We start from the raw sequence: 56,795 nt of genomic DNA on the forward strand, positions 1-56,795 counted from the left end.
AGGCCGAAGCGGATGGCGACAGCCAGCACCAGCAAGGCCAACAGGCCCCGCAATTGTTCACCGCGCAGATATTTGCCGGCCGAGGCGCCGAACTGGGCGCCGACGGTGCCGCCCACCATCAGGCAGAAGGCCAGCATCATGTCGACGCTCTGGCTCTGCACCGCATGCAGGATGGTGGTCGCCGCCATCATCGCCACCACCTGGGCCAATGAGGTGCCGATGACGACATTGCCCGGCACCCGCAGCAGATAGACCAGCGCCGGCACCATGATGAAGCCGCCACCGACGCCGAGCAGCGAACCGACAAAGCCGATGAACAACCCGATCACCAGCACCGGCAGCACGCTGATATAGAGCCGGGATTTCTTGAACCGGACCCGCAGCGGCAGTCCATGCATCCAGTTATGCTGGTTGGGCAGGCGCTCGCGCACCACGACGCCCTGACGCTGCTTGAGAATGGCGCGGGTGGATTCGACCAGCATCAGAGAGCCGACCGAGCCGAGCAGAATGAGAAAGCCGAGCGAGATGACCAGATCGAGCTGGCCGGCGTCGCGCAGCACGGCAAACACCGCCACGCCGCCAAAGGCGCCGAGCACCCCGGACAGCACCAGATACAGCGCCAGATGCAGATCGACGGCACCGCGCCGGTAATGCGCCAACGCCCCCGAGGTCGAGGCCGCCACCACCTGGCCGGTGACCGAGGCCACCGCCACCGGAGCCGGCACGCCGGAGAAAATCAGCAGGGGCGTCAGCAGGAAGCCGCCGCCAACCCCGAACAGGCCCGACAAAAAACCGACCGCCCCTCCGATCCCCACGAGAAAGAAGAGGTTCACGGACAGCTCGGCGATCGGCAGATAGATCTGCAAGTCCCTGATCCGTTTCGAAAATCACTACGCCGCACGACCTTACAGGATCGTACGTCAACAATAGGTCAAAGGTTTCCGCCACAGGGTGGAAACTGGTGTTTTTGTGATCGGACGCTGAGAACCGGGTCCGGACGGTGTCAGATCTGGATTGGTGCTAGACCGGCTGGCTGCCCAGAACGGCCAGCAGACGGGGATTGATCGCACCGCTTTCACTCATGCCCGCGCCGCGCTCGAAGGCTTTGATGGCTTCGGCCGTCTTGGGTCCGGCCAGGCCATCGGGAACCCCGACATCAAAGCCCAGCTTGCCTAAAGCCAGTTGCACCTTGGAGACCACGTCCCGCGTGGAGATGGACTGGCCCGGATCGAAACTGCTCGACCAGGTGCCGATCGGCGCGAAATTGGCGGCCAGATCGATCGGCTCGGCCGTCCAGCCCGCCAACTCGCCGGTGACGCGACTCACCGCTTCGGCACTGAGCGACTTGGCAATATCGTCGCGCGCCTTGCCGGCATCGGCGTCGCCATTGTCGGCGGCCAGTGAGAACCATTTGTAGGACTGCTCGAAATCCTGCTCGACGCCCAGCCCGCGGGCATAGAGCATGCCCAGATTGAACTGGCTGTCGGTCATGCCGCGTGCGGCGGCCTGGGCGAACCATTCGGCAGCGGTTTCGAATTCCTGCTCGCCCAGCAGGCCCCCGGCATAGAGCGCCGCCAGATTATGCATGGCCATACGGTTGCCCGCCTCGGCGCCGCGCTGGTACCAGAGCTTGGCGATCTCCAGATCTTTTTCGACGCCCTGCCCGGCTTCATAGAGATTGCCGAGGCGATATTGCGCCGGCACGAAGCCCTGCGCAGCGGAGCGCTCATACCATTTGGCGGCCTCGGCATAGTCCTGGGTGACGGCGCGGCCTTCGGTGTAGATGGCTGCGACTTCGAACTGGGCGCGGGCGTCGCCATCGGCGGCGGCCTGGCGCAATTCGAGCGGTCCGGCGCCTTCGACCGGCAGCTCGAAGGTTTCGACGGCGGCGACAGCGGAAATGCTGCCGGTGACGTCGGGCGCAATGTCGGTCGGAACATCGTCGACCGCGTCGTTTGCCGACAGGGCGAGCAGCGATGCCGGCATCGGCGTGGTAGCGACCGGCACGGTGAAGCTCATGGTCTGGCGGGGACTGATCGAGGCCGTCGCGGTGTCATCGACCATGTCGATCACGCGCGGCTCGGGCAGCACCAGTGACACGTCATCGGTGGCGGACGGCGTGGCCGACGGCATCTCGATCCCGGTATCGATGGGCGGGGGGGCCGGCTGCGGCACTGCCCCCATGCGCTGGATCACCAGATTCAGCGCGAGCATCGAAACCGCCACCAGAGTGGCGGCGAGCAGCAGCGGACGGCGGTGGCGGGTGAGGAAGCTCGGCTGGTCGGCCAAAGCGGCACTATCGGTGTCGCGGCCAAGTGCCGGTGCCGCGACGGGCTCCTCGGCCTTCTGTACCTTCTTTTCCTTGACCGGCTTGGCGGGCTTTTCGGCCTTTTTCGGCGCGGCCGCCTCACCGGTCACCGGTTCGGCAGGGGTCGGGCTGGGCATGACCCGGGCCAACGCGCGGCTGATCAGCGAATTGCTGCTGACGGTAGCGGGCTCAGCTTCCTGGCGGGCACGCTGGGCGCGACGCGCGGCGGCGACGAAGGTGCTGGTGCTGTTCTGGCCCAGAGGCAGATCAACCTGCGGGGCAGTTGCCTGCGCAGCGGCGGTCGGGGCAAACGGATCGGCGTCGGACTGGGCAAAGCTCGACTGCGGCCGCGCCGGACGTTCGACACTGGCCGGATCGAAGGCCGGTCGGGGCGAGGCTTCGGGTGCGGACGTCGATGGGCGCGTGGCGGCCTTGGCGTCGAGCGCGCTCCGCACCGGACCGGCATTCTTGAAACCGGGATCGACCAGCGGCGCGTCATCGCCCGGATTGGCCGGCATCAGATCGCTTTTGGCGGGCTGCGGGCTGGCCAGAGCCGAGAGCATGGCGTCGATACGGGACTGCTCGCCGTCAGCTGCGTCGGAGCGGGCCGGCGCTGGCGTGGCAACCGGCGCAGCAGCACGATCCTGCCGCTCGCCCAAGGCGGCTTCAAGCCGGGTCAGCCGCTCGGCGGTATCCTTGCCGGCGGTATTGAACAGCGCCGCCATGCGCTTTTCGAGCGCCGTCATGCTGGCTTCGCTGAAACCGCTATCGGCTCCGGCGGGGTTGGCGCGGGCAAAGGCTTCCGAGGTGCGCTCGGCCACCAGGGCGGCCAACGTCTCGTAATCGGGCGTCTTGCCGGCCGATTTGATCAGGCCGGTGATGCGGTCTTCGATGCTTTTGAGGCTATCGGGGCCGAACATGGCCACCGGCGCTGGCGCCTTGCGGGTCAGCGCGTCGCTGGTGCGCTCCGCCACCAGGGTGGCGATGGCTTCCATCTCAGCCGGATCGGACGGATTGGCATAGAGCTTGGCTAGGCCATTGAGCTGGACGCCGGTTTCATCCATGCGCGCCATCAACAGCTTGAGCTGGCTTTCGACCTGGGCGGTGTCGCCACCGGGCGCCATGCGGTCGGACAGGGCTTCGAGCTGGCTTTCAATGCGCAGGAAGCGCGGCTCCATGCCGGCCATCACCGCATCGCGCAGAGCCGCGATATCCTGCTTAAGCCCGGCCACGTCACCATTGGCGGTATCGAGACCGCCGATCTGGGAGGCCAGCGCCTCGACCTTGGCCACCAGCTTGGCGGGCGCGGTTTCGCTATTTTTCATAGCCTGGGTAAAGGCGGCCATTTCGCTGGTCAGCCGCTCGAAATCGCCGGCCGACAGCGTGACATTCTTTTCGATGGAGTCGATGCGGTCATAGACATTGCGCACGCTTGTTTCGATGGCGTGCATGGCCGGCTCAAGCGCCGCGCCAGTGTTCATCGCCGCCTCGGCGCTGCGGTCCTCGCGCGCAATCTCGCGCTCCATCTGCTGGGCCTGCAATTCGGCCAGCTTGCCCACGGTGGCCGAAACATCGTCCAGCCGGCCATTGATCGCCGACAAATCGACGCGCGGCCCGCTTTCGATCAGCGCGGCCAACGCCCCGATCTGCGCTTCAAGGCGCTTGACCTGGCCGGTCTCGCCAACGGCACCGGCCAGCAATTCCACCACATGGGTCAGTTGTTCGACCTGGTCGGCGACCTCGCGCACGCTGCCATTGCTGGCGCGCTGCGACTTGAGTTCGCCTTCGAGCCGTTCGAGGCGGCCGGACAGCCCACCAACCAGCGCACTCAGTTCGCGGAACTCGGGCAGGTCGGTGGCGCGGCGGCCCAATGCGGCGGCGGGCGCAGACAGCTGCCGGCCGCGGATTTCGGCAATGGCGCTGGTCAGCTCATCCTGCTGGTCGAGGTGATGTTCAAGTTCGTCGCGCTCGCTGAAGCGATCAACCGCGCGCTTGACGGTGCGCAGCGCCTCGCGGCGGCGCACGGCCGGCTCGGGACGTTCCACCTGATCGCGCAGATTGCGCACGCGGCGGCTGAGGCCGGTCAGCGCCGGCTCGGGACGTTCGACGCGGGCATAGCGCCCCTCGACCTGATCCAGCAGGGCGACGAGTTCACCACGCAGAGCGTGCCACTCTCCGGGCTGCGGCTCTGAGGCCAACTCGGACATATCCTGGATGGGGTGGGCGCGGGCCATGGTCAGTCCCTGTCATGAAGCGGCGGACCCCTCGCGATTCAACACGAAGGTATGACGGTTACTCTTGAGAAAACATGGTAAAGAACCCGTTAAGTATTGCTGCAATATGCAAGAGCCAGAGGCCTTAGGACCTGATTTCCTCAGAAATCGAGATCACCGATTCGGGATCGACACATCCCAGGCCACGCCCAGAGGAGCCATTGCCCGCCATGACCCGCCGCCGCATCATCATCGTCGACGATCACCCCTTGTTCCGGGCGGCGCTGCGGCAGACCCTGTCAGGGGGTGACGCCACCGTCACCGTCGAGGAATCCGGCGATCTCAACGGGCTCAGCGCCGCGCTCGACGCCGACCGCGATTGCGACCTGGTGCTGCTCGATCTCAACATGCCCGGCGTCAGAGGCTTTTCCGGCCTGCTGCTGCTGCGCGCACAATATCCCGACATTCCGGTGATGATTATCTCGGCGGTCGAGGACAACACCGTGATCCGCCGCGCCTTCGAGCTGGGCGCTGCCGGTTATCTTCATAAATCCGTCGGTCCGACCGAAATCCGCCGCGCCATCGAAACCGTGCTGTCGGGTGAGGTCTTTGTGCCGGAAGGCACCACTTTGGGTGGCGATGACGCCCACACCGCGCTGATGCGCCGGCTCGCGACCCTCACCCCGCAACAGGTGCGAGTGCTGATGATGCTCAGCGACGGGCTGATGAACAAGCAGATCGCCTATGAACTGTCGATCTCGGAAGCCACCGTCAAGGCGCATGTCTCGGCGATCCTGCAAAAGCTCGACGTCGATAGCCGCACCCAGGCAGTGATCGCCGCCGCCCGTATCGAAGACGGCCAGTTCGAAGCGCTATTCTCGATCGGCGCGGAAAAGAGCTGAAGGCAACGTCGGGGCGGATTGCCTAAATCTGCCCCCGACCTGCGGCCCAATCATCGGTCTTGGTTCCCACCAACTGGCTGATATTGGTCTTGCCCTCAGCCCGCACGGCCGCCACCAGGCCGCGCTTGAGCCGGTCGAGCATGTCCAGGCCGCCAAATACCAGCGCCGAATAAAGCTGGATGGCATTGGCACCGGCTTCCAGCTTGGCCAGAGCCGATTGCGGCGAATGGATGCCGCCAACGCCAATGATCGGCAGAGCACCGACGCGCTGGCGCATCTGCGCCAGCCGCTGGGTGGACATCGCGAATAGCGGCTTGCCGGACAGTCCCCCGGCTTCACTGGCGTTCTCGAGGCCCGCCACGGCGTCCCGGGTGACGGTGGTGTTGGAGATGATCAAGCCATCAAGATCGGTGACCAACACCACCGAGGCGATAACGTCGAGCGCCGCTTCATCGAGATCGGGGGCAATCTTGAGCAGGACCGGCACGCGCGTCTTGGCCTTGGCGCGGGCGGCGAGCACTTCGCCCAGCAGTCGGCGCAGGGCCTCGTCGGCCTGCAGATTGCGCAGGCCGGGCGTATTGGGCGAGGAAACATTGACCGTCAGATAATCGGCCAGATCAGCAAACCGCTGCACCCCCAGCACATAATCGGCGACGAAATCGTCGCTGTCCTTGTTGGCGCCGATATTGACGCCGAGCGCCGCCGGAATCCGCAGCCCGCGCAGGCGGGCAAAGGCGGCGTCGTGGCCTTCATTGTTGAAGCCCATGCGGTTGATGACGCCTTCGGCGCCGCTGATGCGGAACAGGCGCGGCTTGGGATTGCCCGCCTGCGGGCGCGGGGTCAGCGTACCGATTTCGACCATGCCGAAACCCATCTTGGCCAGCGGCCGCGCCACTTCGGCATTCTTGTCGAAGCCGGCCGCCATGCCCACCGGATTGGTCAGCTCGAGCCCGCACAGACTGGTGCGCAGCTCGGCGCCATCGGCATGGGACTGCTCCGGCGCCAGGCCCATCCGCAGCGCCGTGATGGTGGCGCCATGGGCGGTTTCCGGGTCCATTTTGAGCAGCGCTTCGCGGGTCAGGCCCGCCAGGGCCGGCAGGCGCAGCAGCGGCGACAGGGCAGAAAAAATCATCGGAGAGCCTCGGGCAGCGAACAGGAACCATCGGCAGCGACGCTGAGCGGCGCCTCCCAGGCGATGGCGGCAATGGGCAGGGGCCCGCCATAAAGATGGGGGAATAGCGCGCCACCGCGCGATGGCTCCCACACCAGATCAGCGCCCAGATCGGCGCTGCGCACCGCCAGCAGCACCAATCCGGCCTGCCCGGCAAAATGCAGGCGCAGCGTTTCGGCAAGCTGTGCGGCGGTGGAAAAATGCATATAGCCATCCGCGGCATCGATCGGCATGCCGGCAAAAGCAGTGCCGGTACGGGCGGGCGCGAAGGCGGCTTCGGTGGCAATCTTATAGACGAAATCGGGGGTGTTCATGCGCGCGAACCTAAAGCCGGCGGCGCGACGCTGCAAGCCGCAGACGCACCTCTTTACAACTACGCTCGCGGGCAGTAGAAATAGGACTTAATTCCATTAATAAGACATGTTTCCTGCACTGGAAAAGCTGCCATGCTGTCACACAGCAATGTCTGGGACGGAATCGATGCGCTGGCGCGTCGGCATGGCCTGTCCGTTTCGGCGCTGGCCAAGCTCGCCGGGCTCGACGCCACCGCCTTTAACGTCTCCAAGCGCGTCAGCAAGGATGGCCGTGAACGCTGGCCGTCAACCGAGAGCATCGCCAAGATCCTCGAAGCGACGGGAGAGAGCTTTGACGCCTTCCTCACCGGCACCGGCGCATTTTTGCAGCTGAATGACAATCAGCCCAGCCGCAGCGTGCCCCTGCTCGGTCTGGCTCAAGCGGGCGCGGGCGGATTTTTCGACAGCGCCGGCTTTCCGGCCGGCCAGGGCTGGGACGAGATCGCCCTGCCCGCGCCGGGCGAAGGCGGGATTTATGCGCTTGAAGTGCAGGGCGATTCCATGGAGCCGCTGTATCGCGAGGGCGACCGCATCGTGGTGTCGCCCACCGAACAGGTGCGGCGCGGCGACCGGGTGGTGCTTAAGACCCATGATGGCGAGGTGATGGCCAAAATCCTTTACCGCCAGACCGGCAAGCAGATCGAGCTGCATTCCATCAACCCGGCCTATTCCCCCCGCATCATCGATCTGGTCGATGTGGAATGGGTCGCCCGGATCATCTGGGCCAGCCAGTGAATATCACCAAAGCCGTGCCGGCCGATGCCGAGGACTGGGCGATGATGCGGCATGCGCTGTGGCCGGATGGGGGCGACCGAGGCAGCCATGCGGACGACATCGCCCATCTTCTTGTCAATGCTGGCGACACCGTGAACCTGATCGCTCGAAGCGAAGACGGTCTGGCGCTGGGCTTTGCCGAAGCCGGCCTGCGGCGCGATTACGTGAATGGCTGCGACACGTCGCCAGTCGCCTTTCTGGAGGGCATCTACGTCATGCCCGAGGCCCGTAGCTGCGGCGTGGCGCGCGCTATGATCGATGTCCTGCAACGCTGGGCCATCGAACAAGGCGTGACCGAGTTCGCTTCAGACGCCGCCCTGGACAATGCGGCAAGCCTGGCCATGCATGGCGCGCTCGGCTTCAAGGAAACCCAGCGCGTCGTGTTTTTCAGGAAAGCGCTGACATAGCCTCAGGCGACCAACTTGCCCGCCAGAGCGTCGGCAATCAGTTTGCGGGTATTCTCGACACCGTAAAGCGCGACAAATGAACCGAAGCGCGGACCGCGCTCTTGCCCGATCAGCACCTGATAGAGCATCTGGAAAAAGTCACCAGAGACGCCGGGGCCGCCATGCGGGCCCGTTCGCTTGTGGTCCTGATACCGCTCGATCCCGCGGGCCACGTCGAGGACGGCATTTTGGATAGCCTCGTTATCGGAGCCGGCCGGGAGAGTGGCGAAAGCAGCCGAAACCGCCTCGAGCGCAGCGCGCTCAAGGTCATCGGGCGCCCGGTAGGTCTTCTGCACGAAGTCGCGGAAATAACGGACGGCATAGCCCACCAGAACATCCAGATGTGGATGCGTCTGCGGTGACACACCCGGCGCATAAGCCGAAATATAGCCCCACATGACTTCGGGGGTCTCGGGGTTCGAGGCTGTGGCGAGATTGAGCAGCAGGGCGAAGGTAACCGGCATGTCGACCTTCGGCACATTGCCAAAATGGACATGGAATGCTGGATTCTCTACGCGCTCAGCAGTCGTCTGGCGCTCGAAGGCGGCAACAAAGCTGTAATATTCATCGACGGCGCGCGGGATGACATCGAAATGCAGCCGCTTGGCGGTGCGCGGCTTCTGGAACATATAGAGTCCCAGGCTGTCATTGCTGGCGTAGGTCAGCCACTCATCGATGGTCAGGCCATTGCCCTTGGACTTGGAAATCTTCTGGCCCTCGGAATCGAGGAACAGCTCATAGACATAATGCTCGGGAGCCTTGCCGCCGAGGATTTCGCAGATCCGGTCATATATCGGCGCATTGGTCTGGTGGTCCTTGCCGAACATCTCGAAATCGACGCCCAAAGCCGCCCAGCGCATGCCGAAATCGGGCTTCCACTGCATCTTCACGTGGCCACCGGTGACCGGCACCGTGGTGTCGCGGCCATCTTCGTCGGCGAAAGTGATGGTGCCGTTCTTGGCGTCGACTTCCTTCATCGGCACATAGAGCACGCGACCGCTGATCGGGGAGATCGGCAGGAAGGGCGAATAGGTAGCCTGCCGCTCGGCGCCCAGCGTCGGCAGCATCACCTTCATGATGTCGTCAAAGCGTTCGGCGGCACGCAGCAGCACGGCGTCGAACTTGCCCGAACGATAATAGTCGGTGGCGCTGGCGAATTCGTAGTCGAAGCCGAAGGTGTCGAGGAAGCGGCGCAGCATGGCGTTGTTGTGATCGCCGAAGCTGGGATATTCATTGGTCCAGGGATCGGGCACCGAGGTCAGCGGCTTCTGCAGATGCGGCTCCATCGCCTCCTTGGACGGCACATTCTCCGGAATCTTGCGCATGCCGTCGAGATCGTCGGAAAAGCAGATCAACCGGGTCGGCACCTGGTCGCGGGTCAGCAGGCGGAAGGCCGTACGCACCATGGTGGTGCGGGCCACTTCGCCAAAGGTGCCGATATGGGGCAGGCCCGAGGGGCCATAGCCGGTTTCGAACACAGCTTCGCCCTTGCCCGATTTCTCGATGCGCGCGACCAGTTTGCGTGCTTCCTCAAACGGCCAGGCACGGGCAGTCTGAGCGGCGTCAAAAAACGCAGGATCGAGAACGGGCAAAGGAACGGGCGACAAGGTTCAAGCCTTTCGGGGGAACTGGGAGTTTCGGTGTGTTGCATCCCCTAGCTCTTGCGTCAATGTCGCAGGCGCTTGCCAAGCTGTTGGGCTGCGCCTACCTGTTGGGCGCCAACCAGTAACGGGAACGCTCAATGTCCAACGCCGCCCATGACGCGCTCATCCACCTGATGATCCTCGCTGCCTCGTCCGACAGCGCCATGACGGACAAGGAACTGGTCCGCATCCAGGCCTTGATCGGCCGATTGCCGGTGTTTGACGGTTTCGACAAGAACCGGCTGGCCGCAGTGGCCAATGGCTGCGCCGACAAGCTCAACGGCCCCGGCGGGCTAGACCAGGTGATGGACGACGCCATCGCTGCCCTGCCCAAAAAACTGCAGGACACCGCCTATGCAGTGGCTGTGGAAGTGGCCTCGGTCGACCTCTATCTGGAGCAGGAAGAGCTGCGCTTCCTCGAATTGCTGCGCGACAAGCTCGAACTCGACCGCTTGGTCACCGCCGCCATCGAAACCGCCGCCCGCGCGCGGCATCGCCGCATGCCGACGGCCTAGTAAAATCCTACCGGGAACCAGCGCAGGTATAATTCGTCCAGCGCGCCATTGTCCTTGAGCCGCACCAGTGCCCAGTCGATGGCATGGCGCACCGCGTCATGTCCGGCTGGAATGGCCACGGCCATGCCCTCGCCGAACAGCTGCGGCCGGAAATAGGGTTCGCCGGCAAAGCCGCAGCAATCCAGATTTTCATTCAGCCAGAATGACGCGCGCATGGCGTCGCCGAAGAACGCATCGGCCTTGCTATCGCGCACAGCATCGAGCGCTTCGATCTCGCTATCGAACAGGGTGACACTGGCCTCTGGCAAATAGCGCGTGAGGAAGGTTTCATGCGTGCTGCCCCGCCGCGCGGCGATGGTCTTGCCTGCCAGCGCCTTGGCATCGAATACCCCGATATCGGCGTCCTTGGTGACGAAGCGACCCGGCAGCGCCAGATAGGTGGCGGAAAAATCGAACAACGCGCCATTCTCGTCACTCATCGCCAGTCCGGCGATCAGCGCGTCGCCCTGATCATCGCTCAGCGCATCGGCCGCCTGTTCCCAGGGCCACGCCTGGATGGTGCAGGCCACATTGACCTCGGCGCAGATGCGCTTGGCGAGATCGACATTGAAGCCGATCAACTCGCCGGTAGCGTCGCGGAAGTTGAAGGGTGGGAAATCGGCGGTGGTCAGGAAGCGGATCGCCGGCACCGGCGTCAGGCTGGGCAGGATTTCGCGGGCATCAGGATCGCTGTGATAGGGCAGCGCCTGGGCGAGTGCGGGGGTGGCGAGCAGTGCCAAAATTAGGGCACCGAGTGCTTTGCCCCACCTCAGCCTCCCAAAACGCGGTGTCATCCCGGCCTTGAGCCGGGATCCATCCCGAGATCTCAAGATGGGCCCCGGCTCAAGGCCGGGGTGACACCGTGGGTGGGAACGATGCACTGGATTCAAAACCAGCCTCAAATCTGATCCAGCCCATAGAGCAGATCGGTGATCAGATCCTCGCTCGCTTCCAGCCCGATCGACAGCCGCAGCAGCCCTGGGGTGACGCCGGTTTCGAGCCGCACCTCCTCGGTCAGGCGCATATGAGTGGTGGTGCGCGGATGGGTGATGATCGACTTGGCGTCGCCCAGATTGTTGGAAATCAGGATCACCGCCAGCGAGTCACACAGCTTGAACGCCGCTTCCTGCCCGCCCTTGACCTCCAGCGCCATCAGCGTCGAGCCGCGCTCCATCTGCCGCTTGGCCAGCTCATATTGCGGATGGCTGGGATGATGCGGATAAATCACCCGTTCGATCTTTGGGTGATCGGCCAGCACATCGGCAACGCGCGTGGCGCTATCGGTCATGTGGCGGACGCGCAGCGGCAGGGTTTCGAGGCCCTTGAGCAGCACCCAGGCATTGAACGGGCTGAGCGACGGACCGGTCTGGCGCAGCAGGGTATGCACATCGCCCTCGATCAGCGCCTTGCTGCCGAGCACGACGCCGCCGAGCACCCGACCCTGCCCGTCAATATGCTTGGTGGCCGAATAGGTGACGAGATCCGCCCCCAGTTCCAGCGGCTTCTGCCACAGCGGGGTGGCGAACACATTGTCGACGATCAGCTTGGCACCATGGGCGTGGGCGATGTCGGCGACGGCCTTGATGTCGACCAGTTCCAGCGTCGGATTGGTCGGCGTTTCGATGAACACCAGCTTGGTATTGGGCTGCATGGCCCTGGCGAAATTCTCCGGGTCGCGGCCATCGACCAGCGTCGAGGTGACGCCCCAGCGCGGCATGAAATCTTCCACCACGAAGCGACAACCGCCAAACAGCGCCCGGCTGGCGACGATATGGTCGCCGGCCCGCACCTGGCTCATCACCGCATTGGTGACGGCGGACATGCCGGTGGCAAAGCCGCGCGCCGCTTCGGCGCCTTCGAGCAGCGCCATGCGGGTCTGGAACACATCAATGGTGGGATTGGCGAAGCGCGAGTAGTTATGCCCGCCCGGAATTTCATTATTGAACAGCCGCTCGGCATGTTCGGAGCTGGGATAGGAATAGCCCGAGGTGAGATACAGCGCCTCGCTGGTCTCGTTGAATTCCGAGCGATGCGTGCCCCCGTGAACCAACCGTGTATCGGGTGCCCGGCGGGCCGGATCGTTGAGGGGGTTGTTCGCTTTGGACATGGGTCACGCCTTCAAAAACAAAAAAACCGGCACGCAAACAGGCGGCCGGTTCCCTAACGGTCTTTAGCGATTTGTTTTAAGTGGCTGCAAGCGACCGGCCAAATCACCACTGGCTGTGATCTAAAGCCAATTGCCTGTTGGCGTCAATTGCATGGGTTGATAGGGAACAGCAACAAGAAAATTCTGGGAAACGCAACAGCATGGACAAGCAACAGGTCTGGCCGCAGGGGGTTTTTCCCGCGCGACTGATCGAGCGCCTGCATCAGCAGGGCGCCATTCTGGCCAACCGCCCCTTTGATGGCGATCAGGTGCAGCCGGCCAGCCTCGATTTGCGGCTGGGCGACGTGGCGTTCCGCGTGCGCTCCAGCTTCCTGCCCGGCCCCAGCCATTCGGTGGCCGAGCGCATTGAAGCGCTCAAGCTACATGAAATCGACCTGACCAGGGGCGCGGTGCTGGAACGCGGCTGCGTCTATCTGGTGCCGCTGCAGGAAAGCCTGGCTTTGCCCGACAAGGTCAGCGCCTCGGCCAATCCCAAAAGCTCGACCGGGCGGCTCGACGTCTTCACCCGCGTCATCGGCGATCGGGCCCGCGGCTTTGACCAGATGCCGGAAGGCTATCGCGGCCCGCTCTATCTCGAAGTCAGCCCCCGCACCTTCCCCATCCTGGTGCGCACCGGCTCACGGCTCAGCCAGATGCGGTTCCGCTCCGGCGACAATCGCCTCACCGTGGCCGAGCATCAGGCGCTACATGAAAGCGACACGCTGGTATTCAACAATGATGTGCCGGTGGGTGAAGGGGTGGCGCTGTCGATCGACCTCAAGGGCGAAGGCCGCAACGGGCTGATCGGATTTCGCTCGCGCCGCCATACCGCCGTGGTCGATGTCGACAAGAAGGCCGCGCTCGACGTGCTGGATTTCTGGGACCCGCTGGTGCTGCGCGGCCGCGCCGAGCTGACGCTGGACCCCGACGAATTCTATATTCTGGTCAGCGACGAAGCGGTGCATGTGCCGCCCACCCACGCCGCCGAAATGGTGCCGTTCGATCCGCTGGTCGGTGAGTTCCGGGTCCACTATGCCGGTTTCTTCGATCCCGGCTTCGGCCATTCGGCCGCAGGTGGCACCGGCAGCCGCGCCGTGCTCGAAGTGCGCAGCCGCGAAGTACCGTTCCTGCTCGGCCACGGCCAAACCATTGGCCGCCTGATCTACGAACGCCTCGCCGAAGCCCCGGATCGGCTCTATGGCACGGCGCTGGGTTCCAACTATCAGGCCCAGACGCTGAAACTGTCCAAGCACTTCAAGCCGTATTCGGGGTAGGTCACCGCGTGGTTGCCCTCATCTTGAGGTCCGTCGAACCACACCCTCCCGCCATCGTCATTGCCCGGCTTGTCCGGGCAATCCAGCTTTACCGCCGCATCGCATGGACCACCCGGACAAGCCGGGTGGTGACGGGGTGGATGGATCGATTTTGGTCCAGCAAGCAGCGACCCTAAAAGAAGATATCGTCGACCTCGGCCTCAACCACTTCCTCGGCCTTCGCCGACCCGAACATCTCGGTGTGAATGCGGCGCTCGGAGTCCATGGTGTAGCGCTTGCGCTGGCCGTCCAGTGCCTCGGCAATCGCCGCTGATGGCGCCATCGCCATATCAGGACATTCCGCGACCAGCTGCAATTCCAGGTCGCGCATGGTTTCCGAAATGCTGGCCTGACTGGTGAAGGTCATGGCCGCCGTGCCCAACAGCCCAATGACGTTCGGCCCGTCGCGATTGAGCGTCGCCAGCGCCTCGGCCAGGCCCTTGTCCACCGCCTGCAGCAACACCAGCGCTGCGGTGGCTTCCTGTTCGAGCTGGCCGACCCGGCCGGCAGCATCGCCATTGGCGGCGGCGCCGAAGGATTGCGCCAGCCCGGCGGCTTCGTGCAGGCCTGCCATGGCGCCTTCGGCAGCGGCCACGGTTTCCCCGGTCAGCTCGCGCAACTGGCTGGCGATAACGTTGAGCGCCGCGCCGCGCGGGCCGAGCTGGGCGCATTTGACCGCAGCGTTGAGGCTGACGAGGCGCATATTGGCCTCGATCTCCTGCACTACCTCGACATGGCTGAGCAACACCCCCACCGTGCCAAGCACCGCGCTGGCGACCAGTTCGAGCTTGCTGCGTTCGGTCTCGCAGTCGCGCAACACTGCTGCGGCATGGCGGACCGACTGGCTGAGCGTGGCTAGTGAGGAGGCCTCGGCGCCATTGCCCTGTCCGTAGATCGCCTGGCTCTGTTCCATGATGATGCGCGCATCGGCGGCCAGGTCGCGCAGCGCCTCGCCGGCTTCGGCCACATCATCCTCAAAGGCATCGGTAGCGGCCGAAAGCTGGGCCACTTGCAGCCCGCCAAGAATGGCAGCGGCCGCCGCTTGCTCGGCTTCGCCCAGACTACCGTCTTCGAGCATCCGGCACAGTTCGGCGAGACCAGCTTCGACATGCTCGATGCGCTGCCTTGTGGCATCACCGACCTGCAAGGCCATGACGGCATTGGCGATGCGGCCAAAAATCTGACGCGAGACGCGGCCGGTTTCGGCGCTGCTATCGACCGAGATGGCGCGCTGCCGCGCCAGTTCGGCCAAAGCGGCGTCCATATCGTCGGCCAGCTCGCTCAGCGAGTCGGCATGCAGGTTTTCAAACTGCCCGCGCTGGCGGGCCGCCTGCCCGACCTCGTCGGTCAGCTGCCGATAAGCGGCGGTGAATTGCTGGATGGTGGAATTGGCGCTCTCGGAGAGCTGGGCGATATCGGTGGTGAACACCTCGAAATCATCGCCCTTGCCGACCACGCCGGCGGCGACGACGCGGGCATTGATGGCGACGATGCCCATCATCTTGACGGTGCGGCGCAGCTCGGCCACCGGATGCGCGGCAGCGGCCACGACGGTGACCAGCCGGGCAAGATCGGCCTGTTCGCTGGCGAACAGCGCAGAGATCGCCTGCGCTTCATGGCCCACTTCGGCCAGACGCGTCGAGGCTTCGCCCAGTTCGGGGCTCTGCAATTCGGCCGGCAGCGCCTCGAACACCTTGGTGATGGTGTTGAGCATGGTGGCGCCTTCGGCCAGCCTGGCGCCCACGGTGACGAAGGTGGTTTCGATTCTGTCGCGTGGCGTTGCCAAGCCATGCGCGACACCGCGCAGGGCATCGACATTGACGGACGCAGAAGTGGCAGCTTGGTGCTGGGCAGACGCGGTCATGATGGTGTTCCCAACCGATGCGGAACACGCGCATAGGTTTCTATTTCGGCGGCGACACGGCTCAACGGTACGATCTTGACCGCCGCGCCGCGTTGAATGGCTTCCTTGGGCATGCCGAAGACCACGCAGCTGTCCTCGTCCTGCGCCAGCGTATGACTACCGGCCTCCCGCATTTCGAGCAGCCCGCGTGCGCCATCGTCGCCCATGCCGGTGAGGATAATGCCCATGGCATTGCGGCCGGCGACCTGCGAGGCCGAACGGAACAACACGTCCACCGAGGGGCGATGCCGCGAGACATGCGGGCCTTCGACGATATGCACGGTGTAGCGGCTACCGGCGCGGTGCAGCACGATATGCTGGTTGCCCGGCGCGATCAGCGCCAGTCCCGGCTGCAACACATCGCCATCCGCGGCTTCGCGCACTTCGATGGCGCAGAGGCCATTGAGCCGGCGGGCAAAGGCATTGGTGAAATTTTCCGGCATGTGCTGGACGATGACAATGGCCGGGCTATTGGCCGGCAGCTTTTCCAGCACGTCTCGCAGCGCTTCGGTGCCGCCGGTCGAGGCGCCGATGCAGATGATCGGATCGGTATCGGGCTGCTTGGCCCGCACAGAGGCGGCCCGCGTCGCTGAATGCGGCGGAATGATCGCGTCGGCATTGAGCTTGGCTTCCACCGTCAGCGGTGGCGCCACCTTGGCCACACCACGGAACTTGGCATGGGCCGCCGCCTTGACGGCGTCGCAGATGCGCATCCGCGATTCCTGCAGGAACTGCGCGGTGTCGATACGCGGCTTGGTCACCACTTCGACCGCCCCAGCTTCCAGCGCCTGCAGCAGCGTGTCCGAGCCGGCTTCGGCAATGCTGGAACAGATCACCACCGGAATCGGCCGCTGGCTCATGATCTTGCGCAGGAAGGTCAGCCCATCCATGCGCGGCATTTCGATATCGAGGATCATCACGTCGGGCACTTCCTGACGGATGCGCTCGACCGCGACATAGGGGTCGGCCGCCGTCGCCATCACCTCAAGCTCGGGATCGCTGGCGATGATTTCGCTCAAGGTCATCCGCACCGAGGCGCTGTCGTCGACGATAAGCACCCGGATTTTGCGACGGCGATCAGTCATGGACATACTCAGGGCTTCTGAAACACGGCAGGCGCGACCTGGCGCATGGTCACGGCCGTGCCGATCATGGATTCGGAATGCCCAAGAATGAGATAACCGCCGGGTCGCAAATGATCGATCAGCCGCAGGATCACCTTGTCCTGGTCGGCCTTCTCGAAATAGATCAGCACATTGCGCAAGAAGATCACGTCGACGTCGCGGTCATAGGGATAGCTGGCATCCATCAGATTGAGCCGGGCGAAGCGCACCAGCCGGCGCAGCTCGGGCACGATACGCACCTCCGGCCGGACGCCCGGCTTGCGCCCATACATCAGATAGCGCTGCTGCTTGAGCTGGGGCACCGGCGCCGCCAGTTCAGTGGGGTAGATCGCCCGCACGGCCTGCTGCAGCACCGAGGTCGAAATATCGGTGCCCAGAATGGCGAAACGGAAATCATGGCGTTGCGCCGCCAGGTCAGCCAGCACCATGGCCAGCGTATAGGCCTCCGCGCCGGTGGAGCTGGCAGCGCTCCAGATCTTGAGCAGCGGCTGGCGCTCGCTGCGGCGCAGGTTGAGCAGCGCCGGCACCAGCTGGCTTTCGAGCAGGTCGAAATGCTCGGCCTCGCGGAAGAAATCGGTTTTGTTGGTGGTCACCGCATCGATCAGATGCGGCAGCTCGGCCGCCAGCCCGTCGCCCTGGAACAGCCGGGCGCTATAGGCGTCGAGCCCCGACAGCCCCAGCGCGCGCACGCGTTTGCGCAGGCGACCTTCCACCATCAGGCGCTTGCCCGGCGGCAATTTGATGCCAACCTGATCGCCGATGAGATCGGCGATCCGCTTGAAATCGCGCGGCGACAAATGGTCGTCATCAATCCCATCGGGACGGGTGACGAACTGGCGTTGGGGTAACGACACGGGGGCAGTCTCCAGCCGAAAAGCGGCACGCGATCGGGGTTGATCGCGTGCCGAAGACTTGATTCAGGCGGCGCGGGTGACCGTCTCGAAGGCGCCGAGCAGGCTTTCCAGATCGAGCACGGTGACAAAACGGCCGTTGCGGCGGCCGATGCCGGCAATGCAGTGCCCCGACCAGGTCCCGCTCACCACCGGCGGCGGATCCAGTTCGGCCTCATCGAGCACACTGACCTCGAACACCCGGTCAGCCCGCAGGCCAAGCCGGAGAGCGCCGTGCTGACCGGCCAGGGTCAGCACGATGATCCGCGTGTTCTCGGTATCGGTCGCCGGCGGCAGGCCGAGCGTCAGGCGCAGATCGAGCACCGGCACGCCCTGCCCGCGCACGTCGATCATGCCGAGCAGGTTGTCCGGGGCCTGGGGCAGCCGGGCGATCGACCGCATGTCCAGGATTTCCTGCACCTTCTCCACCGGGGCCGCGAAGAGTTCCTCCGCGACGCCAAGGGTGACGTATTGCGCCCGTTCGGTCATGACCTGACCTCAGGCTACGGTGCGGCGGCTGAACTCGCCGTCGAGCGCATCATGGCCGTCGTCAAGGTTCAGGTCGAAGCCGCCATTATTGGCCGCTTTGCCCGGCTTGCGCGCTGCGATATGGGGCGCCTTGGCCAGGATCGCCTCACGCATCGCGGCGTTGGACTTCTGCCCCGACTTCACCGACTTGTGGCTGGCGCGCTCGTCGCGACCATCAATGCGGAAGTAGCTGATGGCGGCCTGCAACTGCTCGGCCTGGCTGGCCAGTTCCTCGGAGGTCGCCGACATTTCTTCGGCGGCCGAGGTGTTCTGCTGGGTCACCTTGTCGAGCTGCTGGATGGCGGTGTTGATCTGGGCCGCACCGGCATTCTGCTCGCGGCTACCAGCGGAGATTTCTTCCACCAGTTCGGCCGTGCGCTGGATATCGGGCACCAGCTTGCCGAGCATTTCGCCGGCCGACTGGGCCGCCTTGACCGTGGTGCCGGAGAGCGTCGAGATTTCGGCGGCGGCAGCCTGGCTGCGTTCGGCGAGCTTGCGCACTTCGGAGGCCACGACCGCAAAGCCCCGGCCATGTTCGCCGGCGCGGGCGGCTTCCACCGCCGCGTTGAGGGCGAGCAGATCGGTCTGGCGGGCGATTTCCTGCACCACCATGATCTTTTCGGCGATGGTCTGCATCGCAGCGACGGCATTGTTGACCGCTTCGCCCGAGGCGATGGCATCGGCCGCCGACTGACGGGCGATCTTTTCGGTCTGGCTGGCGTTGTCGGCGCTCTGCTTGATGGTGGCGGCCATTTCTTCCATCGAGGCAGACGCCTCTTCGGTCGAGGAGGCCTGTTCGGTGGCGCCCTGGCTCAGCTGTTCGGCGGTGGCCGACATTTCCTGGCTGCCGGCGGCAACATTGCGGGTCGCGGTGGTCACTTCGCCCACCACTTCGCGCAGCTTGCCGGTCATGGCATTGAGGGCGTCGATCAGATCCTTGACTTCGTCATTGGAATTGACCGATGCGGTCGCACTGAGATTGCCATCGGCAACTTCATTGGCCAGGCGCAGGGCGCTGCTGAGGGCACGGCTGATCGAGAGCACGATCCAGGTTGCGGCAATGGCGGCGACGAGAGCCGAGCCGAGCAGGATGGCGACCAGCAGAATGCGGCTGTTATTGTAGAGATCGGCGGCGTCGGTAACGGCCTGCCGGAACAGATCATTGTTGCGGGCGATCATGCCATGCAGCAAAGCAGTGGCTTCGGTCCGGGTGGCAAAGCTCTCGCTCTGCTTTTCGACGGCCTGCAGATCCGAACGCTGAATGCTGATGTTGACGGCCTTGTCCATCGCCGCGCTCATTTCAGCAAAGCCGGCTGCGGCCGTTGCCACCAGGCCTGCATCAGGTCCGGTAACGATGCGGCTCAGCGCCGGGAACAGCTGGGATGCGGTTTCGAGGCCGGCAACATAGTCGGCATGCCAACGGTCCTGCAGTTCCGGATTGCCGGAGGCCAGCAGCACGTTGCGCTGCTGCCGGAACAGATCGCTCAGGTTGAGGAAGGTCCTTGAGGCGGTCTCGTAGCCGGCAAAAGCGTTGACATCGCCCATCGATGCACGCGCCGACAGCGAGTTCATGAGCGCGGTCATCGCGTCCTCGACCTTGCCCAGGGCCGCGCTGCCTTCGCTGGAGCTGATCTCGAGCGCCCGGACGTCACTGACTTCGGCGGCCAGAGCTTTGATCTCCACGACCTGCGTCCAATAATGCTCGAGCGCGGTGCCGAGCTGGACCAGGTTTTCCCGGTTCTGCGGATCGGCGATACGGGTGTTCAGGTCGGCCTCAAGCGAATTGAGCCGGTCATGCGTCCCATCGATCTGGGTGGCGATCTCGTTGATCGTCTCGATATCATCGAACAGCACGATGGCGTTGACCTGAGAACCCAAATTCTCGAGCAGGGTCTCCATGGAGGCCATCTGCAGCGAGTTGGTCGCCTGCACGTTCACGATGGTGTCGAGGGAGTCGTTGATCTGCCCCAAATTCTGGATGGACAGCGCCATGGCGCCGGCCGACATGGCTACCACCACGGCGAATGTCGCCGCCAGTTTCGTCTTGATAGTCAGTCTCACGATGCAGACCTTTCTTCTGATGCTGCCAAGGGCGCGCTTCTGCTGCCCTGCGTTTCGAAAATTCGCCCCAGATCGGGGATGATGATGAAGCCGCCATTGCGCTTGCCGATGCCGCGAATAAATTCGGGCCGCCAGCGCATGCCGACCTTGGGTGCTTCCTCGATGGAAGCGGCTTCGATATCGGTGACGTCATGGACCTTGTCGGCGAGGATGCCGGCCACAGTGGGCTCGCCATCGATGTCGATTTCCATCACCACGATACGGGTGTCCTCGTCCGGCTCGGGCCGGTCCATGCCGAACATCACGCGCAGATCGGCGAGCGGCACGACGCGGCCGCGCACATTGATCAGCCCGTTGACGAAGGGCGAGGCATTGGGAACTTCGGTGATCGGCACGAGATCGAGAATCTCGCGCACGCTGCCCGCCTCGACGGCGAACAACTCATCCTGCAGGCGCAAGGTCAGCGCCGTCATTGATCCGGTCATGAGGGCGCTCATGCGGCTCTCCCCTGGTCGACATAGCCCTGGCCGAAAGTGACCAGATGAGCGGTGTCGAGAATGAGTGCCACCGTGCCGTCGCCCAGAATGGTCGCGCCGGAGAATGACTTGATCGAGGAATGCAGTTTGCTCAGCTGCTTGATCACCGTCTGGTTGTTGCCGATGATCTGATCGACCACGAGGCCGACCCTTCCTTCGCCCGACGAGACGATCACCACCTTCTGGTGCGGCTCGATGGGCGTTTTGGTGCCGAACACTTCGCGCAGCCGCAGGAACGGTACGAGACTGCCGCGAATATCGAGGAAATTGCGGCCCCGGGCATTGGCTTCGATGCCCTCGGGCAGTTCGACGCATTCCTCGACCGCGGTCAGCGGAATGGTGTAGCGCTCCTTGCCTACCCGCACGAGCATGCCATCGATGATGGCCAGAGTCAGCGGCAGGCGCAGGGTCATGGTCGAGCCCTGCCCCTGGGTGGTGGTGACGTCGATGCTGCCGCGCAGCCCGTCAATGGTGCGCTTGACCACATCCATGCCGACGCCGCGCCCCGACAGCGAGGTGACCTCGCTGGCGGTGGAAAAGCCCGGCGCAAAGATCATCTGCCACAAATCGGCATCGGCGATCTTGGATTCGGGCGTGAGCAGTCCGGCCTCTTCGGCCTTGGCGCGAATGCGAACCGCGTCGAGCCCTGCCCCGTCATCGGTCACCGAAATGGCGACTTCCGCTCCGGCATAAACCGCCGACAGGCGCACCGTCCCCTTGGCCGACTTGCCGGCCTTGAGGCGGCGCTCGGCATCTTCAAGCCCGTGATCGACCGAATTGCGGATCAGGTGGACCAGCGGGTCGGCGAGACGCTCGATCATGGTCTTGTCGAGCTCGGTTTCTTCACCAGTGGTGATGAACTCGATTTCCTTGCCGAGATCGCGCGACAGATCGTGTATCAGCCGGCGGAAGCGGCTGAACAGCGTGCCGATCGGCACCATGCGGATGCCCATAGTGGTGTCGCGCAGGCCCGAACTCAGGCGTTCCAGCTCTTCGGCGATGGTCTTGAGATTGCCGTCGCTGCTCGTCGCCGCGATCTGGGTCAAGCGGGCCTGGGCAATCACCAGCTCGCCGACGCGATCCATCAATTCATCGAGCCGTTCGGCATCGACCCGCATCGAAGCCGACACAATGCGCTCCGGCGTGGGGGCGACGTCCTTGTCGACGCCAGCAATGCGGGCCGGCACGGCCGGCTTGGCCACAACTGGCACGGGCACGGGCGCGGGTGCGATAGTTTCGGGCAGCACCAAAGCCTCGGCCTCGTCCAGCGGCTCGACCGACAATTCCATGCCGTCCTTGAGGAACAGGAAGACATCGTCAATGGCAGCGCGCGGATCGTCGGCCGTCAGGTCGATCTCCCAGCCCAGATAGGGCACTTCGGGATCGATCAGATCGAGCGGCGGAATCGTGTCGGTCAGCGCCAGCACCGTGCAGGGCCCGATGGCCCTAATTTCCTCGAGCAGCAAAAGCGGGTTGGTGCCATAGATCAGCGCATCGCCCGGCAGGCGGAAGCGGATGCGCCAGCGACCGGAGGTGGCTGGGGCGGGCGCCGCCACCTCACCCGGTGCCGCGGCATCGGCAGCCGCGATCACCACATGCAGCGCTTCGAGAATGGCCTCGCCGCCGACATGCGACGCATCGGGCTGTTCGATCAGCTTGTGGATATGGTCCTTGGCGTCGAGCGCCACCGCGATCAGCGCGGGTGTGGCCTTGGTCTGGCCCTTGCGCACCTGGTCGAAGGCGGTCTCGAACTCATGCACGAAGGCGGCGACGGCGGTAAAGCCGAACATGGCGCCGGAGCCCTTGATGGTGTGCAGGGCGCGAAAGGTGGAGTTGATCAAATCGTCATTGGCCGGGTTCTGCTCGAGGTCGAGCAGGCCCAGTTCGAGCTGTTCCAGCAGCTCGCGGGCTTCCTGGCGGAAGGTTTCGGCGGGATCAGGAAAACTCATGCGCCGGTGACCTTCTTGATGACGGCCAGCAGCTGGTCCTGCTTGAACGGCTTGACGATCCAGCCCGTGGCGCCGGCCTCCTTGGCCTGGCGCTTGAGGTCTTCATCGGATTCGGTGGTCAGCAGGATGATGGGCACGCCCTTGCTGGAGGGGTGCTGGCGGTATTTGCGGATGAATTCGATGCCGTTCATCACCGGCATGTTGAGGTCGGTGATGACGGCATGCACCGTCTGGCTGGTGGCCTTGGTATAGCCGTCGGCGCCATTGATGGCCTCGATGACGTCGAGGCCGGCCGCCGACAATGTCATGGCCACCATCTGCCGAATGGATGCAGAATCGTCGATGGTCAGGATGGTCTTGCTCATGCGGGTACGCTCTGCCGTGTTGGTTGAATCCAGAAATCGCCATCTTGCGTCAGCGGGCGGCCAGCGGCATCAAGACAGCCGGTCTCGATCAGCAGCGCGCGCAAGACGCCCGTGGGCGGTGCCGCCAGGGTCAACGACTTGGCGGAAGCCAGCGCCTGTTTGCGGGCAGCCAGCAGCAATTGAATGGTGGTGATATCGGCGCCGGTGATCGCCTCGGTGGCGATGGCGATATTGTCAAAACTGGCGAGCGCCTCGCGCAATATGACTGCGGTATCCTGCGCCACGCGCAGCCCCGCATCGCCGGAGATTTCGATCAGGTGAACACTATCCTTGGTCATGACGCTGACCGGGGCGTGGAGCACAAAACGCAATACATACTTGAACCACCGCACGAAGGGTCGAACGCGGCCGGAAACCAGTAGATTACCAGTTTCTTAAGATACGCAGGAACGACTTCCTTAACTACATTTCACACATCGTACTCCCATCCGATGCAATACAGAGCCTATGTGAAGTTGATTAAGAGCGCCTTACTCGCCTCTACTTTGATCAACCAATTTTCTCTGCAGATATAGAAACAAATATTTCCCGATTGATTCTGAATCATTAGCCTGGATTCAGGCCTCGGGAGGTGTCTCGACTCTGATGTTGCGAGTCCTCGATTCAGCGCCGCGAGTCGGCGGCGAGTCAGCCGGCGCGTAATACTTGCAATAATTCCAAATATTGCTCACCCGACGCCTCGGCGTTCCGGCTCGACATCTTGTGTTCCGCGCGACCGCAGCACAGCCGACTGGCCAAGCCTGTCACCTTTTAAGACCAGTGGCGAAAACAAGGCACCGCCGCAGACGCGGACAGCAGCGCCCAGCCCGACGCGCGGCCTGGTGATCATTGACAATGGCAGAGGAACAGTTGCGTCTAGGCGCTGGCAGCCAGCGGGTCGGCGCCGCTCATGATGGCCTCGATCTCGCTCCAGCTGGCGCAGAAGGCCGCGACACAGGCCGGGTCGAAATGGCTGCCACTGCTGGCGACGATCTCGGCATAGGCCTTTTCAATCGGCCAAGCCGCCTTGTAGGGCCGCTTCGCGCACAAGGCGTCGAACACGTCGGCGATGGCCACGACCCGCGCTTCAATCGGAATATCGGTGCCCGACAGCCGGTCGGGATAGCCGGCCCCGTCCCAGCGCTCATGATGGCTCTGGGCGATCAGCTCGGCGGTGCGGATCAGGTCGGACGAGGCGCCTTCGAGAATGCGGGCGCCGATGGTCACATGCTCGCGCATGATGCTCATTTCATCCGGCGTCAGCTTGCCGGGCTTGCCCAGAATGGCGTCGGCAATGCCGATCTTGCCGATATCGTGCAGCGGCGCCGCCAGATAGATGGTGCGGCAGCGCTCGGGGCTGAGCCCGATGCGGTGAGCGATCAGCTGGCTGATCTGGGCGACACGCGAGACATGCTCGCCGGTGTCGCCGTCGCGATATTCGATGGCGCGGGCCAGCCGCCAGATGATTTCTTCCTCACGCGCCAGCAGATGCGCGGTGGCCAGTTCCACCTCGCGCGCCAGCCAGTTGGCGCGGTCCGCCAACTCGACCTGCGCCGCGCGCAAGGTCAGCAGATTGGCGACGCGCGCCTGCAATTCGGTCGGATCGAACGGCTTGTTGACGAAATCGGTGGCCCCGGCCTGGATCGCCTCGATGCGGGTGTTACGGTCCATATCCGAGGTGACCATGACGATGGGCACCAGCCGATAGGGCTCCCGGGCCCGCAGCGCGCTGGTAAACTGCACGCCGTCCATTTCAGGCATCACGTGATCGACCAGCACCAGATCATATTGCGTGGCTTTGCTGCGCTCCAGCGCCTCGAATGGGTGCAGGCAGCTATCGATGTCTGCATTGGTCGCCGTCTTGACGATCGATCCGATCATGGCAAGGCTCGATCGGCTGTCGTCCACTATAAGCACGCGCATTGTCCGCCCCCGGAAACTGGCGCAAGCATAGAGTCACAGCCGTTATGCGACTCTTAATCGAGCCGCCTTGACGCCTCGGCTGTCCGGACGAAGCGCGCGACCGGCTGCATAAGGCTACCAGGTGCCGACGCTCAAGCAGCCGCCGTCCGTGAGCGCACCCAGTTTTCGCCACATTCGCCGGTTTGAGCGGCAAAATCGCGCCAGCGCTCCACAGACTGCGCAAAAATCGCGGCTTTGTTTCTCTCTACGCAGGAGAGGTTTAGACTAGCGAGCACCCGAAGAGGCCATGGAAGCACAGCCGTAATCATAAATTGGCCGCGTTCTCACATTTAATTCATCTAACGCCAAATCAACCAAACAATTGACAGATACTCCTCATCGACGGAGTGGACACTCCGTCGATATTTGGATGAACAAGTCCATATTTTCGCAAAACTACTAAAGCTTGACCGGCCGCAGAGCAAAACTGCACGGCGCATCTTTCCTCTGTAGACGGATTCCAGCATGGATACTGCAGCCCTTCTGGCCGAACCGAGCTTCCTCAAGGGCGGCATCAGGATCGTCCACTTCATCGGCCTCGCCCTTGGGCTGGGTACCGCCACCTTTCTCGACCTGCTGATGTTGCGCTTCATGGTGTGGGGCAAAATTCGCCCCAGCCATGTCCAGGCCTTCAACTTCGGGACCAAGATCGTGACGGCAGGGCTGGTGATGCTGTGGATTAGCGGCCTCGGATTTCTCGGCTATTACGGTCTGTTCGAACCAGACAAGCTGGCCAATCCCAAGATCTGGGCCAAGGTCAGCGTGGTTGGCGTGCTGACGGCGAACGCCGTCTACCTGCACAAAGTGGTGCTGCCCATGGTTGAGCGGCAGGTATCCCGCCCCCTGTTCGCCGGGCTAAGCACGCAGCAACGCCTGTTAATGGTGGTGGGCGGCGCCACTTCGGCTACCTGCTGGTATGTGCCGGTTGCCCTGGGCGCCATACCGCAATTTAACAATTCGATCCCGGCCAACCAGCTCTGGGCCAGTTTTTGCGTGCTGTTGCTGGTGACCAATGCCGTTGCTATCGCTGGACTGTTCACCGGCCAGCTGGTTTCGAACCGGCGTCGGCCCGCCGACCTGGGCGGCCTCATGGCCGATGAGTTTCGGTAAAGGCAGCATCTGCCTGCCCCTCGTCCCCGCTTGACGCCTCGCGCAAATTCCCGCATCTATCGGCGCGCCGCGGGTGTAGCTCAATGGTAGAGCAGAAGCTTCCCAAGCTTACGACGAGGGTTCGATTCCCTTCACCCGCTCCAATCCCCAAAATCGCGACTAAATACCCGCTTGAATGGCCTCCTTGGCGCCATCAAACCGGATCTGATGGGTTGGTCCCTGGGCAGCATCGGGGCTGGTGGAAATCGCGAAGTTCAGCACTTCATGATCGCCGATGGTCTCGGCTGTCAGCTCAACCCCATGCAGGCCAAAGGCGGTGGCGCAGGAGGCTTGCGTGACGTCAAGCGGCGCGGCATCGAAACCAAATGTCAGGGTAAAGGGCGCAGCGCACTCGATCAGCAGCGCCCGACCGCTTGGCATGGCGCGGAACGGGCTGGCCTCGCGCCAATGCCAGCGCGCCGCAGCCGGAATGCGCGCGCCATAGCGGCTTTCGACCACGTCCAACAGCTCGACTGGCCGGCCATTGGCCTGCGCGGCCAATAGCTTGATGAACTCGGCATGCGCCCATACCAGCGGCATGGCACTGCCCGAAGGGCGGCCCGGTTGCAGGCCGGCGCTGGAGATCGGATCGCTGTCCCAAATCTGCTCGGGGATCAGCCCACCCGGCCCGCACATCCGCGCCATGGCGCCGAGATAGGGCTTGGCATCCTCGCCCGCCACCACGGCATAATGGCCGCGCTCGCCGGTGAGCAGCGGCCACAGTCGGCCAATGCCCGTGCCATCGAACGGGGTGCCATCGGCATGCTCGCCATAGCCATCGCCATTGTAGCGATAATAGGAGGGCCCGCTCGGGGTCTCGCGGCGCAGCACCGTCTCGACCAGTTTGAGCGTATCGAGAATGCGCTTGTCGTCGGGTGCGCGCAGGCCGGCACGCACTAGATAGAGGAATTCGAGGCCAACCAGTTCGCTGGCGGCAATACTGCCCTGGGCGACGTTGCGCACATCGATCTTGCCGCGCATCCCGCCCTCGGACGCACGCGGTCCCAGTCGCACATAATGGCCGGCAATGCCGTGTTCGGCGGCGAGCGGCCCATCGCTGACATAGGTCCAGCCCTCGATGCGCTCATTCCAGCAATCGGCCAGCCCCAGCACATAGGCGCGCTCGGCAGCGCCCAGCAGATCGGCGGCGGCGACCAGCGCACAAATGACCACGCTGAGGGTGAACGGGCTGGCGCCGGCATTTTCCTCCCAGCGATCCTGATCGCTCATCGGCCCGTTGCGCACGATAAAGCCGATGGCGTTTTCGATCATGGTTTCCACAGGGCGCGCGGTGGTCAGCCGCCCCACGGCCCGCAGCTTGGCCGCCAGCAACACCGGCAACGCCACCTCATCGAGCTGGCTGCCGGTCCAGTAGCCGCGGCCATCGGGAAAATAATTCTGCAGCCAGCTGCCGTCTTCGGACTGGGTGCCGATCAGATAGGCCAGGATGCGCGAGGCGTCGACAATCTGACCGATAGCGATGAGGGCGAAGGCTGCCTCCACCGCGTCACGCGTCCACACCAGATGATAGCCCCCCAGATCGTCATGGCTGCTGCCCCAGGGCACGCTGAGGCTGGCCACCACCGCCCCAGCATAGGTGCGGTCCTCATGCATTTTGAGCACCGCCGCCGACAGTTCCGCCGCATGCTTCAGCTCGGCTGAGCTATAGGGGATGTCGAGCGTCTTGCTCCAATCCTCCCACTGGTCGGTGAAAATCCGGCGCGTCTCGTCATAATCATCGGCGAGGCTCGACCGCGCCAGCGTGCGCGCGCCATCCAGGGTTTCGGCAAAGCTCAGTGCCAAAGTGCCGCTATTGGCTGCCAGCTCGCCCAGCAGCGCCACATTGCCATCGCCCGCCAGCGGATAGGTCCAGGTCATGGCGCCATTTTTGGAAAAATCCTGCCAGCCATCGGAAAAGCCGACATAGCCGGCGCTGCTCCGGGAAAACCCGGCATCGCTGCGCAGGCAGAGGGCGACACCGCCATTCTGGGCGCTGAGATCGGCGGCGGCCCAGGCACTATTGCCATGCCGGTCGCCATCCAGATGCGGCGACAGCAGCACGTAAAGCCTGAGCGCCTCGCCATCGAGCCGGTAACGGATCAACAGCGTATCGCGCAGCGGATGGGTCAGGCATTCCAGCTCCAGCCGATAGCCGTCCCCCTCATGCACAAATTGCGGCAAGGGCACCGAGCCGCGCGGGGTGGTGATCGTGTAGTGCCGCGCCCGCTTCACCTCGGTCCAGCCGTTCGGCCCGGCGATGATAAAGCCCAGATCGCGAATCTGCGGCTGGCCGGTCGAGGGCCAATAGACCTCGTTGACGATGCCATAGCCGAACGTGGCCCAGAGCCGGCTGGAGCCCAGCGCGGTGCTGACCATATCCTTGGCGCTGGAGCACCAGGTCGGATCAATGCCGGGTTTTCCCGGCGCCTCCTCGCTCATTGCCTGTCCTTGTGGTTCAGCCGCCATGGGCGAAATCGGCAAAGTCGGTCATGCCGCCATCGACGAACAGCGTGGTGCCGGTGATGTAACTGGCCAGGTCGGAGGCCAGCACCGCGACCATGCGGCCAATTTCGGCGCGCTCGCCCATGCGCCCCAGCGGAATTTTGCGCTCCAGATCGGCAAGGCCCACGGCATCGCCCCAAACGCTCTGATTGATCGCGGTCTTGATGGCGCCCGGGGCCAGCGCCAGCACCCTGACCCCGTGCGGCGCCGCTTCCTGCGCCAGGGTTTTGCTCAACATCGACACCGCCGCCTTCGACGCGGTGTAGGCGCTATAGCCGCTCCAGGGGATGACCTCATGCACCGAGGAGATATTGATGATGACGCCGGTCCGCTGCGGCACCATCAGGGCCAGGGCCTGACGGCAGCAATAGAAGGTGCCGAACAGATTGACGTCCAGCACCTGCCGCCACTCGTCCAGCGGCACGATCCAGCCGGGACCGGGTCGGCCGTCGATACCGGCATTGTTGACCAGAATGTCGATGCCGCCCCAGGCATTGGTCAGGCTGGCAAACATCGCCTCGACCTGCTTGGCATCCGCCACATCGGCCTGCAGCGTCAGCGCCCGGCGACCCGTGGCGGTGATCTCGGCGGCCAGCGCTTCGGCAGCAGCCGCCGAGCCGCGATAATTGATGGCCACATCAGCGCCAGCCGCTGCCAGTGTCTGCGCCACCACCGCGCCAATGCCGGAACTGGCGCCGGTCACCAGCGCCCGCTTGCCACTAAGATCAATGCTGAGCATGGGCAATTCCCCCGTCCTTTGGCAAGGGGAACCGGGGGCAGCAATATCGGTTCCGACACCAAATGGTGATGCGGGCATTGCCGAGGTTACGCGGTGGGCGTGACCTCGGTGATGACCCAGCGCCAGACCAGCTTGCCGTCGCCCTCATCCAGCGAACGGCAGGTGCCATGCACGTGGAATTGCTGCTGCCGCAGCGTGATGCGCAGGCGGGTGTTGCCGGCGCTGGCATAGGCGCGGATTTGCGTGCTGGTGTCGTCCTCATGCCCGAGCAGGCGGACATCGGTTTGCTGCAGGCCATTGGCTTCGGCCCATTGCCCGGCAGCGATCTCGACGCATTGGTCGATTTCGCTCAGATCGGCCGTGCCCTTGAAGTGGGACAGGTGGTTCCGTCCCTCGGACAGGCTGCGCAGGAAGGCGGGAATTTCGGCCGGGCTCAGCCGGCCATAGCGGGCGCGCTGCGGCATGACGATCAGCGACGGGGCGAAGTGGCAGCCGCCGAAATGGGTGGTCTGCACCACGTCAAAGCCATAGTCGCCGGCCTGTTCGCACAGCGCCTTGTAGATGGGAAAGCCATAGCGGGCGCAGCAGGCGTTCACCTTGGCATCGGTGCAACAGAGGATCACCGGACGCGGCAGCTTTGGCCCATCAAGCGGCGTGCCGCTGGCCCAGGCGCGGATCATCGCCGCCGCTTCCTGCTGGCTCGTGGGCTGGGCGGTGCGACTATCGGGAAACGAGATCAGTTCGAGATCGGGCCGCCCATCGCTCTCGATCAGCCCGACATAGCGGTCGGGGCCATAGGATTCATGGATGGCGCGTTGCAGCACCAGTTCCAGATCGGCCGATTCATAGCGCGGCCGCCGCCACTTGCCCTTGGGCCAGCGGACGAACAGATGGCGGGCTGCCATCGCCCCGGTGCCGGCAAGCGGCTCCTGCTGGGCGATGGCATGGTCGGTGCAAAAAGCGCGGGTGACGCTCATTGAATTTTGGGCCCTCAGTTGGCCGCTGGCGCCGGCACACCGTAAATGACGGCGATCTCGTCCAGCAACATATTGGCGCAATAAATCCCGCCGCCGGTGTTCCACACCAGCTCGCTGACGCGCTGCGCCTTGCCTTGCTTGACCGCATCGAGCGCCAGCCACAGCGGGTCGTTGAGCCAGTCATTCAGATTGGCCTTGGTGTCATCGGGGTCGGCATCGTCGGAGAAGTAGAAGATGCGGTCGCCGGCCATGTTGGGAATGCGTTCCTTCTGCACTTCCTCGGCGAATTCATCCTTGTCCTGCGCCGGCGGGCGCTGGAAGCCGATCTTTTCCAGAATGCCGCCGGCAAAAGTGTCCTTGTAGTAGATGCGCGTGCGGCCGGGCGCGAAGCGCACCAGCGACAGCTGCTCGGACAGCGCCGGGCCGATCGACGCGCCGAGCGCCTTGGCGCGGGCGTCGAAATCGGCGAGCGCTTGCTGGCCTTCGGCAGCCTTGCCCACGGTTTCGCTATACAGCGCCAGATTGTCCGGCCAGCTGCCGCTCAGGTCCTCGGCAAACACCGTCGGCGCGATGGCCGAAAGCTGGTCGTAGATCTTTTCCTGGCGCACCTTGTTGCCGATGATCAGATCGGGCTCGAGGCTGGCCAGCACTTCCAGATTGACCGCATATTCGGTGCCCAACGGCACGGTGTCCTTGAGGGCCTCCTCCAGGTGATCATACCAGGGATCGCCATCCCAGCTTTGCACGGCGCCAACCGGCACCACGCCGACATAGAGCAGCGCCTCAGTGCCCTCATTGGTCAGCATGACGACACGCTGGGGAGCGTCAGGCACTTCGGTCACGCCCATGGCATGGGTGATTTCGCGGGCGGCGCTGCCCCCGGCGATGGCAAGCATCAGGGCCGAGCCAAGCAGGGCCGCAGTGGTGAGCGATTTGAACATCGATAGTCTCCGGTCGATTGGCGGTCAGCGGGTCGAGGCCAGCCCGTAAATGGTCTCGATATCGTCGAGCATGACATTGGCGGCGATGATGCCACCGGCGGTGTTCCAGATGGCGTCGGAAACGCCCTGCGCCTTGCCGGCGACGACGACGGGCAGCGCCAGCCACAACGGATCGGCCATCCATTCGGCGGCGGCCGTGTCGGCAGCGCCATCACCGGTTTCGTAGATGAAGTAGAACAGGCGATCGCCCTCGAATTCTGGGATGCGTTCCTTGGTCACTTCGTCGGCGAATTCGTCGCGGTCCTGATTGGCCGGGCGGGCAAAGCCGATCTGGCTGAGGACGTTGCCGGCAAAAGTGTCCTTGAGATAGATGCGGGTGCGGCCGGCCATGAAGCGGACCAGCGAGATTTCCTCGGCCTTGGCGTCGCCCAAAGCGGCGCTGATGGCGGCAATGCGCGCATCATAGGTGGCAAAGGCCGCTTCAGCCTCGGCCGTCTTGCCCACGGCTTCGGCATAAAGCGCCATGTTGATCTTCCAGTCGCCGCGCAGGCGCTCGGAAATCACCGTCGGGGCAATGGCCGAGAGCTGGCCATAAAGGTTTTCGTGGCGAATTTTGGTGCCGATGATCAAATCGGGCTCCAGCGCCGCCAGCAGCTCCAGATTGACCGCCGATTCCTCGCCCAGCACGGTCACGTCGGCCATGTCGGCGGCGATATGATCATACCAGGGATCGCCCAGCCAGGAGCGCACGGCACCTACCGGGGTAATGCCGACGGCCAGCAGGGCCTCGGTGCCCTCATTGGTCAAAATCACCACGCGCTGCGGCGCATCAGGGACTTCGGTCACACCCATCGAATGGGTGATCTGGCGCGCCATGGCGGCAGGCGACAGCGCCAATGCGACGGCCAGTGTCGCGGCGGTCAGGACAGTCTGAAGTTTGCGCATTGCACACCTAACTTGACAATGAGGATCATGAATGATTTGAGCACTCACCAGAGTTCAACCTGACTGTCAATATCAAGTTTCCGGGGTCATCCTGTCCGCAGCATTTTCATCCCGGCAGCCCATGCCGATGGCCATCATCTATGGCGGCTTGCTGGTCGCCCTCGGCGTCGTCATGCTGGTCAGCATCACCATCGGCTATCGCAGCTATGGGCTCGATCAGGTCTGGAACGCGCTGTTTGCCTATGATGGCTCCGAGACTTCGGTGGTCATCGCCAATCTCCGGCTGCCCCGTGCGCTGATCGCACCGCTGGTCGGCGCCGGCCTCGGCGTGGCTGGGGTGCTAGTGCAGACCCTGTCGCGCAACCGCATCGCCTCGCCCGATACGCTGGGCCTCAATGCCGGGGCCTCGCTCGGCGTGGTCATTGCCAGTGTCGGCTTGGGCATCGGCTCGCTGACCGGGCTGTCGCTGGCAGCGGCGCTGGGGGCGTTGGCCACGAGCCTCCTGGTCTTCGGCATTGCCGCCAGCGCCGGTGGGCTGTCGCCGCTGCGCATCATTCTGGTCGGCGTCACCATTGCCGGGCTTGGCCATTCGCTGGTCGAAGTGGTGCTCACCACCAATGAGGCCCAGCTGCAGCAATTGCTGTTCTGGCTCTCCGGCGCCTTCGTCGATCGCCCCATGGCGCTGGCGCAAACCGGCGCGCCGATCATTGCGCTTGGCGCGGTGCTGGCGCTGCTGCTGGCCCGGCCGCTCGATGCGTTGCAGGCCGATGATTCCACCGCCACCGGGCTGGGCGTGCCGCTGTTTCTAATTCGCGGGCTGAGCTTTGTCGCCGTCTCGCTGCTGACCGGCGCGGCGGTGTCGATGGCCGGACCGGTCGGCTTTGTCGGGCTGGTGGTGCCGCATGCGGCGCGTTGGCTGGTCGGGCTGCGCCATAGCCGGCTGATCCCGGCGGCGGCGCTGATCGGCGCCATCTATGCCACGCTGGCCGATGTGGTGGCGCGCTTTGTGGTTTACCCCACCGAAGCCCCGGTCGGCGCCATCACTGCGGTGGTCGGTGGCGTGGTGCTGCTGGTCCTGCTCAAGCGGAGAGCGGCATGAACGACTTCTCTTTCACCGCCAGTCGCAACCGCGCCCCGCTGGTGCTGAGCCTGATCGGCGTGGTCTTCGCGCTGCTGGCGCTGAGCGGGGTCGCCTTCGGCTCGACCTGGATTCCGTTCGACCAGATCGTCAGCGTCATCCTCGGCGCGGGCGAAAAGACCCAGAACATCATCGTGCTGCAATTGCGCCTGCCGCGCGTCGTCATCGCCATTCTGGCCGGTGGTGGCATGGCCGTGGCCGGGTTCCTGCTGCAAAAGGTCACCCGCAATTCGCTGGCCTCGCCGGGCGTGTTGGGGGTGATCGACGGCGCCGCTTTGGGCGTGGTGATTTTCCTCGCCGCTTTGTCCAACGAATCCAATGCGCTGGTCACCTCCATTGCCTATCAGCCGGTCGCTGCGGTGCTGGGCGCGCTGGCAGCAATCGCCCTCGTCTTCATCCTCTCCGGCCGCCAGGCGTCCTCCGCCATTCGCCTGCTGTTGTTCGGCATTGCCGTTGCCGCCGTGGCCAAGGCGCTGACCATCATCCTGATGCTGATCGGCCCGATCTATCGCACCACCCAGGCGGCGCGCTGGCTGGCCGGCGCGGTCAATGAGGTGAACTGGAGCGAAATCCAGATCACCGCCATCGCCATGCTGCCGATCCTCATTCTGGTGCTGCTGGCCGCCCGCCGCCTGCCCCCGGCCGATCTCGATGAAGTCTCGGCCCGCGGCGTCGGCCTCAATCTGCCGGTGTTCCGCATCTGGATCTTTGCCCTGGCGGCGGCGCTGACGGCGCTGGCCGTGGCGTTTGTCGGCGGCGTCGGCTTTATCGGGTTGATGGCGCCGCATCTGGCGCGGCTGCTGGTGGGGCGCAATGTCTATGTCGGCATCATCGCCAGTTTCCTGCTCGGCGCGATTTTCCTCGTCGGTGCCGATCTGATCGTGCGCGTGCTGTTCGCCCCCGTCGAAGTGCCCGCCGGCACGGTCACGGCGATTATCGGCGCGCCGTATTTCCTCTTCCTGCTGATGGGCAAGCAACGCCATGACGGATAATCACCGCATCGAGATCCGCGATCTCAGCCTGAGCTATGGCAAGGCCAGCGTGCTGCAATCGCTGACGCTGCCCATCGAGCGCGGCAAGATCACCGTGCTGGCCGGGCCGAATGGCTGCGGCAAATCCACTTTGCTGCGCGCCATCCGCCGCCTGCACAAGCCGGCCAGTGGGCAGATTTTTCTCGAAGAGGTCGATATCACCCGCCTCAACGACAAGGCGCTGGCCCGCCAGATTGGCCTGTTGGCGCAGAGCCCCTCGGCGCCCGAGGACATGACGGTGGAAGAGCTGGTCCGCCTCGGCCGTTACCCGCATCAAACCATGTTCCAGCCCTGGAGCCCCAATGACGCCACGGCGCTCGAACAGGCCATGGCCGGCACCGGCGTCGCCGCATTGCGCCAGCGCCGGCTGGGCTCGCTATCGGGCGGGCAGTTGCAGCGCGTCTGGATCGCCATGGTGCTGGCGCAGGAGACCGACGTGGTCTGCCTCGACGAGCCGGTCAATCACCTGGATATGGCCCATCAGCTCGATTGCCTCGATCTGGTGCAACAGCTCAAAAACGTGTTTGGCCGCACCGTCATCCTGGTGCTGCATGATCTCAACCTGGCGGCGCGCTATGCCGATCATCTGGTGTTTTTGCGCGATGGCGTCATCGCCGCCGCCGGCTCGCCCGAGCAGCTGATGACCGAAGAAACCATCGCTGCCGTGTTCGACGTGCGGGCGCAGATCATCGTCGACCCGGCGCATAATCGCCCGCTCTGCATCCCGCTCAGCACGGTGCGCAACGGCTGATTGCGGCCTAATCCAGCGCCGCCATGACACAGCGCTGGTCCAGATCAATCACCCGGTTCACCGCCGCCATCGCCGCCGCGCCATCGGCCTCGCCAACGGCGGTCACCAGCGTGGTCAACGCGCCATGCGTCGCCGCCAGATAGGCATCGGCACTGCTGGCAGCGCATTGCTTGAGCGCCAGTGCCAGCGTCAGTTCGACAATTCCGACCACCGAACGCAGCAGCGCATTGCCCGAGGTTTCGGCCAGCGTGCGGTGGATTTCCAGCGCGGCGATGCCGTGGTTTTCCAGATCCCCATTGGCGGCTTCCATCTGGTGCAGCCAGTATTTCATCACGCGGATATTCTCGGCAGTGCGGCGCTCGGCGGCCAAGGCGGCGGTGCGGGTTTCCAGCGCCCGACGGGTATCGAACAGGCTTTCGTAAAACCGCCGGTCCGGCTTGGCGTAAAAATGCCAGGACAGCACCTGCGGATCGAAAAAGCTCCAGCGGCTGGTCGGCGAGACGCGGGTGCCCACCTTGGGCCGCGCCTCGACCAGGCCCTTGGCTTCGAGCGTCTTCAGCGCCTCGCGCAGCACCGTGCGCGACACGCCATAGGTCTCCATCATCACCACATCGCTCGCCAGGATCGAACCGACCGGAAATCTGCCGGTGACGATGCCATGGCCGATTTCGTTGATGACGAAGGTGTGGAAATTCCGTGCAGCGGGTCGCCCGGATAGCGAGCGAATAAGGCTGCCTGCTTCGATCATGCTAGAACCTGTCGCTATTCAGCTCAGGATGAGCCGAAAATGTCGGGTTTCGAGAACCGGACCGGAGCGTACTTTAGGGTACGTGAGGACCGGAAGCGCAGAAAACTGGCATTTGCAGGCCAGCCTCAGATGAATAGCGACGGTTCTACACTTTCTCGGGCTTCTCTTCTCCCGGAGAAGACGCCGCAAATATGATCCGCTGCAAGACGATGAACAAGAATAGCAGCACCCCGATCACGATCTTGGTCCACCAGCTCGACAGCGTGCCGTCGAAGATGATGTAGGTCTGGACCAGCCCCAGCAGCATGACGCCGACAAAGGTGCCCAGCACGAAGCCATAGCCGCCGGTCAGCAGCGTGCCGCCGATCACCACCGCGCTGATGGCGTCCAGTTCCACGCCCACCGCCGCCAGCGGATAGCCCGCCGAGGTGTAGAGCGAAAACACGATCCCCGACAAGGCCGCCAGCACGCTCGACAGCATGTAGATCTGCACCGTGGTGCGCGCCACCGGCACGCCCATCAGCGACGCCGACACCGGATTGCCCCCCAGCGCATAGACATAGGAGCCAAACCGGGTCCGATGCGCCAGCAGCGCCCCGAGCAGGAACACCGCGATCATCAGCAGACCGATAAAGCTCAGCCGGCCCCCGCCGGGCAGGCGGATGATGGCTTCGGAAATGAAGCGGTAGAATTCATGCTCGATCGGCACCGAATCCTGGGTGATCACCGAGGCCCCGCCCCGCGCCAGGAACATCCCCGCCAGCGTGACGATAAATGACGGCACCTGCAGATAATGCACCGTCATGCCCATCGCCGCGCCGAACACCGCCGCCACCCCCAGCGCGATGACGAAGGCAAATAGCGGATGCAGCCCCAGCCAGGAGATCAACACCGCCACCAAGACGCCGGTAAAGCCGATCACCGCGCCGACCGACAGATCGATACCGCCCGAGATGATGACGAAGGTCATGCCCACGGCGGCAATGCCGAGGAAAGCATTGTCGGTGAGGAAATTGCCCAGCACGCGGGTGGAGAGCATGTTGGGAAACTGGGCGACGCTCAAGCCATAGGCGATGAGAAAGATAATGGCGGTGGCCGCCAGCGGGCGAAGACTGCGTTTCATCGGGGAGCCGCCTGCTTGGGGTCGCGCTTGAAAAAGCCGAAGACATGGCCGACCAGCGGCGATTGCAGCATCAGGATCAGGATGATCATCCCGGCCTTGACGATGAGGTTGAATTCGGGCGGGAAGCCGGACACCAGAATGCCGGTATTCATCGCCTGGATGATCAGCGCCCCAACCACCGCCAGCGGCACCGAGAATTTGCCGCCCAGCAGCGAGGTGCCGCCAATGACCACCGCCAGAATGGCGTCGAGTTCGAGCCACAGCCCGGAATTATTGGCGTCGGCGCCGCGAATATCGGCGGCGACGATAATGCCGGCAATCGCCGCGCAAAACCCGCTCAGCCCATAGACCAGCAACAGCAGCATGCGGGAGCGGATGCCGGCCAGCGAGGCGGCCGCGCGGTTGATGCCGATGGCCTGAATGAACAGCCCGATCGCCGTGCGTCCCAGCACCAGCGTCACCAGCACCATCAGCACCAGCGCAATCACCGCTGCCATCGGCAGGCCGAGAAACGAGCCGGTGCCGATAAAGATCAGCGCCGGGTCGTTGAAGGTGACGATATAGCCCTCGGTGATCAGCTGGGCGATGCCGCGCCCGGCCACCATCAACACCAGAGTGGCGATAATCGGCTGAATATCCAGCACCGCCACCAGAAAACCGTTCCACAACCCGCAGGCCAGCCCCACTGCCAGCGCGGCGATGACCGCAATCGGCGTCGGATAGCCGGCCACCACCATGGTCGCCGCCACCGCGCCGCACACCGCCATGATGGCGCCCACCGACAGGTCGACGCCCTTGGTGGCGATCACCCCGGTCATGCCGATGGCGAGGATCGCCACCGGCGCGCCGCGATTGATCACGTCGATGACGCTGCCGAACAGCCGCCCATCCTGCCAGGAGATGCGGAAGAAATTGGGAAACAGCATCCAGTTGACCAGCAGCACCGCCACCAGAGCCAGCAATTGCGGATTGGCGAGGCGTTCGAGTGGGAGCCGCTTCATGGCACGGCCTCGTCAGTGTTATTGGCGATCGCATGCACGATGACGCCGGGATTGATGTGCTTGCCGCGCAGTTCGGCGACCATTTCGCGGTCGCGCATCACCACGATGCGTGAGCTATAGGCCACCACTTCATCCAGCTCCGACGAGATCACCAGCATGGCCATGCCCTCGTCGCCCAGCCGGTTGATGGTGCGGACGATTTCGGCATGAGCGCCGACATCGATACCGCGCGTCGGCTCGTCGAGAATGAGAAAGGCCGGGTCGGTGGCCAGCCAGCGCGACAGGATCACCTTTTGCTGGTTGCCGCCCGACAGGAGCTTCACTGGCATGTCGAGCGAGGCGGCGCGGATATCCATGGCCTCGCCGAATTTGCCGGCAATTTCGAGCTGTTCGTCGCGGTTGAGCGCCTTGAACCAGCCGAGCTTGCCCTGCAAGGCGATGATGATGTTTTCACGCACCGACAGATCGCCGATAATGCCCTCGGCCTTGCGGTCCTCGGGGCAAAAGCCAAAGCCTTGCTTGATGGCGTCGGTGGCGCGGCGCAGCGCACTGGGCTTGCCATTGATGCTGACACTTCCCTGATCGGCCGGATCGGCGCCGAACATGATGCGCGCCACCTCGGTGCGCCCCGAACCGAGCAGCCCGGCGACACCGACCACCTCGCCCTTGTGAATGGTCAGGTCGAAAGGCAGCACGCTGTGCTTGCGGCCATAATTCTTGAATTCGACCAGCACCTCGTCCGGCGTCTCGCTCGGCTCGATATCGGTGGCCCCGGAAAAGGCGATGTCCTTGCCCAGCATCAGCCGCACCACATCGGTGCGGTTCAGCGCATCGAGCGGCCGCGTCTCGATCAGCCGACCATTGCGCAACACCGTCACCCGGTCGGCGATGGCGAACACCTGGTCAAGGAAATGGGTGATGAAGATGATGGCGAGACCGCGCGCCTTGAGCCCGCGCACCACCTCGAACAGCCGTTCCACTTCATTGCGGTCGAGGCTGGCGGTGGGTTCGTCGAGGATCAGCACCTTGCCGGATAACTGCACGGCGCGGGCAATGGCGACGATCTGCTGCACCGCCACCGAATGGCTGCCCAGCTCGCTCGCCGGATCGATATGCAGATCATAATTGGCCAGCAGGATTTTGGCGTCAGCCTCCATCTTGCGGAAATTGACGAAGCCAAAGCGCAAAGGCTGGTGCCCGAGAAACAAATTCTCCGCCACCGACCGGTTCGGCAACAGGTTGACCTCCTGATACACCGTGCCGATGCCGAAGGTCTGGGCATGCAGCGGGTCATTCAGCGCGATCGGCATGCCGTCGAGAAACACCCCGCCGGCATCCGGCTGATAGGCGCCGGTCAGGATCTTGATCAGCGTCGATTTGCCGGCGCCATTCTCACCCAGCAGCGCATGCACCTCGCCGCCCCGCAGCCCAAAATCGATATTGTCGAGCGCGACATGCTGGCCGAAAATCTTCATGACGCCGCGTGCTTCCAGCACGTATTCGCCACCCGCCATGCCGTTCTCCCTTAGTCACCCTGCCCGTAGTCGACACCCTCCCCCTTGCGGGGAGGGATCAAGGGTGGGGGTCGAGTGTACGCAGATTTATATTTGACCGTCATTGCCCGGCTTGTCCGGGCAATCCAGCTTCGCCCCCTGGACCACCCGGACAAGCCGGGTGGTGACGGTGTGGAGAGGTCGGGACGGACGAAAACCGCCTAGTAACCCAGGCTTTTGCGCGTGTCATACTCACCCTGCGGATTGTCCGCCGGGGTGTAGAGCTTGGACTCGGTGATGATGGTCTTGGGCGGCACGGTGCCGTCCTTGAGATAGGCGGCCAGGGCTTCAAACGCCGGACCAGCCATGTTCGGGGTCAGCTCCACCGTGGCATTGGCTTCGCCGGCGACCATGGCGGCGAAGATGTCCGGCACGCCGTCGATGGACACCACCTTGATATCGGTGCCGGGCTTGAGGCCGGCATCCTTGATCGCCTGGATGGCGCCCACCGCCATGTCGTCATTATGGGCATAGACCGCGCAGATATCGGCGCCGCCATTTTCGGCCTTGATGAAGCCTTCCATCACTTCCTTGCCCTTGGAGCGGGTGAAGTCGCCGGTCTGGCTGCGGGCGATGGTGATGTTGGCGTGGCCGGCAATGGCCTCTTCAAAGCCCTGCTTGCGGTTGATTGCCGGCGTGGAGCCGACCGTGCCCTGCAGCTCGACCACCTTGCAATCGGCATCGCCGACAGCGGCCACCAGCCAGTCGCCGGCCACCCGGCCTTCGAGCACCTGATCGGAGGCGACCATGGTGAAATAGAGGTCTTCGGGCGCATCGACGCCGCGGTCGAGCAGCAGCACCGGAATTTCGGCTTCCTTGGCTTCGCTCAGCACGTCTTCCCAACCGGTGGCGACCACCGGGGCGACGAGGATGGCGTCAACGCCCTGGGCGATGAAACCGCGCAGTGCCTTGATCTGGTTTTCCTGCTTCTGCTGCGCATCGGCAAATTTGAGATCGATACCCAGCGCTTCGGCCTGCTGCTTGGTCACCGAGGTCTCGGCAGCGCGCCAACCCGACTCCGAACCGATCTGGCTGAAGCCGACCACGAGGCCGCTCAAATTCTCCTGGGCAACGCTGACTGACGTCAAAGCGGTAGCGAGGCTCGCCGCGATGGCAAGCTTGGAAATGATGGTCACGATGTCCTCCCAAAATGGCCGTCGCGGTGTTTTCACCTGCGACGATGGGCTGACGCTACATAAAGTACTATTATATGTAAATAGGGAAAAATATGACTAATGCCGACCCGTCAGACAAGCGCAAGAAAACCACCAGCATGCTGCCAGCCGATGCTGACAGGCCTGACAGCATGGCTCCTGTGACCCGGTAGCGCTTGCGCGCGCCGCCATCCAATGCTTTACCGGCGCTTTCGTCGGGCCCACTGCCCGTCTCCAGCACGCAGGGTCCCATGATACGTCTCGAAAGCATCGGCAAGCAAAACGGCAAGCAGATTGTCTTTATCGAGGCGTCGGCAGTGTTGCAGAAGGGCGAAAAGATCGGCCTGGTCGGCCCCAATGGCTCCGGCAAGACCACGCTGTTCCGCATGATCACCGGCGAGGAACAGCCCGATGAAGGCCAGGTCTCGGTCGATCGCGGCACCTCAATTGGCTATTTCAGTCAAGACGTTGGCGAGATGGCGGGCCGCAGCGTCGTTGCCGAAGTGATGGATGGCGCCGGCCCGGTCAGCGCCCTGATCACCGAAATGCGAGCGCTCGAAACCGATATGGGCGACCCCGACAAGGCCGACGAGATGGACGCCATCATCGAACGCTATGGCGAAGTGCAGCATCAATTCGAAGAGCTGGACGGCTATTCGCTCGACGGCCGCGCCCGCGAAGTGCTTGATGGACTTGGCTTTTCTCAAGAGATGATGGATGGCGACGTCGGCGCTTTGTCGGGCGGCTGGAAGATGCGCGTGGCCCTCGCCCGCATCCTGCTCAAGCGCCCCGACGCGCTGCTGCTCGACGAGCCGAGCAACCATCTCGACCTCGAAAGCCTGATCTGGCTGGAAGACTTCCTGCAGAATTATGCTGGCGCCTTGTTCATGACGTCGCATGACCGCGAATTCATGAATCGCATCTGCACCAAGATCGTCGAGATCGACGCCGGATCGCTGACAACCTATTCTGGCAATTACGAATTTTATCAGCAGCAGCGCGCCATTGCCGAGAAAAACCAGCAGGCCCAATTCGAGCGCCAGCAGGCCATGCTGGCGAAAGAACTCGATTTCATCGCCCGCTTCAAGGCCCGCGCTTCGCATGCCGCGCAGGTGCAGAGCCGGGTGAAAAAGCTCGACAAGATCGACCGGGTGGAACCGCCCAAGCGCCGCCAGACCGTCGACTTCGAATTCCGCCCCGCCCCACGCTCCGGCGAAGATGTGGCGCAGCTGAAAAATGTCAGCAAAAGCTATGGCAGCCGCACCATTTATGACGGGCTGGACTTCCAGGTCCGCCGCCGCGAACGCTGGTGCATCATGGGCGTCAACGGCGCCGGCAAGTCGACCTTGCTCAAGCTGATCACCGGCACTGCCGCGCCCGATCAGGGCAGCGTGACCCGCGGCCCCTCGGTCAAGATGGCCTATTTCGCCCAGCACGCCATGGACGTGCTGGAAGGCGACCTGACGATTTTCCAGCAGCTGGAAAGCTCGTTCCCGGCGGCCGGACAGGCGCCGTTGCGGGCGCTGGCCGGGGCTTTCGGCTTTTCCGGCGACGAAATCGAGAAGAAATGCCGCGTGCTCTCGGGCGGCGAAAAGGCCCGCCTGGTGATGGCGATGATGCTGTTCGATCCCCCGAATTTCCTGGTGCTCGACGAGCCCACCAACCACCTCGACATCGCCACCAAGGAAATGCTGATCACTGCTCTGGCGCAGTATGAAGGCACCATGCTGTTCGTCAGCCACGACCGCCACTTCCTCGCCGCCTTGTCCAACCGCGTGCTGGAACTGACCCCCGAAGGCGTCCGTACCTTTGGCGGCGGCTACACCGAATATGTCCAAAGCACCGGCCAGGAAGCCCCCGGCCTGCGCAGCTAGCGCCGGCTCGACGCCTTCTCGACGAGCGCCGAGGGCATGGCGGCTTTTGTCGCCGGCACCGGCACAACCGGGCGGTGGGGCGACTTGAACCAGTAGAACGGGCGCGTCAGCAATTCATGGGCGGCGCGCAGCGTGGCAAAGCCCATCAACAGCCAATAGAGCGGCAGCAGCGCCTGGATCGCCAGCAGCTCCAGTTTGCGCGCCCGCGCCAGCCCCAGCGCCGTCATCGCCAGCGTGCTGCCATAGCCCAGGCCGAGCACGGCCAGATAAAACACGAACCAGCTCGAGCCCTGCATGCCCCCGGCCCCGGTCAGGCCCTGGGCGAGCACCACCAGCGCGAAGCCGCAATGCAGCAGTGGCGCGATAATCATGCCGAAGACCAGCGCCTGGAAGGTCAGGAAGGCCGGCAGGCCCATATCCGCCAGCAGCCGTTTCGGGTTGCGATTATGCACGATGAAGGTCTGCATCCAGCCTTTCATCCAGCGGATCCGCTGGCCCATCCAGGGTAGCAAATGGGTCGGCGCCTCTTCCCGCGTCGCCGAATCCAGCACCGAAACCACCAGCCGCCGCCGGGCCAGCCTGATGCCGAGATCGGCATCCTCGGTGACGTTGAAGGCATCCCAGCCGCCCAGCTCGCGCAGCGCATGGAGCCGGAAATGATTGGAGGTGCCGCCCAGCGGCATGGGCAGGCCCCAGCGGGCCAGCGCCGGTAGCAGCACGCTGAACAGGCCGGCATATTCGCCGGCAAACAGCGCCGCCAGCCAGTTGGTGCGGCCATTGCCGATCACCAGACGCGCCTGCAGGCAGATCAAATCCGGCGCCTCGCGAAAGCGCAGCACCGCCTTCCACAATTGATCGGGATCGGGAATATCCTCGGCGTCATACACCACCACATGCTCGCCTCGGCACAGCGGCAGGGCAAAATCCAGCGCCTTGGGCTTGGTGCGCGGCAGCGCATCGGGCACCGGCACCAGCGCGAAACGCGGATCGCCGAGCCGGGCGCGCACCGCATCGATGGTGACGGTCGAGCGCGCTTCGACCACGAATTTGATATCCAGCCGCTCGGCCGGGTAGTCGAGCGCCCCCATCGCCGCGAACAGCTGGGGCACCATCGCCGCTTCACTGCGCAGCGGGATCAGCACCGAATAGACCGGCAGTTCCTCGTCCGCCGGGCGGCTGGGTCGTGCAACTGGAGGCGCCCGCGTCATGATGGCGGCGACCCGGATCAACGCCGGCGCCACCAGCAAAGCCAGCACCACCGGCGCCATCCAGACCTGCGCCTCGGCCCAGAACGGGGTCAGCAACAGCGCCGTCACCAGCAGCGTCAGTCCGGTCATGAAGCCGTAGCGCACCGCCACCGTCAGTTCGAGCTGCGCCGAGGCATAGGGCCAGCGGCGCGCCAGATTTTGCCGCGCCCCATCGATCAGCGCCGGGGCGGCCACCTGGGTCAGATAGGTCCGCAGCGCCGGCTCGGGCACCAGGCAGAGCAGCCGCCGCAGCCGGGGCATGGACTGCCGACGCTGCTTGAGGCGGATGACACCGTGGAAATCCGGGGCAGCAAAGGCGATTTCGCGATCCAGCAATTGCACCCGGAACAGACGCACTTCGGCCAGCGCCTCGAGCCGCGTCGGTTCGGCCCGGCCGGTCAGGCCCGCCGGCACATGGTGATAGAAGCCATAGCCGGCCCAACCCGCCGCGCGCTCCATGACCAAAGTGGCGCCCATGCCCAGGGTCGCGGCGCAAAACAGCAGCACATCCACCTCGCGCTCCAAAGCGGTTTCCAGCACCGAGCGCGCCAGAGCATCGTCCGGGCCATCCTCCACGAGGATCGCCTTGATTAAATCCAGTGCGTCCGACATGCGCGAAGGCCCGTCACAGGATTATCAAAGGGGGTGGCGGCTGGATGTTCCGGCCCTGATGCGGCCACAAGCGCCATCGCGGCACCTCCGGCAGGCACCGAGCATTACCCAGGAGCCAGCGACAGCTCACTCTGAACGCAGACGCACAAAAATGGCGGCACCAAGGGCAATATACATCGCCAAATTCCACCGCCACCCCAGTTACGCACGGCAAGTATATTTGAAATTGGATCAATTTTCATTCACCCCACCCCCTAAATCTGCGCAGAAATACTGATCATTTTCTTAGCAATAAGCAAGGCTGCACGCCAACAAGAAAAACGGCCGCCTGTGGGCGACCGTTTCTTGCATTGCCTAACAAAGCCGAATTCAGTGCTTGGCGCCGAACTGGTGCGGGTTGAAATGGTAAGCGGTCGAGCAGAATTCGCAGACCACTTCGATCTCGCCATCCACCGCCATTTCCTCACGGTCCTCGGCGGTAAAGCTGGTGCCCAGCATGGCTTCAATGCCATCGGCCGAGCAGGAGCAGCGCTCCACCATCGGCATCGGCGTAAACACCCGCACCCCGGTCTCGTGATAGAGCCGGAACAGCAGGCGCTCGGAGGTCAGGTCCGGGTCGGCCAGTTCGAGATCGTCGAGCGTCGCCATCAGCGCGCGCGCCTCGCTCCAGCCATCCTCCTCGCCGGCAAGCTCCACCACGCCGTCGCCCGGCAGGTCGGCAATGCGCGACATGCCGTGTTCGGGCAGATGCTGGATCAGCACGCCGCCGGCGCGCCAATGCGGGCGATGATCGCCCTTTTTGGTGAACTCGGCCACCGCCAGGCGAACCTGGGTCGGGATCTGCTCGGACTGCATGAAATAGGTATGCGCGGCTTCCTCAAGCGAGTTGCCGTCGAGCGCGACGATGCCCTGATAGCGCTCGGTATGCGGCCCCTGATCGATGGTCATCGCCAGATGGCCCTTGCCGAGCAGCTCGCTCGGCTTGGTGCGACCTTCCTCGGCCGCCTTGAGCAGCGCATCATGATCGAAGCGCGCATAGCCGCGCAGCCCGTCCGGCGCGTCGAAATCGACCACCAGCAGGTTCACCGGCCCATCGGTCTGGGTCTGCATGATGAACTTGCCCTCGAATTTGAGCGAGGAGCCGATCAGCGCCGCCAGCACCACCGCTTCGCCCAACAGGCGCGCCACCGGGGCCGGATAATTGTGGCGGGAGAGAATAGTGTCGAGCGCATCGCCCAGCCGCACGCTGCGGCCACGCGTATCGAGCTGGTCTAGGGTGAACGGCACGACCGCATCGTCGCCGCTTTCCGGCCGGTCGAGCCCGAGGGCAGTCATCAGGTTCTCGGTCATGGTCGTCGTATCCGTCGTCATTTTGGGCACGGGGCTTTCAATTCGGCTTGGCCACAATGGTACCAGCCACCAAGCTCGGCAAGAGCCTGGGGCGACCGTTGCCGGGGGCGAGCACCGCACTGCGATGAGCTTCTGGTTGGGACGAGGCGAAAATGGTGGCTTTCGAGCACCGGAGCGGAGCGTACATAAGTACGTGAGCACCGGAAGCGCCGAAAGCCGCCATTTGCAGGCCGTTCCCAGCCAGAAGATCGAAGCAGTTAGTTGGTATCGACCCCGAAGGCCCAGCACAGGATGGCTTTTTGGGCATGCAGGCGGTTTTCGGCCTCGTCAAACACCACCGACTGAGGACCATCGATCACTTCGTCGGTCACCTCGTCGCCGCGATGGGCGGGCAGGCAGTGCATGAACAGGGCGTCTTTATTCGCCAAGCCCATCAAACTGGTGTTCACCTGATAGGGTTTCAAGACCCGGCGGCGCTCGGCGGCGTCGGTGTCGCCCATCGACACCCAGGTGTCGGTCACCACCAGATCGACGTTCTCGACGGCCTCGCGCGGGTCCTCGATCATGCGGACCCACTTGCCGGCCTTCTTGATGTCGTCCATCAGGTCCTTTTCCGGCCGGTATTCGTCGGGCACCGCGATGGTCAGCTCGCATTCGAACAACTCGGCCGCATTGACCCAGGAATGCAGCACATTGTTGCTGTCGCCGACCCAGGCCACCTTGGCGCCTTTGATATTGCCGCGATGCTCCTCGAAGGTCATCAGGTCGGCCATCACCTGGCAGGGATGGGCGCGGCGGGTCAGCCCGTTGATCACCGGGACGCTCGCGCCTTCCGACAGCTCCACCAGATCGGCGTGGCTGAGAATGCGGATCATGATGGCGTCGACATAGCGGCTCATCACCCGGCCGGTATCGGTCAGGGTTTCCTCGCGGCTGAGCTGCATTTCCTGGCCGGACAGCATGATGGTCTCGCCGCCGAGCTGGCGCATGCCGACGTCAAAGCTGACGCGGGTGCGGGTGGACTGGCGCTCGAAGATCATCGCCAGCACTTTTTCGGCCAGCAGCTTGGGGCGGTCGCCCTGCTTCAGGCGGGATTTGAGCGAGGCGGCGGCGTTGAGCATGCCGCGCAGTTCAGAATAGTCGAAGTCGTCAAGATTGAGAAAATGCCGTGGGGTGCCGGTCAAAGTCATGGGCCGGGTTCCTTTGTGGACGCTGAAAGCTAATGGCGAAGGCCGCGAAGGGGCATGCCCCTCACGAGGGAGGGAACAAACCGCGTCGTCGGCGTCGCGCCTGGGGATAGCTCAGCATCGTGCTCATCCCACTGCTGGCGCCAATGCCGCCTCGGCAGCAATCGCGTCAAACGCCGCGCCCAGCCGGGTCATGGCATCCTCGATATCGGCTTCGGTGACGATCAGCGGCGGGATGAGCCGCAGCACATTGTCGCCGGCGCCGATGGCCAGCAGCTGGTGATCACTGCGCAGCCGCTCGACAAAGTCGCGCACTGGCGGGGTGATCTTGATACCGGCCAGCAGGCCCTTACCGCGCGTTTCCAGCACGAAATCGGGGTATTTCTGCGCCAGTTGCTGCAGATGCCAGGCCAGTTTCTGGCCCATCTGGTTGACGTGATCGAGAAAGCCCGGCGCCAAGATACGGTCGAGCACGGCATTGCCCACCGCCGTTGCCAGCGGATTGCCGCCATAGGTCGAGCCATGCGTGCCCGGCACCATCGAGGCCGCGACATCGCCCTTGGCGAGGCACGCCCCGAGCGGGAAGCCGCCGCCGATGGCCTTGGCCACCGCCACGATATCGGGGGTGATGCCACTCCATTCGTGGGCAAAGAAGCGCCCGGTCCGGCCATAGCCGCACTGCACTTCATCGAGCACCAGCAGCAGGCCGAACTCGTCGCAGATCGCGCGCAGGCCCTGCATGAATTCATTGGTCATGGCGGTCACGCCGCCCTCGCCCTGCACCGGCTCGATCAGGATGGCGCAGGTCTGCGGCCCGATAGCGGCGCGCACCAACGCGAGATCGCCCGGCTCGATATGCTTGAAGCCGGGCAATGCCGGGCCGAAGCCTTCGAGATAGCTCGGATTGCCACCGGCGGCGATGGTGCCCAGCGTACGGCCATGGAAGGAATGGTTGAAGCCGAGGATCTCGTAGCGATCCTTCTCGCCCTTGGCCCAGAAATAATGCCGTGCCGTCTTGATGGCGCATTCCAGCGCTTCGGCGCCCGAATTGGTGAAGAACACTGCATCGGCAAAGGTGGCATCGACCAGCCGCTGGCCCAGCCGCTCCTGCTCGCGAATGGTGAACACGTTGGAGACGTGCCACACCTTGTCGGCCGCGTTTTTAAGCGCGTTGACCAGATGCGGGTCGCCATGACCGAGCGCATTGACGGCGATGCCGGAATGGAAATCGAGATAATCTCGCCCGTGCTGGTCGTACAGTCGCATACCCTCGCCCCGCTCAAAGGCGAGATCGGACCGGGCATACGTGCCGTAGAGCGCAGACATGGGAACTTCCTTATATATGGACGGGGTTGAGCATAGTCTCAGGCGGGCGTGACAATAGCGCCACAAAAACCAAAAACGCGCTCGTGACGCAGCGCGTTTGGGTGCCTGAGTTAGGCCAATTTCGTCCGCTAAGTCAATGATCCTAGCCCAAGTGCCTGATTTGACTCAGGGATTGTTAGGATAATTTTAACCAATGAATTTACGGGGAAAGTCGCCCCCCAGCCTTGATCCTGATTCCGTCGATGGCGTAAACTAACAGCCATTGGGAACACGACATCTCGTGTGGCGGCCCCACCTGACATACGACGCCTAGCGTTTGATGGCTGCCATTTATTAATTGGCAGCACAATGAAGGATACTGTTTTGACGATAGTTTCAGGAGCACAACCGGCGGGCTGGACTGACGAGCGCGTCGAGACTTTGAAGAAGCTCTGGATGGAAGGCCTCTCGGCCAGCCAGATTGCCGGCGAACTCGGCGAAGGCGTCACGCGCAATGCCGTGATCGGCAAGGTTCATCGTCTCAAGCTTTCTGCCCGGGCCAAGCCCACCAATTCGGCCCCGCGCGCCCGTCCGGCAGCGCGACCGGCCCCGCGTCGCGTCGCCAGCCCCTCGGCTGGCCTGTCCAGCATGGGTGCCGGTGTGGCCAAGCCGCGTCCGATGATGGCCTCGCGTCCGCAATCGATCGGCGCCACGGCGCTGGCGCATAATCCGCAGACCGAGCACCAGCTCTATGTGGCCCCCGTCGTGGCCGAGCTGTTCATCCCCGAGGACAAGCGCCTCAGCCTGCTGCAGCTCACCGAAGCCACCTGCAAGTGGCCAATCGGCGATCCGCTGACCAAGGATTTCTACTTCTGCGGCCAGCACAGCCTGGAATCCGGCCCCTATTGCGAGTTCCACTCGCGCCGGGCCTACCACCAGGTCGAAAAGAAGCGCCGCTAAGCAGCACCAGACTGAAATAAAAAAGGGCGCCCCGAGCGCCCTTTTTGTTTGGTGGGCACAAACTCTTTGCCGCCGCGCCATCAGTCGTCCCACCCTCCCCCTTGCGGGGAGGGACAGCGAGATAGGACTTAGCTTGCTAAGTCCGTTATCGAGCCGGGAGGGGGTATCTCTCCGCAGGCTCAGTGCGCCTGGCCCACCCCCCTTGATCCCTCCCCGCAAGGGGGAGGGTGTCGACTGCGGATGCAGCCCCCTCAATCCAAATTCAACTGCCAGGTCACGCCGAACCGATCGCCCACCCAGCCGAAGCGCTGCGAGAAGCCGTAATTGTCGATCGGCATATAGACCCGGCCACCCTCGGCCAGCGCATTAAACGCCGCGTCCAGTTCCTCGGCGCTTTGGCAGCTCACAAACACCGAAATCGCCGGGGTAAAATCCCACTGATGCTTCACCGGGCTGTCCGAGGCAATGAAGCTCTGCCCGCCCAGCGTGAACTCGGCGGTGATCACCGTGCCCTCCGGACCCGGCATGCCGGCGGCATAGCGCGTGATCCGGTTGATGCGACTATCGGGAAACACCGAGCAATAGAAATTCATCGCCGCTTCAGCGACGCCACCCTGAAAGGTCAGGAACGGGGTAAAACTCTGGGACATGGGGGCACTCCTTGCTGCGGGCCGAGCTTATCGCCCGATCCGCCCCGCTGAAAGCCTGCCGACGGCAGACCAAGGCAAACGAAGCGGCGCGCCTAGTTTGCCTCAAAGGCTCCCCACCCACAGTGTCACCCCGGCCTTGAGCCGGGGCCCATCCTGAGGTCTCGTCAGCGCCCCCATCTCAAGATGGGTCCCGGCTCAAGGCCGGGATGACATCGTGCGTGTGGCCAGCAGGCTGGACGCGATGACGTCGCGCGCCCCCCCTCACGGCAGCAGCACATCCACCCGCATGCCCTCGCCGGGGCTGCTCTTGATGCTCATCTGGCCGCGATGGCGATGCACGATATGCTTGACGATGGCCAGCCCCAGCCCGGTGCCCTTCTTGCGCCGGCTAGCATCGGCATCGATGCGATAGAACCGCTCGGTCAGGCGCGGCACCTGGTCGATCTCGACGCCCGGCCCATGGTCGATCACCGTCACCAAATGCTGAAACCCGGCTCGACCAGCCGGCGCCAGATTGACCTCGACGAATTTGCCGCCGGCGCCATATTTGATGGCGTTGTCGAGCAGGTTCTCGAACACTTCATAAAGCTGCCCCCGGTCGCCCGTGGTGGTGCTCGGCCCCTCGAACAAGGTCATGCGGATTTCGATATTGGCGGCCTTGGCCTGCATCATCAGCCCGTCCCGCACCTCGCGCAGCAGCCCGGCCAGCTCGATGCTGGCGGTGGGGCGGACATGCTGGTGCATTTCGATGCGGGACAGGCTGAGCAGGTCATCGATCAGCTTGCTCATGCGCTCGGCCTGTCCGCGCATGATGCCCAAAAACTTCTCCCGCGCGGCCGTGTCCTTGGCGGCCGGCCCCAGCAGCGTATCGATAAAGCCCAGCAGCGAGGCCAGCGGCGTGCGCAGCTCGTGGCTGGCATTGGCGATGAAATCACTGCGCATCGCGTCGACGCGCTTGAGTTCGGTCAGGCTCTGGAAGGTCACCACCAGCTGGCGCGCCTCATCGCCCAGCCAATCCTGCCCCGGGCGCTGCAGGGGCGAGACCACCACCTTGTCCCAGGTTTCCGACGGCACGGTTTCATGCAGCTCGATGGTGCGCGTCTCGCCATTGCGCAGCGCCAGGTCGATGGCCTGCACCAGGTCAGGATTGCGCAGCGACAGGGTGATCGGCTTGCCATTGGCCACCGAGGGATATTGCCGGAGTGCCGCCACATTGGCATGCACGGCCGCCCCGCGCCGATCCAGCACCAGACAGGGATCGGCCAGCGCATCGGCAAAGGCGAAGACCGCATCATCGGCACTGGCCTCCACCGGGCGTCCCAGCTCGAGCGCCGGCGTCACGGTGATGGTGGCCGGCGCCAATAAAGCCGCCCCGGCGATGATCACCACAAAGCCGAGCAGCGCCGCGCCCACGCCCAATTGGGCAAACAGCACCAGCCCGAGCAGCACCACGCCGATCCCGGCCAGCAGCGGGGCATGCGCCGTCAGACGCGCCAGCATGACGGTCAGACGGGAAACAGGCGGTCGGGAACGAAACTGGTCCATATTTTATTTCTGTAATTCAAAGAGTTCTGATGGCCTTGCGCCGCAGCCGGCCTTCATTGCACGGTGATATGACAACGGAGAGACATCAGGTGAGCGATCCCCTCGACAGCTTCGACATCGAAAATCCAGAGCTACCCAAAGCCATCCGCAAACGCGCCATGGCTTCGGGCGGCTATCCTTACGAGGATAAGCTGGATAGCAAGCTCTATGAAGAGCGCATGTATCAATTGCAGAAGCAATTGGTGCTGTTGCAGGCCCATCTGGCCCAATCGGGCGAGCGCGTCATGATCGTCTTCGAGGGGCGCGACGCCGCCGGCAAGGGCGGCACCATCAAGACCTATCTGGAAAATCTCAATCCCCGCTACAATCTGATCGCCGCCCTGCCCAAGCCCAATGATCGCGAACGCACGCAGTGGTATTTCCAGCGCTATGTCGACTGGTTCCCCGCCGCCGGCGAAACCGTATTGTTCGACCGTTCCTGGTACAACCGTGCCGGGGTGGAAAAGGTCATGGGCTTCTGCACGCCCGAACAGACCGAACATTTCCTCGATGAAGCCCCCAAATTCGAGAAGCGCATCACCCGCGACGGCATCCATCTGTTCAAGTTCTGGCTCTCCATCGGCCAGGAAATGCAGTTCAAGCGGTTCCATGATCGCCGGCATGATCCGCTCAAGGTGTGGAAGCTGTCGCCGGTGGATATCGACGCGCTGCATCAATGGGACGCCTATACCGATGCCCGCGACGCCATGCTGGTCCGCACCGACCGCCCGCATGCCCCCTGGATGGTGATCCGCGCCAATGACAAGCGCCGTGGCCGCATCAACGTCATCCAGACCGTGCTCGACCGGCTGGATTATGCCGGCAAGAGCCGCAAGGCCATCGGCAAGATCGACCCGGAGATCACGCTGAGCGCGCGGGACTTCCTCAAGCTGGCCAATGCCGACTAGGCTTGCCCGCCTCCGTGCGGGCAATTCGACATTGACAGCGCCCGGCGATACGCGCACCCGATAGCCAGTTCAACGATGCGGATGGGGACTGAATGAGCAGCGATGGACAGGCAGCGGTGCGGGTCATCAATGCACGCGGGACGTCGCCCTTCGTCATGGTCTGCGACCATGCCAGCAACCGCATTCCCGAGAAATATGGCGATCTGGGCCTGTCGCATAGCGAAAGGCTGAGCCATATCGCCTGGGACCCCGGCGCCCTCGCCGTCAGCCTCGCGCTATCGGACCGGCTCGATGCGCCGCTGGTGCAATCGACGGTGTCGCGCCTGATCATCGACTGCAACCGCGATATCGATGCGCCCGACCTGATCTGGACAGTGTCGGAAGCCACCCACATCGCCGCCAATAAGGGGCTCGACGCCGCCGAGCGGCAATATCGGATCGAGCATTTCCACCGCCCCTACCACGCCGCCATCGACACGCTGCTGGAGGCCCGCCGCCATGCCGGCCAGCACACCATCCTGGTCTGCATGCACTCGTTCACGCCGGTCTATCACGGCGTGCCCCGGCCCTGGCCGATCGGGCTGATCCATGGGGTCGACACGCGCTATACCAAGGCGCTGTTCGACGCGCTCAAGGCCTCGGACACTGCGCTCAATATCGGCTGGAACGAACCCTATGCGGCGCTGCTCGGGGTCACGCTGACCCTCGAACGCCATGGCGACGGTCGCGGGCTCGACGCCACCATGATCGAAATCCGCCATGACGAGATCATTCACCCCGAGGGGGTGAAATTCTGGTCGACCCGACTGGCCGAGTGCCTGCAGGCGGCCCATCAGTCATCCCCCTTCTCCCCTTGAGGGAGAATTTTCGTCATTCACCTAAGCAATATCAATGGGTTACGTTGCTGAATAACGTCATAGCACTGCACCAAGTTATGCACAAGTGAGCACGCTTTGGCGTTGGGAGGCCAAGCGAGCGATCAAAGTTGAGGCCGGCGGCCATTTGCCCTCGTCGCACAGAGCCACGGCAAGCTTAGTCAGGTCGATCTTGGTGCCGTCCTCAGTCCACCCCGCGGTGCCGGTCGCTGGAGCCGCTGCGCTCGCGGCGGGTGCTGGCGTAACCGGCAGTGCTTTGCGAAGCTCTTCACATTTGATTTGAACGCCTACAATTTGATCCACAGGGGACCGCCTTGCCGCTGATCAGGTGCTCTTCTTGGGCCAAGGTGAGCCCCGGAACGGCCAGCGCTGAGGCAAGGCGGCGATGGATAGAAGTGTTCGGACTTTCATTCCACTCTCCTTTTGATCGCCTCGCTTGATACGAGGAACCAAGAAAAACGTTAACCACTTCGCACTGGTTGTGATCTGAAACCGAACTGGCTGTGTTCGCGGTTTGACGTGCCCTGCCAGCCCATTCGCCCATCAGGGCATACATCCTACAAGCTATGTACGGTCGCACGCAGCCCCGCTAGCCTTCGTGCCGGCGCAGGTCGCTAGTGGCCCTGTGTGGCCGCCCTGCCGCAACTCATAGTGTCCTGCGCCACCATCTCTCGGCAGGTAAGTGCATTGGAGCGCAGCACTATGCAGATTGTGCATAGTGCCCTCCATAGCGATATCGTTCAGCCGATATCGCAGCAAGTTCAAGTTACGCCATTCCCCAGCCCTTGGCATAACAGCCAGGGGGCAGGACTCAGCGGCGGCAATCACCGGGATCTGATTGCGAGCCGCCCCCTTCTTCGCCTCAATTAGCAAGGCACTAAGTAGGTCCGGTCGGTCTGCGTAGGTGTTCAGGGTGTCATTGTTGATCCTGAACCGCCCGCAGAATGGGCAGGATATCTCCCAGCAATCTCCCTCTAGAAAGACCTCGGCCATTTCCCCCGAAATGGGCAGATCATCAAAGTAACCATGACGCCTCCAAGGCCGATCAGTAGAACAAACATATCGCCCAGTGCTAAGCTTGGCAGCGTGATGGCCAGTAAGAAGCCGGGGAAGCCTATAGGACGCCCAAGCACTTATTCGCAGGATATCGCCGACAATATCTGCCAGCACATGTCCGAGGGAGCGAGTCTGCGTAGCATCTGCCGCGATACGAAGATGCCGGACCAGGTCACCGTGTTCAGATGGTTGGCAGACGAGCGTTACACGTCGTTTCGCGAGCAATACGCGCCCGCCCGCGATGCTAGTGCCGATGCGATCTTCGACGAAATGCTGGAGATAGCGGACACGCCGCAAATGGGCAACAGGCGCAAGAAGCTGCCGGCGGCAAGTCCGAGGTGACGACATGCTCAAGGAATATCCGACTGCGGAGGTGCAAAGCTGGACTATCCAGAAGCAGGAGGCTGAGGCCGTTATCGCTGGGGGAGAAGCCGCGACCCACGGGGCGTCAATGACCGGCCTTTCCTCGATCGCGTCGTTCCTTGTCTCGGTGTGCGAAGCCCATCGTGGTGAGGTGAGTACTGATGCTGAGCGCGGTGCCCAGCTTTGGGTAAAGGCGGCGGCTATCAAGGCAAACGCCGGCGCCTGGGCTGGGCTTTCGGCATATGTAAACGGCTTGCGCGCCCGTATGGAAGACCGGCTCGCCTTGGCGCAAACGGTCTCCGATCTGCTTGTTATCGAGAGCGAAAATCAGGCCGAGCTCGGTGCTTTCCGCGCCGTGCACCACGTCTAGATGCAGATCAGCATCGCCGATCTGCAGGGACTGCGCAGTCCTACGACCCTCTCTGCCATCAGAACCATTCCTAGACAGATGATAGGACTGCGCGTCGCATCGTAGCTGGTTTAGTTCCGGGCACAGAGTTAATCGGCCGCTAATCCTCACAGCTCGCGTCGAGTTAATCTCAGACCTTGTCGGAAGGCATAAGGCGCAGGATCGTCTCATCCGCCGGTGGCATATGCGCCAGCTCGATTGCGATATCGACCGCTTCATCAAGTAGGGCGAGCAGTGGCGCCGCGTTTGGTTCGCGCGACAGAACCGCCATGGCCTGCTCGAGATGGTCTCTGGCCCGCATGTAGAGCGGGTGGGGCAGGTTGGCTTGCTTCATCATCACGCTCCGGGAGCCCCAATCCCGTTGTGCGTCTCAATGGTCTCTGGACAGACAAGGTCAGCTGGAGAATTTGACTGAAATTGGAAACACCGAACGAAAGCCTGCCCCGCGTGGCAACGAGGCAGGCTTCGGAGGACGACGGCGCGAACTCGATACGTGGCGCGCCCACCAAGACTGCCATCGCTCGGTGAATGACCGATTAATTCATCGACATCACATCATCATAGGAGGCCATCATTCGGTTGCCTGGACTATGGCGTACCCCTTGCTGGCGATCTCCGCCTTAATCCTCTCGGCCTCGTTGCCCAGCAGTTTGTCATCGGTCATGGTCGTGGCGAGGTTGCGCCAGTCCAAGTGCCTCAAATGTGGCGGGATGCCTCCCAACGGACCCCATGGCAGCACCAGCAAGTCGTGCGGTGTCTTCCCGTCATTCCTGGCAACAAACACATTCACTCGCAATCTAATCCCCAGTCACGTCGTAAGGCTGAGCAGAGCATATCCATTGCTGCCAATCTCAGCCTCGATAATCGGCCCCGCTGTCACAAGCAACCTATCGGCCAGCGTCGTTGCGGCCAGATGACGCCAGTTCAAATGCTGCAGTTGCTGCGGGATTGCCTCGGGGCCTTTCTCATGCGGCAGCAATAACAGCTGCCGCTGCTGACGATCTTCATGCTGCGCAATGAAAACGTGCAACTGCATCTAGACAGCGGCTTGATCGAGGGCAGGAGGCGCTTCCTCTTTGGCCCTGTCGGCGCTGGACGGGCGATAATGGGAGCTGAATTTTTCTTCCCACGGATCGAATGGCTTATCCGCCGTATCTTCAGCGGTACCGTCACCGGGCATAGCTTGGTCGGTCACGACATCACAAACCAATAAGCCGCCACGCAGACCGCTATGGCGATAAATCCAAATTCAAGTCGTTGAAGCACTCGCATAATAATCCCCCAAGCGCCTCGTTAGTAGATAGCTCCGCCGGCATCCGCATCCCCCAATTGGGGAGTACGTCGAATTCGCAACATCCACAGGAGGTCGTCATGGCTAAGAATGCGGCGTTTAGCCGGTAATGGCTGGACCAGGTGAGCAATAAATAACGATGACGAAAAACGCCTGCGCCCATGGGGAGGCACAGGCGTTGACCATGAAGGT

Annotated in this window: 50 protein-coding genes, 1 tRNA gene and 1 riboswitch; of the genes, 16 read left to right on the forward strand and 35 right to left on the reverse strand. The window is 63.5% G+C overall.

Annotated features, from left to right (window positions below; all coding sequences use genetic code 11):
- Together ACX3OW_RS18180 and ACX3OW_RS18185 are read right to left on the reverse strand one after the other, a co-directional pair.
- Window positions 1–866, reverse strand: an 866-nt coding sequence (locus tag ACX3OW_RS18180) for a sulfite exporter TauE/SafE family protein (RefSeq protein WP_459097216.1), incomplete at its 3' end; no start/stop codon positions are given.
- Window positions 867–1,020: 154 nt separating this feature from the next.
- The gene (locus ACX3OW_RS18185; protein WP_459097217.1) at window positions 1,021–4,542 is read right to left on the reverse strand and encodes a peptidoglycan-binding protein; all 3,522 of its coding nucleotides are present in this window, start codon (window positions 4,540–4,542) and stop codon (window positions 1,021–1,023) included.
- Between the two features lie 209 nt (window positions 4,543–4,751).
- Between ACX3OW_RS18185 and ACX3OW_RS18190 the strand changes: the two genes are divergently transcribed.
- Entirely contained in the window at window positions 4,752–5,423 is a 672-nt protein-coding gene (locus ACX3OW_RS18190) for a response regulator (RefSeq protein ID WP_459097218.1), read from the forward strand.
- 22 nt (window positions 5,424–5,445) lie between these two features.
- On the opposite strand, the gene ACX3OW_RS18195 is transcribed toward ACX3OW_RS18190, so the two are convergent.
- Together ACX3OW_RS18195 and ACX3OW_RS18200 are read right to left on the reverse strand one after the other, a co-directional pair.
- Window positions 5,446–6,555 (reverse strand): quinone-dependent dihydroorotate dehydrogenase, encoded by a 1,110-nt coding sequence (locus ACX3OW_RS18195; RefSeq protein ID WP_459097219.1) that lies wholly within the window; start codon window positions 6,553–6,555, stop codon window positions 5,446–5,448.
- Entirely contained in the window at window positions 6,552–6,908 is a 357-nt protein-coding gene (locus ACX3OW_RS18200; RefSeq protein WP_459097220.1) for a DUF952 domain-containing protein, read from the reverse strand. The genes ACX3OW_RS18195 and ACX3OW_RS18200 overlap by 4 nt, the downstream gene beginning before the upstream one ends.
- Before the next feature lie 132 nt (window positions 6,909–7,040).
- On the opposite strand from ACX3OW_RS18200, the gene ACX3OW_RS18205 reads away from it, so the two are divergent.
- Both ACX3OW_RS18205 and aac(6') read left to right on the forward strand, forming a co-directional pair.
- Window positions 7,041–7,682, forward strand: a complete 642-nt coding sequence (locus tag ACX3OW_RS18205) for a S24 family peptidase (RefSeq protein ID WP_459097221.1) — start codon at window positions 7,041–7,043, stop codon at window positions 7,680–7,682.
- 41 nt (window positions 7,683–7,723) lie between these two features.
- Entirely contained in the window at window positions 7,724–8,128 is a 405-nt protein-coding gene (aac(6'), locus tag ACX3OW_RS18210) for an aminoglycoside 6'-N-acetyltransferase (RefSeq protein ID WP_459097375.1), read from the forward strand.
- A gap of 2 nt (window positions 8,129–8,130) precedes the next feature.
- Here the strand turns inward: aac(6') and ACX3OW_RS18215 are convergent, their stop codons facing one another.
- On the reverse strand, window positions 8,131–9,774 hold the full coding sequence (locus tag ACX3OW_RS18215) for a lysine--tRNA ligase (RefSeq protein WP_459097222.1): 1,644 nt from the start codon (window positions 9,772–9,774) through the stop codon (window positions 8,131–8,133).
- Window positions 9,775–9,908: 134 nt separating this feature from the next.
- Between ACX3OW_RS18215 and ACX3OW_RS18220 the strand changes: the two genes are divergently transcribed.
- The gene (locus ACX3OW_RS18220) at window positions 9,909–10,325 is read left to right on the forward strand and encodes a tellurite resistance TerB family protein (RefSeq protein ID WP_459097223.1); all 417 of its coding nucleotides are present in this window, start codon (window positions 9,909–9,911) and stop codon (window positions 10,323–10,325) included.
- Here the strand turns inward: ACX3OW_RS18220 and ACX3OW_RS18225 are convergent.
- Together ACX3OW_RS18225 and metZ are read right to left on the reverse strand one after the other, a co-directional pair.
- Window positions 10,322–11,104, reverse strand: a complete 783-nt coding sequence (locus tag ACX3OW_RS18225; protein WP_459097224.1) for a transporter substrate-binding domain-containing protein — start codon at window positions 11,102–11,104, stop codon at window positions 10,322–10,324. The two genes, ACX3OW_RS18220 and ACX3OW_RS18225, sit on opposite strands and share 4 nt — an antisense overlap.
- Before the next feature lie 158 nt (window positions 11,105–11,262).
- Complete coding sequence (gene metZ, locus ACX3OW_RS18230; RefSeq protein ID WP_459097225.1) at window positions 11,263–12,471, reverse strand: O-succinylhomoserine sulfhydrylase; 1,209 nt, start codon at window positions 12,469–12,471, stop codon at window positions 11,263–11,265.
- Window positions 12,472–12,515: 44 nt separating this feature from the next.
- Window positions 12,516–12,591, reverse strand: a riboswitch (SAM riboswitch).
- Window positions 12,592–12,671: 80 nt separating this feature from the next.
- Here metZ and ACX3OW_RS18235 point away from each other — a divergent pair.
- Window positions 12,672–13,784, forward strand: coding sequence for a 2'-deoxycytidine 5'-triphosphate deaminase (locus tag ACX3OW_RS18235; protein WP_459097226.1), 1,113 nt, complete (start codon window positions 12,672–12,674; stop codon window positions 13,782–13,784).
- A gap of 172 nt (window positions 13,785–13,956) precedes the next feature.
- Here ACX3OW_RS18235 and ACX3OW_RS18240 read toward each other — a convergent pair whose 3' ends face one another.
- The 10 genes from ACX3OW_RS18240 to ACX3OW_RS18285 form a co-directional block, all read right to left on the reverse strand.
- Window positions 13,957–15,687 carry a hypothetical protein gene (locus tag ACX3OW_RS18240; protein WP_459097227.1) on the reverse strand — a complete coding sequence of 577 codons (1,731 nt, stop codon included), beginning with the start codon at window positions 15,685–15,687 and terminating at the stop codon, window positions 13,957–13,959.
- Window positions 15,684–16,811 carry a protein-glutamate methylesterase/protein-glutamine glutaminase gene (locus ACX3OW_RS18245; RefSeq protein WP_459097228.1) on the reverse strand — a complete coding sequence of 376 codons (1,128 nt, stop codon included), beginning with the start codon at window positions 16,809–16,811 and terminating at the stop codon, window positions 15,684–15,686. The genes ACX3OW_RS18240 and ACX3OW_RS18245 overlap by 4 nt, the downstream gene beginning before the upstream one ends.
- An 8-nt stretch (window positions 16,812–16,819) precedes the next feature.
- Window positions 16,820–17,704, reverse strand: coding sequence for a CheR family methyltransferase (locus ACX3OW_RS18250; RefSeq protein ID WP_459097229.1), 885 nt, complete (start codon window positions 17,702–17,704; stop codon window positions 16,820–16,822).
- 63 nt (window positions 17,705–17,767) lie between these two features.
- The gene (locus ACX3OW_RS18255) at window positions 17,768–18,229 is read right to left on the reverse strand and encodes a chemotaxis protein CheW (RefSeq protein WP_459097230.1); all 462 of its coding nucleotides are present in this window, start codon (window positions 18,227–18,229) and stop codon (window positions 17,768–17,770) included.
- 9 nt (window positions 18,230–18,238) lie between these two features.
- Complete coding sequence (locus tag ACX3OW_RS18260; RefSeq protein WP_459097231.1) at window positions 18,239–20,329, reverse strand: methyl-accepting chemotaxis protein; 2,091 nt, start codon at window positions 20,327–20,329, stop codon at window positions 18,239–18,241.
- Entirely contained in the window at window positions 20,326–20,826 is a 501-nt protein-coding gene (locus tag ACX3OW_RS18265; RefSeq protein WP_459097232.1) for a chemotaxis protein CheW, read from the reverse strand. Before ACX3OW_RS18265 ends, ACX3OW_RS18260 begins: the two co-directional genes overlap by 4 nt.
- Window positions 20,823–22,814, reverse strand: coding sequence for a chemotaxis protein CheA (locus tag ACX3OW_RS18270; RefSeq protein ID WP_459097233.1), 1,992 nt, complete (start codon window positions 22,812–22,814; stop codon window positions 20,823–20,825). The genes ACX3OW_RS18265 and ACX3OW_RS18270 overlap by 4 nt, the downstream gene beginning before the upstream one ends.
- A complete protein-coding gene (locus ACX3OW_RS18275) occupies window positions 22,811–23,179 on the reverse strand; it encodes a response regulator (RefSeq protein WP_459097234.1) in 369 nt (122 codons plus the stop codon). Before ACX3OW_RS18275 ends, ACX3OW_RS18270 begins: the two co-directional genes overlap by 4 nt.
- A complete protein-coding gene (locus tag ACX3OW_RS18280; protein ID WP_459097235.1) occupies window positions 23,176–23,517 on the reverse strand; it encodes an STAS domain-containing protein in 342 nt (113 codons plus the stop codon). Before ACX3OW_RS18280 ends, ACX3OW_RS18275 begins: the two co-directional genes overlap by 4 nt.
- A gap of 577 nt (window positions 23,518–24,094) precedes the next feature.
- Complete coding sequence (locus ACX3OW_RS18285) at window positions 24,095–25,141, reverse strand: HD domain-containing phosphohydrolase (protein ID WP_459097236.1); 1,047 nt, start codon at window positions 25,139–25,141, stop codon at window positions 24,095–24,097.
- A gap of 504 nt (window positions 25,142–25,645) precedes the next feature.
- Here ACX3OW_RS18285 and ACX3OW_RS18290 point away from each other — a divergent pair.
- Together ACX3OW_RS18290 and ACX3OW_RS18295 are read left to right on the forward strand one after the other, a co-directional pair.
- Window positions 25,646–26,290 (forward strand): hypothetical protein, encoded by a 645-nt coding sequence (locus tag ACX3OW_RS18290; RefSeq protein ID WP_459097237.1) that lies wholly within the window; start codon window positions 25,646–25,648, stop codon window positions 26,288–26,290.
- 69 nt (window positions 26,291–26,359) lie between these two features.
- Window positions 26,360–26,433 (forward strand) — tRNA-Gly (locus ACX3OW_RS18295).
- Window positions 26,434–26,449: 16 nt separating this feature from the next.
- Here ACX3OW_RS18295 and ACX3OW_RS18300 read toward each other — a convergent pair.
- The 5 genes from ACX3OW_RS18300 to ACX3OW_RS18320 all read right to left on the reverse strand — a co-directional run bounded on the left by ACX3OW_RS18300 (window position 26,450) and on the right by ACX3OW_RS18320 (window position 32,433).
- A complete protein-coding gene (locus tag ACX3OW_RS18300) occupies window positions 26,450–28,768 on the reverse strand; it encodes a glycoside hydrolase family 15 protein (protein WP_459097238.1) in 2,319 nt (772 codons plus the stop codon).
- Between the two features lie 16 nt (window positions 28,769–28,784).
- A complete protein-coding gene (locus ACX3OW_RS18305) occupies window positions 28,785–29,570 on the reverse strand; it encodes a glucose 1-dehydrogenase (RefSeq protein WP_459097239.1) in 786 nt (261 codons plus the stop codon).
- Window positions 29,571–29,656: 86 nt separating this feature from the next.
- Window positions 29,657–30,547 (reverse strand): sucrase ferredoxin, encoded by an 891-nt coding sequence (locus tag ACX3OW_RS18310; protein ID WP_459097240.1) that lies wholly within the window; start codon window positions 30,545–30,547, stop codon window positions 29,657–29,659.
- Window positions 30,548–30,561: 14 nt separating this feature from the next.
- Window positions 30,562–31,488: an ABC transporter substrate-binding protein gene (locus tag ACX3OW_RS18315; protein WP_459097241.1), complete on the reverse strand. Its 927-nt coding sequence runs from the start codon at window positions 31,486–31,488 to the stop codon at window positions 30,562–30,564.
- Window positions 31,489–31,512: 24 nt separating this feature from the next.
- On the reverse strand, window positions 31,513–32,433 hold the full coding sequence (locus ACX3OW_RS18320; RefSeq protein ID WP_459097242.1) for an ABC transporter substrate-binding protein: 921 nt from the start codon (window positions 32,431–32,433) through the stop codon (window positions 31,513–31,515).
- A 127-nt stretch (window positions 32,434–32,560) separates the two neighbouring features.
- On the opposite strand from ACX3OW_RS18320, the gene ACX3OW_RS18325 reads away from it, so the two are divergent.
- Genes ACX3OW_RS18325 through ACX3OW_RS18335 form a run of 3 tightly spaced genes read left to right on the forward strand, consistent with a single transcriptional unit; the run spans window position 32,561 to window position 35,353 of the window.
- The gene (locus ACX3OW_RS18325) at window positions 32,561–33,532 is read left to right on the forward strand and encodes a FecCD family ABC transporter permease (RefSeq protein WP_459097243.1); all 972 of its coding nucleotides are present in this window, start codon (window positions 32,561–32,563) and stop codon (window positions 33,530–33,532) included.
- Window positions 33,529–34,563, forward strand: a complete 1,035-nt coding sequence (locus tag ACX3OW_RS18330) for a FecCD family ABC transporter permease (protein WP_459097244.1) — start codon at window positions 33,529–33,531, stop codon at window positions 34,561–34,563. Before ACX3OW_RS18325 ends, ACX3OW_RS18330 begins: the two co-directional genes overlap by 4 nt.
- Window positions 34,553–35,353 carry an ABC transporter ATP-binding protein gene (locus ACX3OW_RS18335; protein ID WP_459097245.1) on the forward strand — a complete coding sequence of 267 codons (801 nt, stop codon included), beginning with the start codon at window positions 34,553–34,555 and terminating at the stop codon, window positions 35,351–35,353. Before ACX3OW_RS18330 ends, ACX3OW_RS18335 begins: the two co-directional genes overlap by 11 nt.
- A 7-nt stretch (window positions 35,354–35,360) precedes the next feature.
- Here ACX3OW_RS18335 and ACX3OW_RS18340 read toward each other — a convergent pair whose 3' ends face one another.
- The 5 genes from ACX3OW_RS18340 to ytfQ all read right to left on the reverse strand — a co-directional run bounded on the left by ACX3OW_RS18340 (window position 35,361) and on the right by ytfQ (window position 40,914).
- The gene (locus ACX3OW_RS18340) at window positions 35,361–36,101 is read right to left on the reverse strand and encodes a FadR/GntR family transcriptional regulator (RefSeq protein WP_459097246.1); all 741 of its coding nucleotides are present in this window, start codon (window positions 36,099–36,101) and stop codon (window positions 35,361–35,363) included.
- A 145-nt stretch (window positions 36,102–36,246) separates the two neighbouring features.
- Window positions 36,247–37,224, reverse strand: a complete 978-nt coding sequence (yjfF, locus tag ACX3OW_RS18345; protein ID WP_459097247.1) for a galactofuranose ABC transporter, permease protein YjfF — start codon at window positions 37,222–37,224, stop codon at window positions 36,247–36,249.
- Window positions 37,221–38,225: an ABC transporter permease gene (locus tag ACX3OW_RS18350; RefSeq protein WP_459097248.1), complete on the reverse strand. Its 1,005-nt coding sequence runs from the start codon at window positions 38,223–38,225 to the stop codon at window positions 37,221–37,223. Before ACX3OW_RS18350 ends, yjfF begins: the two co-directional genes overlap by 4 nt.
- Window positions 38,222–39,739 carry a sugar ABC transporter ATP-binding protein gene (locus tag ACX3OW_RS18355; protein ID WP_459097249.1) on the reverse strand — a complete coding sequence of 506 codons (1,518 nt, stop codon included), beginning with the start codon at window positions 39,737–39,739 and terminating at the stop codon, window positions 38,222–38,224. The genes ACX3OW_RS18350 and ACX3OW_RS18355 overlap by 4 nt, the downstream gene beginning before the upstream one ends.
- Window positions 39,740–39,939: 200 nt before the next feature.
- Window positions 39,940–40,914, reverse strand: coding sequence for a galactofuranose ABC transporter, galactofuranose-binding protein YtfQ (gene ytfQ / locus ACX3OW_RS18360; RefSeq protein WP_459097250.1), 975 nt, complete (start codon window positions 40,912–40,914; stop codon window positions 39,940–39,942).
- A gap of 269 nt (window positions 40,915–41,183) precedes the next feature.
- Between ytfQ and ACX3OW_RS18365 the strand changes: the two genes are divergently transcribed.
- The gene (locus ACX3OW_RS18365; RefSeq protein WP_459097251.1) at window positions 41,184–42,806 is read left to right on the forward strand and encodes an ABC-F family ATP-binding cassette domain-containing protein; all 1,623 of its coding nucleotides are present in this window, start codon (window positions 41,184–41,186) and stop codon (window positions 42,804–42,806) included.
- On the opposite strand, the gene ACX3OW_RS18370 is transcribed toward ACX3OW_RS18365, so the two are convergent.
- From ACX3OW_RS18370 to ACX3OW_RS18385, 4 genes are all read right to left on the reverse strand, one after another.
- Entirely contained in the window at window positions 42,803–44,665 is a 1,863-nt protein-coding gene (locus tag ACX3OW_RS18370; RefSeq protein ID WP_459097252.1) for a glycosyltransferase family 2 protein, read from the reverse strand. The genes ACX3OW_RS18365 and ACX3OW_RS18370 overlap by 4 nt on opposite strands.
- 369 nt (window positions 44,666–45,034) lie before the next feature.
- The gene (locus tag ACX3OW_RS18375; protein ID WP_459097253.1) at window positions 45,035–46,015 is read right to left on the reverse strand and encodes an Hsp33 family molecular chaperone; all 981 of its coding nucleotides are present in this window, start codon (window positions 46,013–46,015) and stop codon (window positions 45,035–45,037) included.
- A 257-nt stretch (window positions 46,016–46,272) separates the two neighbouring features.
- Complete coding sequence (gene argF, locus ACX3OW_RS18380; protein ID WP_459097254.1) at window positions 46,273–47,205, reverse strand: ornithine carbamoyltransferase; 933 nt, start codon at window positions 47,203–47,205, stop codon at window positions 46,273–46,275.
- A gap of 123 nt (window positions 47,206–47,328) precedes the next feature.
- Window positions 47,329–48,528, reverse strand: coding sequence for an acetylornithine transaminase (locus ACX3OW_RS18385; protein WP_459097255.1), 1,200 nt, complete (start codon window positions 48,526–48,528; stop codon window positions 47,329–47,331).
- A 435-nt stretch (window positions 48,529–48,963) separates the two neighbouring features.
- Here ACX3OW_RS18385 and ACX3OW_RS18390 point away from each other — a divergent pair, with 435 nt between their 5' ends.
- On the forward strand, window positions 48,964–49,467 hold the full coding sequence (locus tag ACX3OW_RS18390) for a GcrA family cell cycle regulator (RefSeq protein WP_459097376.1): 504 nt from the start codon (window positions 48,964–48,966) through the stop codon (window positions 49,465–49,467).
- A gap of 251 nt (window positions 49,468–49,718) precedes the next feature.
- On the opposite strand, the gene ACX3OW_RS18395 is transcribed toward ACX3OW_RS18390, so the two are convergent.
- Window positions 49,719–50,117 (reverse strand): VOC family protein, encoded by a 399-nt coding sequence (locus ACX3OW_RS18395; protein WP_459097256.1) that lies wholly within the window; start codon window positions 50,115–50,117, stop codon window positions 49,719–49,721.
- Between the two features lie 261 nt (window positions 50,118–50,378).
- Complete coding sequence (locus ACX3OW_RS18400) at window positions 50,379–51,662, reverse strand: sensor histidine kinase (protein WP_459097257.1); 1,284 nt, start codon at window positions 51,660–51,662, stop codon at window positions 50,379–50,381.
- Window positions 51,663–51,730: 68 nt separating this feature from the next.
- Between ACX3OW_RS18400 and ppk2 the strand changes: the two genes are divergently transcribed.
- From ppk2 to ACX3OW_RS18420, 4 genes are all read left to right on the forward strand, one after another.
- Entirely contained in the window at window positions 51,731–52,609 is an 879-nt protein-coding gene (gene ppk2, locus ACX3OW_RS18405; RefSeq protein ID WP_459097258.1) for a polyphosphate kinase 2, read from the forward strand.
- 92 nt (window positions 52,610–52,701) lie between these two features.
- Entirely contained in the window at window positions 52,702–53,466 is a 765-nt protein-coding gene (locus ACX3OW_RS18410) for an N-formylglutamate amidohydrolase (protein ID WP_459097259.1), read from the forward strand.
- Window positions 53,467–54,573: 1,107 nt separating this feature from the next.
- On the forward strand, window positions 54,574–54,882 hold the full coding sequence (locus tag ACX3OW_RS18415) for a terminase small subunit-like protein (RefSeq protein ID WP_459097260.1): 309 nt from the start codon (window positions 54,574–54,576) through the stop codon (window positions 54,880–54,882).
- 4 nt (window positions 54,883–54,886) lie between these two features.
- Complete coding sequence (locus tag ACX3OW_RS18420; protein ID WP_459097261.1) at window positions 54,887–55,273, forward strand: hypothetical protein; 387 nt, start codon at window positions 54,887–54,889, stop codon at window positions 55,271–55,273.
- Between the two features lie 169 nt (window positions 55,274–55,442).
- On the opposite strand, the gene ACX3OW_RS18425 is transcribed toward ACX3OW_RS18420, so the two are convergent.
- Window positions 55,443–55,646, reverse strand: coding sequence for a hypothetical protein (locus ACX3OW_RS18425; RefSeq protein WP_459097262.1), 204 nt, complete (start codon window positions 55,644–55,646; stop codon window positions 55,443–55,445).
- 474 nt (window positions 55,647–56,120) lie between these two features.
- Window positions 56,121–56,348, reverse strand: coding sequence for a hypothetical protein (locus ACX3OW_RS18430; protein ID WP_459097263.1), 228 nt, complete (start codon window positions 56,346–56,348; stop codon window positions 56,121–56,123).
- Between the last annotated feature and the right edge of the window lie 447 nt (window positions 56,349–56,795).

This window comes from Devosia sp. A449 (genome assembly GCF_054489375.1).

Bases quoted from the DNA above. Each gene is read 5' to 3' on its own strand.
- ACX3OW_RS18350 (WP_459097248.1), bottom strand. From the start codon at position 38,225: ATGAAGCGGCTCCCACTCGAACGCCTCGCCAATCCGCAATTGCTGGCT.
- yjfF (WP_459097247.1), bottom strand. From the start codon at position 37,224: ATGAAACGCAGTCTTCGCCCGCTGGCGGCCACCGCCATTATCTTTCTC.
- ACX3OW_RS18415 (WP_459097260.1), top strand. From the start codon at position 54,574: ATGGCCAGTAAGAAGCCGGGGAAGCCTATAGGACGCCCAAGCACTTAT.
- ACX3OW_RS18370 (WP_459097252.1), bottom strand. From the start codon at position 44,665: ATGTCGGACGCACTGGATTTAATCAAGGCGATCCTCGTGGAGGATGGC.
- ppk2 (WP_459097258.1), top strand. From the start codon at position 51,731: ATGACAACGGAGAGACATCAGGTGAGCGATCCCCTCGACAGCTTCGAC.
- ACX3OW_RS18265 (WP_459097232.1), bottom strand. From the start codon at position 20,826: ATGAGCGCCCTCATGACCGGATCAATGACGGCGCTGACCTTGCGCCTG.
- ACX3OW_RS18280 (WP_459097235.1), bottom strand. From the start codon at position 23,517: ATGACCAAGGATAGTGTTCACCTGATCGAAATCTCCGGCGATGCGGGG.
- ACX3OW_RS18420 (WP_459097261.1), top strand. From the start codon at position 54,887: ATGCTCAAGGAATATCCGACTGCGGAGGTGCAAAGCTGGACTATCCAG.
- ACX3OW_RS18190 (WP_459097218.1), top strand. From the start codon at position 4,752: ATGACCCGCCGCCGCATCATCATCGTCGACGATCACCCCTTGTTCCGG.
- ACX3OW_RS18195 (WP_459097219.1), bottom strand. From the start codon at position 6,555: ATGATTTTTTCTGCCCTGTCGCCGCTGCTGCGCCTGCCGGCCCTGGCG.
- ACX3OW_RS18270 (WP_459097233.1), bottom strand. From the start codon at position 22,814: ATGAGTTTTCCTGATCCCGCCGAAACCTTCCGCCAGGAAGCCCGCGAG.
- ACX3OW_RS18395 (WP_459097256.1), bottom strand. From the start codon at position 50,117: ATGTCCCAGAGTTTTACCCCGTTCCTGACCTTTCAGGGTGGCGTCGCT.
- ACX3OW_RS18390 (WP_459097376.1), top strand. From the start codon at position 48,964: ATGGAAGGCCTCTCGGCCAGCCAGATTGCCGGCGAACTCGGCGAAGGC.
- ACX3OW_RS18355 (WP_459097249.1), bottom strand. From the start codon at position 39,739: ATGGCGGGTGGCGAATACGTGCTGGAAGCACGCGGCGTCATGAAGATT.
- ACX3OW_RS18300 (WP_459097238.1), bottom strand. From the start codon at position 28,768: ATGAGCGAGGAGGCGCCGGGAAAACCCGGCATTGATCCGACCTGGTGC.
- ACX3OW_RS18425 (WP_459097262.1), bottom strand. From the start codon at position 55,646: ATGAAGCAAGCCAACCTGCCCCACCCGCTCTACATGCGGGCCAGAGAC.
- argF (WP_459097254.1), bottom strand. From the start codon at position 47,205: ATGACTTTGACCGGCACCCCACGGCATTTTCTCAATCTTGACGACTTC.
- ACX3OW_RS18275 (WP_459097234.1), bottom strand. From the start codon at position 23,179: ATGAGCAAGACCATCCTGACCATCGACGATTCTGCATCCATTCGGCAG.
- ACX3OW_RS18205 (WP_459097221.1), top strand. From the start codon at position 7,041: ATGCTGTCACACAGCAATGTCTGGGACGGAATCGATGCGCTGGCGCGT.
- ACX3OW_RS18305 (WP_459097239.1), bottom strand. From the start codon at position 29,570: ATGCTCAGCATTGATCTTAGTGGCAAGCGGGCGCTGGTGACCGGCGCC.
- ACX3OW_RS18375 (WP_459097253.1), bottom strand. From the start codon at position 46,015: ATGACCGAGAACCTGATGACTGCCCTCGGGCTCGACCGGCCGGAAAGC.
- ACX3OW_RS18320 (WP_459097242.1), bottom strand. From the start codon at position 32,433: ATGCGCAAACTTCAGACTGTCCTGACCGCCGCGACACTGGCCGTCGCA.
- metZ (WP_459097225.1), bottom strand. From the start codon at position 12,471: ATGTCCAAAGCGAACAACCCCCTCAACGATCCGGCCCGCCGGGCACCC.
- ACX3OW_RS18325 (WP_459097243.1), top strand. From the start codon at position 32,561: ATGGCCATCATCTATGGCGGCTTGCTGGTCGCCCTCGGCGTCGTCATG.
- ACX3OW_RS18335 (WP_459097245.1), top strand. From the start codon at position 34,553: ATGACGGATAATCACCGCATCGAGATCCGCGATCTCAGCCTGAGCTAT.
- ACX3OW_RS18365 (WP_459097251.1), top strand. From the start codon at position 41,184: ATGATACGTCTCGAAAGCATCGGCAAGCAAAACGGCAAGCAGATTGTC.
- ACX3OW_RS18385 (WP_459097255.1), bottom strand. From the start codon at position 48,528: ATGTCTGCGCTCTACGGCACGTATGCCCGGTCCGATCTCGCCTTTGAG.
- ACX3OW_RS18235 (WP_459097226.1), top strand. From the start codon at position 12,672: ATGGACAAGCAACAGGTCTGGCCGCAGGGGGTTTTTCCCGCGCGACTG.
- ACX3OW_RS18220 (WP_459097223.1), top strand. From the start codon at position 9,909: ATGTCCAACGCCGCCCATGACGCGCTCATCCACCTGATGATCCTCGCT.
- ACX3OW_RS18430 (WP_459097263.1), bottom strand. From the start codon at position 56,348: ATGCAGTTGCACGTTTTCATTGCGCAGCATGAAGATCGTCAGCAGCGG.
- ACX3OW_RS18200 (WP_459097220.1), bottom strand. From the start codon at position 6,908: ATGAACACCCCCGATTTCGTCTATAAGATTGCCACCGAAGCCGCCTTC.
- ACX3OW_RS18185 (WP_459097217.1), bottom strand. From the start codon at position 4,542: ATGGCCCGCGCCCACCCCATCCAGGATATGTCCGAGTTGGCCTCAGAG.
- ACX3OW_RS18410 (WP_459097259.1), top strand. From the start codon at position 52,702: ATGAGCAGCGATGGACAGGCAGCGGTGCGGGTCATCAATGCACGCGGG.
- ACX3OW_RS18285 (WP_459097236.1), bottom strand. From the start codon at position 25,141: ATGCGCGTGCTTATAGTGGACGACAGCCGATCGAGCCTTGCCATGATC.
- ACX3OW_RS18245 (WP_459097228.1), bottom strand. From the start codon at position 16,811: ATGACTGATCGCCGTCGCAAAATCCGGGTGCTTATCGTCGACGACAGC.
- ACX3OW_RS18330 (WP_459097244.1), top strand. From the start codon at position 33,529: ATGAACGACTTCTCTTTCACCGCCAGTCGCAACCGCGCCCCGCTGGTG.
- ACX3OW_RS18255 (WP_459097230.1), bottom strand. From the start codon at position 18,229: ATGACCGAACGGGCGCAATACGTCACCCTTGGCGTCGCGGAGGAACTC.
- ACX3OW_RS18310 (WP_459097240.1), bottom strand. From the start codon at position 30,547: ATGAGCGTCACCCGCGCTTTTTGCACCGACCATGCCATCGCCCAGCAG.
- ACX3OW_RS18400 (WP_459097257.1), bottom strand. From the start codon at position 51,662: ATGGACCAGTTTCGTTCCCGACCGCCTGTTTCCCGTCTGACCGTCATG.
- ACX3OW_RS18315 (WP_459097241.1), bottom strand. From the start codon at position 31,488: ATGTTCAAATCGCTCACCACTGCGGCCCTGCTTGGCTCGGCCCTGATG.
- ACX3OW_RS18290 (WP_459097237.1), top strand. From the start codon at position 25,646: ATGGATACTGCAGCCCTTCTGGCCGAACCGAGCTTCCTCAAGGGCGGC.
- ACX3OW_RS18340 (WP_459097246.1), bottom strand. From the start codon at position 36,101: ATGATCGAAGCAGGCAGCCTTATTCGCTCGCTATCCGGGCGACCCGCT.
- ACX3OW_RS18240 (WP_459097227.1), bottom strand. From the start codon at position 15,687: ATGACCGCGTCTGCCCAGCACCAAGCTGCCACTTCTGCGTCCGTCAAT.